The 57,397-nt window shown below is 65.5% G+C and carries 56 protein-coding genes and 1 pseudogene (2 of these 57 cut by a window edge); 33 read left to right on the top strand and 24 right to left on the bottom strand.

The genetic code is table 11. The features are described 5' to 3' along the window. On the bottom strand, positions 1–345 hold the 5' end (the start) of the coding sequence (locus tag LWC34_RS24440; RefSeq protein WP_233727474.1) for a hypothetical protein. The gene continues 399 nt to the left of window position 1, outside the view; the window shows 345 of its 744 coding nt (coding positions 1–345); the start codon lies at positions 343–345; its stop codon lies off the left edge, out of view. A 106-nt stretch (positions 346–451) separates the two neighbouring features. Here LWC34_RS24440 and LWC34_RS24435 point away from each other — a divergent pair, with 106 nt between their 5' ends. From LWC34_RS24435 to LWC34_RS24425, 3 genes are all read left to right on the top strand, one after another. Further along, positions 452–3,760, top strand: a complete 3,309-nt coding sequence (locus tag LWC34_RS24435) for an error-prone DNA polymerase (RefSeq protein WP_233728865.1) — start codon at positions 452–454, stop codon at positions 3,758–3,760. 310 nt (positions 3,761–4,070) lie between these two features. After that, complete coding sequence (locus tag LWC34_RS24430) at positions 4,071–5,210, top strand: reverse transcriptase family protein (protein WP_233727473.1); 1,140 nt, start codon at positions 4,071–4,073, stop codon at positions 5,208–5,210. A gap of 17 nt (positions 5,211–5,227) precedes the next feature. Beyond that, entirely contained in the window at positions 5,228–5,680 is a 453-nt protein-coding gene (locus tag LWC34_RS24425) for a universal stress protein (RefSeq protein WP_233727472.1), read from the top strand. Here LWC34_RS24425 and LWC34_RS24420 read toward each other — a convergent pair. Continuing rightward, positions 5,677–7,587: a TNT domain-containing protein gene (locus tag LWC34_RS24420; RefSeq protein ID WP_233727471.1), complete on the bottom strand. Its 1,911-nt coding sequence runs from the start codon at positions 7,585–7,587 to the stop codon at positions 5,677–5,679. The two genes, LWC34_RS24425 and LWC34_RS24420, sit on opposite strands and share 4 nt — an antisense overlap. A gap of 126 nt (positions 7,588–7,713) precedes the next feature. Between LWC34_RS24420 and LWC34_RS24415 the strand changes: the two genes are divergently transcribed. The 6 genes from LWC34_RS24415 (at position 7,714) to LWC34_RS24390 (ending at position 12,792) form a co-directional block, all read left to right on the top strand. Next, complete coding sequence (locus LWC34_RS24415) at positions 7,714–8,937, top strand: MFS transporter (RefSeq protein ID WP_233727470.1); 1,224 nt, start codon at positions 7,714–7,716, stop codon at positions 8,935–8,937. Further along, positions 8,934–9,866, top strand: a complete 933-nt coding sequence (locus tag LWC34_RS24410; protein ID WP_233727469.1) for a DMT family transporter — start codon at positions 8,934–8,936, stop codon at positions 9,864–9,866. Before LWC34_RS24415 ends, LWC34_RS24410 begins: the two co-directional genes overlap by 4 nt. Further along, on the top strand, positions 9,863–10,711 hold the full coding sequence (locus tag LWC34_RS24405; protein WP_233727468.1) for a bifunctional methylenetetrahydrofolate dehydrogenase/methenyltetrahydrofolate cyclohydrolase: 849 nt from the start codon (positions 9,863–9,865) through the stop codon (positions 10,709–10,711). The genes LWC34_RS24410 and LWC34_RS24405 overlap by 4 nt, the downstream gene beginning before the upstream one ends. After that, a complete protein-coding gene (locus tag LWC34_RS24400) occupies positions 10,708–10,998 on the top strand; it encodes a DUF3017 domain-containing protein (protein ID WP_233727467.1) in 291 nt (96 codons plus the stop codon). Before LWC34_RS24405 ends, LWC34_RS24400 begins: the two co-directional genes overlap by 4 nt. A gap of 146 nt (positions 10,999–11,144) precedes the next feature. Then, positions 11,145–11,708: a VanZ family protein gene (locus LWC34_RS24395; protein ID WP_233727466.1), complete on the top strand. Its 564-nt coding sequence runs from the start codon at positions 11,145–11,147 to the stop codon at positions 11,706–11,708. Positions 11,709–11,802: 94 nt separating this feature from the next. Then, positions 11,803–12,792, top strand: coding sequence for a malate dehydrogenase (locus LWC34_RS24390; RefSeq protein ID WP_233728863.1), 990 nt, complete (start codon positions 11,803–11,805; stop codon positions 12,790–12,792). A gap of 54 nt (positions 12,793–12,846) precedes the next feature. Here LWC34_RS24390 and LWC34_RS24385 read toward each other — a convergent pair whose 3' ends face one another. The 4 genes from LWC34_RS24385 to LWC34_RS24370 are packed head-to-tail and all read right to left on the bottom strand — an operon-like array spanning position 12,847 to position 17,242. Next, the gene (locus LWC34_RS24385; RefSeq protein WP_233727465.1) at positions 12,847–14,028 is read right to left on the bottom strand and encodes a cytochrome P450; all 1,182 of its coding nucleotides are present in this window, start codon (positions 14,026–14,028) and stop codon (positions 12,847–12,849) included. 8 nt (positions 14,029–14,036) lie between these two features. Continuing rightward, on the bottom strand, positions 14,037–15,218 hold the full coding sequence (locus LWC34_RS24380) for a cytochrome P450 (protein ID WP_233727464.1): 1,182 nt from the start codon (positions 15,216–15,218) through the stop codon (positions 14,037–14,039). A gap of 60 nt (positions 15,219–15,278) precedes the next feature. Then, entirely contained in the window at positions 15,279–16,556 is a 1,278-nt protein-coding gene (locus LWC34_RS24375) for a sensor histidine kinase (protein ID WP_233727463.1), read from the bottom strand. Beyond that, the gene (locus LWC34_RS24370; protein WP_233727462.1) at positions 16,556–17,242 is read right to left on the bottom strand and encodes a response regulator transcription factor; all 687 of its coding nucleotides are present in this window, start codon (positions 17,240–17,242) and stop codon (positions 16,556–16,558) included. Before LWC34_RS24370 ends, LWC34_RS24375 begins: the two co-directional genes overlap by 1 nt. Positions 17,243–17,308: 66 nt before the next feature. Here LWC34_RS24370 and LWC34_RS24365 point away from each other — a divergent pair, with 66 nt between their 5' ends. Then, on the top strand, positions 17,309–18,124 hold the full coding sequence (locus LWC34_RS24365) for an inositol monophosphatase family protein (protein WP_233727461.1): 816 nt from the start codon (positions 17,309–17,311) through the stop codon (positions 18,122–18,124). 14 nt (positions 18,125–18,138) lie between these two features. On the opposite strand, the gene LWC34_RS24360 is transcribed toward LWC34_RS24365, so the two are convergent. Beyond that, positions 18,139–18,330 (bottom strand): DUF1918 domain-containing protein, encoded by a 192-nt coding sequence (locus LWC34_RS24360; RefSeq protein ID WP_233727460.1) that lies wholly within the window; start codon positions 18,328–18,330, stop codon positions 18,139–18,141. A 47-nt stretch (positions 18,331–18,377) separates the two neighbouring features. Beyond that, positions 18,378–18,950, bottom strand: a complete 573-nt coding sequence (locus LWC34_RS24355; RefSeq protein WP_233727459.1) for an HhH-GPD-type base excision DNA repair protein — start codon at positions 18,948–18,950, stop codon at positions 18,378–18,380. Between LWC34_RS24355 and LWC34_RS24350 the strand changes: the two genes are divergently transcribed. From LWC34_RS24350 to LWC34_RS24335, 4 genes are all read left to right on the top strand, one after another. Beyond that, positions 18,933–19,196, top strand: coding sequence for a helix-turn-helix domain-containing protein (locus tag LWC34_RS24350; RefSeq protein WP_233727458.1), 264 nt, complete (start codon positions 18,933–18,935; stop codon positions 19,194–19,196). The genes LWC34_RS24355 and LWC34_RS24350 overlap by 18 nt on opposite strands. A gap of 79 nt (positions 19,197–19,275) precedes the next feature. Next, positions 19,276–19,572 (top strand): hypothetical protein, encoded by a 297-nt coding sequence (locus tag LWC34_RS24345; RefSeq protein WP_233727457.1) that lies wholly within the window; start codon positions 19,276–19,278, stop codon positions 19,570–19,572. After that, positions 19,538–20,293 (top strand): hypothetical protein, encoded by a 756-nt coding sequence (locus LWC34_RS24340; RefSeq protein ID WP_233727456.1) that lies wholly within the window; start codon positions 19,538–19,540, stop codon positions 20,291–20,293. The genes LWC34_RS24345 and LWC34_RS24340 overlap by 35 nt, the downstream gene beginning before the upstream one ends. A gap of 21 nt (positions 20,294–20,314) precedes the next feature. Then, positions 20,315–20,710, top strand: coding sequence for a hypothetical protein (locus LWC34_RS24335; protein WP_233727455.1), 396 nt, complete (start codon positions 20,315–20,317; stop codon positions 20,708–20,710). 19 nt (positions 20,711–20,729) lie between these two features. Here LWC34_RS24335 and LWC34_RS24330 read toward each other — a convergent pair whose 3' ends face one another. The 4 genes from LWC34_RS24330 to LWC34_RS24315 form a co-directional block, all read right to left on the bottom strand. Next, positions 20,730–20,942 carry a hypothetical protein gene (locus LWC34_RS24330; protein ID WP_233727454.1) on the bottom strand — a complete coding sequence of 71 codons (213 nt, stop codon included), beginning with the start codon at positions 20,940–20,942 and terminating at the stop codon, positions 20,730–20,732. Further along, complete coding sequence (locus LWC34_RS24325) at positions 20,942–21,166, bottom strand: hypothetical protein (RefSeq protein WP_233727453.1); 225 nt, start codon at positions 21,164–21,166, stop codon at positions 20,942–20,944. Before LWC34_RS24325 ends, LWC34_RS24330 begins: the two co-directional genes overlap by 1 nt. A gap of 110 nt (positions 21,167–21,276) precedes the next feature. Then, entirely contained in the window at positions 21,277–21,870 is a 594-nt protein-coding gene (locus LWC34_RS24320) for a class I SAM-dependent methyltransferase (protein WP_233727452.1), read from the bottom strand. A gap of 10 nt (positions 21,871–21,880) precedes the next feature. Then, on the bottom strand, positions 21,881–22,687 hold the full coding sequence (locus LWC34_RS24315) for a metal-dependent hydrolase (RefSeq protein ID WP_233727451.1): 807 nt from the start codon (positions 22,685–22,687) through the stop codon (positions 21,881–21,883). Between the two features lie 198 nt (positions 22,688–22,885). Here LWC34_RS24315 and LWC34_RS24310 point away from each other — a divergent pair, with 198 nt between their 5' ends. The 5 genes from LWC34_RS24310 (at position 22,886) to LWC34_RS24290 (ending at position 27,714) form a co-directional block, all read left to right on the top strand. Next, on the top strand, positions 22,886–23,632 hold the full coding sequence (locus LWC34_RS24310; RefSeq protein ID WP_233727450.1) for a hypothetical protein: 747 nt from the start codon (positions 22,886–22,888) through the stop codon (positions 23,630–23,632). Positions 23,633–23,780: 148 nt separating this feature from the next. Continuing rightward, on the top strand, positions 23,781–24,995 hold the full coding sequence (locus tag LWC34_RS24305) for an NADP-dependent isocitrate dehydrogenase (RefSeq protein ID WP_233727449.1): 1,215 nt from the start codon (positions 23,781–23,783) through the stop codon (positions 24,993–24,995). Between the two features lie 146 nt (positions 24,996–25,141). Beyond that, positions 25,142–25,501, top strand: a complete 360-nt coding sequence (locus tag LWC34_RS24300; protein WP_233727448.1) for an SH3 domain-containing protein — start codon at positions 25,142–25,144, stop codon at positions 25,499–25,501. A gap of 157 nt (positions 25,502–25,658) precedes the next feature. Continuing rightward, complete coding sequence (locus LWC34_RS24295) at positions 25,659–26,453, top strand: exodeoxyribonuclease III (protein WP_233727447.1); 795 nt, start codon at positions 25,659–25,661, stop codon at positions 26,451–26,453. A 133-nt stretch (positions 26,454–26,586) separates the two neighbouring features. After that, complete coding sequence (locus LWC34_RS24290; RefSeq protein ID WP_233727446.1) at positions 26,587–27,714, top strand: hypothetical protein; 1,128 nt, start codon at positions 26,587–26,589, stop codon at positions 27,712–27,714. 160 nt (positions 27,715–27,874) lie between these two features. Here the strand turns inward: LWC34_RS24290 and LWC34_RS24285 are convergent, their stop codons facing one another. Then, on the bottom strand, positions 27,875–28,285 hold the full coding sequence (locus tag LWC34_RS24285) for an RDD family protein (protein ID WP_233727445.1): 411 nt from the start codon (positions 28,283–28,285) through the stop codon (positions 27,875–27,877). Beyond that, a complete protein-coding gene (locus LWC34_RS24280; RefSeq protein ID WP_233727444.1) occupies positions 28,282–29,673 on the bottom strand; it encodes a methionine--tRNA ligase in 1,392 nt (463 codons plus the stop codon). Before LWC34_RS24280 ends, LWC34_RS24285 begins: the two co-directional genes overlap by 4 nt. A gap of 189 nt (positions 29,674–29,862) precedes the next feature. Between LWC34_RS24280 and LWC34_RS24275 the strand changes: the two genes are divergently transcribed. From LWC34_RS24275 to yhjD, 4 genes are all read left to right on the top strand, one after another. Then, complete coding sequence (locus LWC34_RS24275) at positions 29,863–32,379, top strand: bifunctional FO biosynthesis protein CofGH (protein ID WP_284051721.1); 2,517 nt, start codon at positions 29,863–29,865, stop codon at positions 32,377–32,379. A gap of 245 nt (positions 32,380–32,624) precedes the next feature. After that, positions 32,625–32,879: a hypothetical protein gene (locus LWC34_RS24270; protein ID WP_233727443.1), complete on the top strand. Its 255-nt coding sequence runs from the start codon at positions 32,625–32,627 to the stop codon at positions 32,877–32,879. 95 nt (positions 32,880–32,974) lie between these two features. After that, positions 32,975–33,985 carry a tryptophan--tRNA ligase gene (trpS, locus tag LWC34_RS24265; protein WP_233727442.1) on the top strand — a complete coding sequence of 337 codons (1,011 nt, stop codon included), beginning with the start codon at positions 32,975–32,977 and terminating at the stop codon, positions 33,983–33,985. Between the two features lie 44 nt (positions 33,986–34,029). Beyond that, positions 34,030–35,010: an inner membrane protein YhjD gene (yhjD, locus tag LWC34_RS24260; protein ID WP_233727441.1), complete on the top strand. Its 981-nt coding sequence runs from the start codon at positions 34,030–34,032 to the stop codon at positions 35,008–35,010. A gap of 250 nt (positions 35,011–35,260) precedes the next feature. Here the strand turns inward: yhjD and LWC34_RS24255 are convergent. Beyond that, positions 35,261–35,959: pseudogene (locus LWC34_RS24255) on the bottom strand (D-alanyl-D-alanine carboxypeptidase family protein); the annotation flags it as partial. Positions 35,960–36,205: 246 nt separating this feature from the next. Beyond that, positions 36,206–37,564, bottom strand: coding sequence for a D-alanyl-D-alanine carboxypeptidase family protein (locus tag LWC34_RS24250; protein ID WP_233727440.1), 1,359 nt, complete (start codon positions 37,562–37,564; stop codon positions 36,206–36,208). Between the two features lie 181 nt (positions 37,565–37,745). Between LWC34_RS24250 and LWC34_RS24245 the strand changes: the two genes are divergently transcribed. From LWC34_RS24245 to LWC34_RS24230, 4 genes are all read left to right on the top strand, one after another. Beyond that, the gene (locus tag LWC34_RS24245) at positions 37,746–38,093 is read left to right on the top strand and encodes a hypothetical protein (protein ID WP_173127159.1); all 348 of its coding nucleotides are present in this window, start codon (positions 37,746–37,748) and stop codon (positions 38,091–38,093) included. 145 nt (positions 38,094–38,238) lie between these two features. Next, complete coding sequence (locus LWC34_RS24240) at positions 38,239–40,626, top strand: immune inhibitor A domain-containing protein (RefSeq protein WP_233727439.1); 2,388 nt, start codon at positions 38,239–38,241, stop codon at positions 40,624–40,626. Positions 40,627–40,869: 243 nt separating this feature from the next. Then, the gene (locus LWC34_RS24235; protein ID WP_233727438.1) at positions 40,870–43,251 is read left to right on the top strand and encodes an immune inhibitor A domain-containing protein; all 2,382 of its coding nucleotides are present in this window, start codon (positions 40,870–40,872) and stop codon (positions 43,249–43,251) included. 215 nt (positions 43,252–43,466) lie between these two features. Further along, a complete protein-coding gene (locus LWC34_RS24230) occupies positions 43,467–44,150 on the top strand; it encodes a S1 family peptidase (protein WP_235729634.1) in 684 nt (227 codons plus the stop codon). On the opposite strand, the gene LWC34_RS24225 is transcribed toward LWC34_RS24230, so the two are convergent. The 7 genes from LWC34_RS24225 to sdhC all read right to left on the bottom strand — a co-directional run bounded on the left by LWC34_RS24225 (position 44,147) and on the right by sdhC (position 48,690). Then, a complete protein-coding gene (locus LWC34_RS24225) occupies positions 44,147–44,506 on the bottom strand; it encodes a hypothetical protein (RefSeq protein WP_233727437.1) in 360 nt (119 codons plus the stop codon). The genes LWC34_RS24230 and LWC34_RS24225 overlap by 4 nt on opposite strands. A 52-nt stretch (positions 44,507–44,558) precedes the next feature. Beyond that, positions 44,559–44,981: a type II toxin-antitoxin system VapC family toxin gene (locus tag LWC34_RS24220; protein ID WP_233727436.1), complete on the bottom strand. Its 423-nt coding sequence runs from the start codon at positions 44,979–44,981 to the stop codon at positions 44,559–44,561. Next, positions 44,971–45,204: an AbrB/MazE/SpoVT family DNA-binding domain-containing protein gene (locus LWC34_RS24215; RefSeq protein WP_233727435.1), complete on the bottom strand. Its 234-nt coding sequence runs from the start codon at positions 45,202–45,204 to the stop codon at positions 44,971–44,973. Before LWC34_RS24215 ends, LWC34_RS24220 begins: the two co-directional genes overlap by 11 nt. Positions 45,205–45,307: 103 nt before the next feature. Then, the gene (locus LWC34_RS24210) at positions 45,308–46,081 is read right to left on the bottom strand and encodes a succinate dehydrogenase iron-sulfur subunit (protein WP_233727434.1); all 774 of its coding nucleotides are present in this window, start codon (positions 46,079–46,081) and stop codon (positions 45,308–45,310) included. Then, positions 46,081–47,835, bottom strand: coding sequence for a succinate dehydrogenase flavoprotein subunit (sdhA, locus tag LWC34_RS24205; RefSeq protein WP_233727433.1), 1,755 nt, complete (start codon positions 47,833–47,835; stop codon positions 46,081–46,083). Before sdhA ends, LWC34_RS24210 begins: the two co-directional genes overlap by 1 nt. A gap of 31 nt (positions 47,836–47,866) precedes the next feature. After that, positions 47,867–48,277, bottom strand: a complete 411-nt coding sequence (locus tag LWC34_RS24200) for a succinate dehydrogenase hydrophobic membrane anchor subunit (RefSeq protein ID WP_233727432.1) — start codon at positions 48,275–48,277, stop codon at positions 47,867–47,869. Then, on the bottom strand, positions 48,274–48,690 hold the full coding sequence (gene sdhC / locus LWC34_RS24195) for a succinate dehydrogenase, cytochrome b556 subunit (RefSeq protein ID WP_037251582.1): 417 nt from the start codon (positions 48,688–48,690) through the stop codon (positions 48,274–48,276). Before sdhC ends, LWC34_RS24200 begins: the two co-directional genes overlap by 4 nt. A 500-nt stretch (positions 48,691–49,190) precedes the next feature. Here sdhC and LWC34_RS24190 point away from each other — a divergent pair, with 500 nt between their 5' ends. The 6 genes from LWC34_RS24190 (at position 49,191) to LWC34_RS24165 (ending at position 55,270) form a co-directional block, all read left to right on the top strand. Then, positions 49,191–50,339, top strand: coding sequence for a BMP family lipoprotein (locus LWC34_RS24190; RefSeq protein ID WP_233727431.1), 1,149 nt, complete (start codon positions 49,191–49,193; stop codon positions 50,337–50,339). Positions 50,340–50,438: 99 nt separating this feature from the next. Next, positions 50,439–51,962: an ABC transporter ATP-binding protein gene (locus LWC34_RS24185; RefSeq protein WP_233727430.1), complete on the top strand. Its 1,524-nt coding sequence runs from the start codon at positions 50,439–50,441 to the stop codon at positions 51,960–51,962. Further along, positions 51,959–53,074 carry an ABC transporter permease gene (locus LWC34_RS24180; RefSeq protein ID WP_233727429.1) on the top strand — a complete coding sequence of 372 codons (1,116 nt, stop codon included), beginning with the start codon at positions 51,959–51,961 and terminating at the stop codon, positions 53,072–53,074. Before LWC34_RS24185 ends, LWC34_RS24180 begins: the two co-directional genes overlap by 4 nt. Further along, positions 53,074–54,351, top strand: a complete 1,278-nt coding sequence (locus tag LWC34_RS24175) for an ABC transporter permease (RefSeq protein WP_233727428.1) — start codon at positions 53,074–53,076, stop codon at positions 54,349–54,351. The genes LWC34_RS24180 and LWC34_RS24175 overlap by 1 nt, the downstream gene beginning before the upstream one ends. Positions 54,352–54,365: 14 nt before the next feature. Then, positions 54,366–54,737, top strand: coding sequence for a cytidine deaminase (locus LWC34_RS24170; protein ID WP_233728859.1), 372 nt, complete (start codon positions 54,366–54,368; stop codon positions 54,735–54,737). Between the two features lie 185 nt (positions 54,738–54,922). Beyond that, complete coding sequence (locus LWC34_RS24165) at positions 54,923–55,270, top strand: hypothetical protein (protein ID WP_233727427.1); 348 nt, start codon at positions 54,923–54,925, stop codon at positions 55,268–55,270. On the opposite strand, the gene LWC34_RS24160 is transcribed toward LWC34_RS24165, so the two are convergent. Beyond that, positions 55,267–57,397: the 3' portion of an NACHT domain-containing protein gene (locus LWC34_RS24160; protein ID WP_233727426.1), read on the bottom strand. Its footprint extends 830 nt past the window's final position; the window shows 2,131 of its 2,961 coding nt (coding positions 831–2,961); its start codon lies beyond the right edge, outside the window — the gene reads right to left on this strand; it ends in the stop codon at positions 55,267–55,269. The two genes, LWC34_RS24165 and LWC34_RS24160, sit on opposite strands and share 4 nt — an antisense overlap.

Raw genomic sequence — 57,397 nt, 5'->3', positions numbered from 1 at the left:
CGCGCTGAAAACCGCGCCACCGCCGGCGAGCAGGAACGCCCAGATGACGCTCTTGGGCGTCGGCAGCGTCGGCCGGGTGCTCCCGGCGCCCCAGTTCGCACCGATACCGGTGAACTTCTGGGCGAACGCGGGGATTTCCGGTGTCTTCCTGCCCGCGCCTGGCTGCTGGTAGTTGCCGTAAGGCTGCTGCGGCTGGCCGTAAGGAGGCTGAGGCTGGCCATACGGCGGCGGTTGCTGGCCGTAGGGCTGATGCGGGCCGCCGTGAGGCTGCCCTTGACCTTGCTGGCCATACGGGTTGCCGCCGGGTTGGCCCGGCTGGTACGGGCCCTGCGGGTGCTGAGTCACGGCTGGACCGTAAACGCGTGGAACGTTGCGAAAAAGGGGTCTTGTTCCCAAGTGGACCAAAGTCTGCCCGGTTGGGCAGTTGCCTTATTACCCGAAAGGCGGCGAGATGGGCTGGAACAATCCACCCGTCCGATGGTCGGATCTTGAGCGGGCCTTGTCCGGCAAGCCTTTCCAGACCGGCGACGGCGGCGACAGTCCAGCGTGGACACATCACCGTGAGCGGTACACGCTCCCGCCGGGCTTCCAGTTGCCTGGCGCGACCGACCATCCCGGTGGTGCGGAACGGGTGCCATATGCCGAACTGCACTGCCACTCCAACTTCAGCTTCCTCGACGGCGCCAGTCATCCGGAGGAGCTCGTCGAAGCGGCCGCGATCCAGGGCCTCGAAGCGATCGCGATCACCGACCACGACGGCATGTACGGCGTGGTCCGGTTCGCTGAAGCCGCGAAAGAACTCGGTGTCCGCACGGTTTTCGGCACCGAACTGAGCCTCGGTCTGCCCGCGCCGCAGACCGGTGTGCCGGATCCGGTCGGTGAGCACCTCTTGTTGTTGGCGCGCAGGTTGGACGGATACACAGCGCTGTGCCGTGCGATCAGCGCCGGGCAGCTCAACGGTGGGGAGAAGGGACGTCCGGTGTACGACATCGAGCAGGTCATCGATGAGACCAAGGACCAGTGTGTCGTGCTCACCGGTTGCCGCAAAGGAGCCGTGCGCCGCGCGCTGGACACCGAAGGCCCGGTCGCGGCGGCCGGGAAGCTCAAGCACCTCGTCGACATGTTCGGAAAAGAGAACGTTTTCGTCGAACTGACCGACCACGGCATGCCACAGGACAGTTTCCGCAACGACATCCTCGCTGGGATGGCAGCGGAATTCGGCCTGCCGACAATCGCGACGAACGCCGTGCACTACGCGCACCCCAACCGCGCCCGGCTGGCCGCGGCCATGGCTGCCGTGCGGTCGCGGAAAAGCCTGGACGAGATGGAGGGTTGGCTTCCGCCCGCGACCGCGTACATGCGATCTGGTGCGGAGATGAAAGCGCGGTTCGACCGGCGTTATCCCGGCGCGGTCCAACGGGCTGCTGTGCTCGGCGTGGACCTGTCGTTCGACTTAGCTTTGGTGGCGCCGAAACTGCCGCCGTTCGATGTGCCGCCAGGGCATACCGAGGATTCGTACCTGCGGTATCTGACCTACACGGGTGCTGCCCGCCGCTACGGCCGCTCAGACGAGAACCCCAAGGCGTACGCGCAGATCGACCACGAGCTCAAGGTGATCGAGGAACTCGGGTTTCCCGGGTACTTCCTGGTGGTCTGGGACATCGCCCGGTTCTGCCGGGAAAGCAACATCCTCTGCCAGGGCCGTGGATCGGCGGCGAACTCCGCGGTCTGCTACGCGTTGGAGATCACCGGCGTCGACGCGGTCGCCCACAACCTGTTGTTCGAACGGTTCCTCGCACCTGCCCGAGACGGCCCGCCGGACATCGACCTCGACATCGAGTCCGATCGCCGCGAGGAGGCGATCCAGTACGTCTACAAGAAGCACAATCGTTGGCGTGCGGCACAAGTCGCGAACGTGATCACGTACCGGGCCAAGTCGTCGGTCCGGGACATGGCGCGGGCGCTCGGCTATTCAGCGGGGCAGCAGGACGCGTGGAGCAAGCAGATCGACCGCTGGGGCCCCGTGAAGTCTACAGTGGACGAGAACGACCACGACATCCCCGATGTCGTACTCGAACTGGCCAACGAGATCGAAGGTTTCCCACGGCACCTCGGCATCCACTCCGGCGGGATGGTGATCTGCGACCGGCCGGTTGGTGAGGTCTGCCCGATCGAGTGGGCCAGGATGGCCGATCGGTCCGTCCTGCAGTGGGACAAGGACGACTGCGCGGCCATCGGGCTGGTCAAGTTCGACCTGCTCGGCCTCGGCATGTTGTCCGCGCTGCACTACGCGATCGACCTGGTCCGCGAATACGAGGACAAAGAGGTGGACATCGCCAACCTCGACCTCGGCGACCAGAACATCTACGGGATGCTCCAAAAAGCCGATTCGGTCGGCGTGTTCCAGGTGGAAAGCCGCGCGCAGATGGCCACGCTGCCACGGCTCAAGCCGCGGGTGTTCTACGACCTCGTGGTGGAAGTCGCGCTGATCAGGCCAGGCCCGATCCAGGGCGGCTCGGTCCATCCGTACATCCGCAGGCGCAACAACCTCGAACCGGAAGTCTACGAGCACGAGCTGCTGAAACCGGCGTTGAAGAAAACCCTTGGCGTGCCGTTGTTCCAGGAACAGATGATGCAGCTCGCGGTGGACGTCGGCGGGTTCGACGCGGCCGAGGCCGACGAGCTGCGCCGCGCGATGGGCGCCAAGCGGTCCACGTACCGGATGGAGCGCCTGCGCGACCGGTTCTACGAAGGCGCGGCGAAAAACGGGATCACCGGCGAGCTGGCCGAACGGATCTACACGAAGATGCTGGCGTTCGCGAACTTCGGCTTCCCGGAAAGCCACGCGCTGAGCTTTGCGTACCTGGTCTTCGCCAGCTCCTACTTCAAGTACTACCACCCGGCGGCGTTCTGCGCGGCCTTGTTGCGTGCCCAGCCAATGGGTTTCTACTCGCCGCAGTCCCTGGTCACCGATGCCCGCAGGCACGGCGTGGAAGTACGCGGCCCGGACATCAACGCCAGCCTCCCGCACGCGACCCTGGAACGTACCGACGAAAAGCCCGCTGTCCGGCTGGGCATCGGCACAGTGCGGACCATCGGCCAGAAACTCGCCGAGATGATTGTCAAGGAACGACAGGCAAACGGGCCGTTCACGAGCATGACCGATCTGGCCAGGCGCGTCCAGCTGACCACGGCTCAGGTCGAAGCGTTGTCGACGGCAGGCGCCTTCGGCTGCTTCAAGATCAGCCGGCGGGCGGCCCTGTGGTCCGCCGGTGCTGTCGCAGGCGACCGGCCAGACCGGCTGCCAGGAACAACCGCGACCGCCGACGCGCCAACGCTGCCAGGGATGGACGCGGTCGAGCTCGCGGTGGCCGACGTATGGGCCAACGGCCTGTCGCCGGACAGTTTTCCGACCCAGTTCGTCCGCGAACACCTCATCGAACTCGGCGCGTTACCAGCGGCCGCATTGTCCAATGTGGCAAACGGAACCCGCGTGCTGATCGGCGGCGCCGTGACACACCGGCAGCGCCCGGCGACCGCGGGCGGCGTGACATTCCTGAACATCGAAGATGAAACCGGCATGGTGAACGTGGTGTGCTCGCCGGGCTTGTGGGCCCGCTACCGCCGGGTGGCGCGGGGCAGCTCGGCCATGCTGGTGCGCGGGATCGTCGAGAAGGCCGAGGGAGTCATCAGCCTGCAGGCCGATCGGCTGCAGAATCTGGATCTCCGCATCCCTTCCAAGTCACGGGACTTCAGGTAAACCCTCGTGAGTGGTTAGCCGTGTTCTAACACGTGTTCTAACACGGCTAACCACTCACGAGGGAAGTAGTCCCATGCGGGCACGTCGCCGTAGCCACAGTGGACGATCGCGTCTCGGTAGTCGGTCTGGCGCGCGGCTTCTATTGCGGCTGCGGAGATTCGTTCGTACGGCATTACCTGCGGATGGCGCCCCACGCGCGTCGGCACACTCCGTGTACGCACGGGCACGCGGATATCGCGAGAAAGAGTCACTCCGTGTCGCCACATCCGCTCTCGGCGGTCCGTGGACCCAGCCTGACATCGCGACACGGTTGAGCACGCTGTACACCGACCCGGCCGCCGCCGAGCTGATGGCAGACCTGTTGCTACAGCACAATCCTCGCCGGCCGTTCGGCGATGGCGGTGAGCTCGCACGGCAGATCGCCGCGTTCCCGCCACTGCCCGAACCACCGGCGCCTGAGCCGCCGAAACCCAAGCGATCGCTTGATCTGCCAGCACTGCTGGACGTCACACTGTCCGAATTGGACTGGCTGGCCGACGCGAAAGGCTGGAACAAGCGTGCCGCGCAACCGTTGTGGCACTATCGATCCCGGTGGGTCGGCACGTCCACCGGCGGCCTGCGGTTGATCGAAGCACCCAAACCCCGGCTGGCCGAAGCGCAGCGGCGGCTCGTCCGGCACCTCGACCTGCCCGTGCACGACGCCACACACGGTTTCCGGAAAGGACGGTCCGCGGTCACGTATGCCGCGCCACACGCCGGGAAACCGTTGGTGATCAGGACGGACCTTGAAGGGTTCTTCGCCTCGGTCACCGGCGCGCGTGTCCGTGCACTGCTGTACGAGTACGAGCAAGCGGTGGCTCTGGCCGGTCTGCTGACCACCAGGACTCCGCTCCAAGTCATCCGTACCGCGCCGGAAACGGAGGGTGATCCCGGCGTCCGGCGGAGATTGTTGGCGCACCTGGCACATCCACACCTGCCGCAAGGCGCGCCTTCGTCGCCCGCGGTCGCGAACGCCGTGGCGTACCGGCTCGACTGCAGACTCCACGGCTTAGCGAAAGCACTGGGCGCCTGCTACACGCGCTACGCCGATGACCTGGCATTCTCTGGCCCGCAAACGCTTCCGTTACACCGCTTGCTTCCTGGCGTCGCGAAGATCACGCGGGACGAAGGCTTCCGGATCCGCCCGGACAAGACCTCGGTCACCGGCCAGCACCAGCGGCAGAAACTTGCCGGGCTGGTCGTCAACAACGCACCCGCCGCGCCACGCGCGGAGTACGACGCGCTGAAAGCGTTGCTGCACAACTGCGTCAGGACCGGACCGCAGGCACAGAACCGAGCTGGGCACCACGATTTCCAGGCTTACGTCCGCGGCCGGATCGAGTGGGTAACGGCAGGTCACCCGGTCAGGGGCGCCAGGTTGCGCGAGCTGTACAGCCAGGTCACCTGGTAGTCCCTTACGATCCCGGTGTGGCCGAGGGCGAAGCCGATTTCGAGATCGGTAAGGACGGCTTGACCGTGATCGTGGTGGGCGTCGACGGCAGCCCGCCGTCCTTGCACGCCGCCGCGTGGGCCGGTGGCCTCGCCCGGCGTGAGCGGGCCAAACTCGTCCTTGTCTACGTCGAGCCGATCGCCAGTCCGGCGTACTGGACCGCGATGGGTATGGCGGGCGCGACCGAGGCCGCGACCGCGTTCGTCGACGAGATCCGCCGTGAGGCCGCGGCCTACCTCGACCACGCCGGAATCGCGTGGGAACTCGTGCACTATCGCGGCGACCCGGCGCACGGCCTCGAAGCCATCGCCGAGGAGCGACGCGCCGACTGCATCGTCGTCGGCCGCTCCCGGCACGGCGGTGGCCTGGTCGGTTCGGTGCCCAAGATGCTGGTCAAGGACGCCAAACGACCGGTCGTTGTCGTTCCCTAGGTCAGCGGAGGCCGTTCGCGGCCGGGGACCTCGACCAGGTAGCCGTCCTCGATCAAGTCCTCGACGGCGTGCGGCAGCAGGAACGCGGTCCCGCCACCCGGCTGCTCGAACCACGGGATCGCGACGCCGGTCAGCACCTCGACCGGCTGCTGCACGCGGTAGACGCGGTACTCCCGATTCACCCAATCAGGCACCAGTGACCGCAGCGGGAACGGCGTGCCGACGGCGTACACCAGGTTGCCGTCGCCTTCACCGAACCGGTCGATCTCGGTGCCTGGATGCAGTTCGATCATCCGCTTGCCACGGAACAACGTCAGCGGTGGCTCGCCGTACAGCGGCTGGATCGGCCAGTCCTGCGGGCGAGTCTCCGTCATCGCGTTGCCGCCGCCACCGCGGTTGGGCGCGGGCAGCATCGCTGTGGAGTTGCCCACCTCGGGCGGAGGCGCGGCTGGCACGGATACGGGCTCACGCTCGTTCGTGTCCTCCAACGCGGACAACGACGGCAACGCGAGGACCGTCCGTGCGGCCAGGTCGTCCTCGTCCGGGACCACAGGTGGCGGTGGGGGCGGCGGTGCCACAGGAGGAGGCGGTGGTGGTGGAGGCGGCGCGGCTGCTGCCGGAGCGGGCTCCGGCAGCGCGGGCCGAGCCCCTTCCAGCAGGACCTTGCCAAGCAGGAACGCCGTAGCGTCGCCCACATCCTCGAAGTGCGACGGCGTGACGTACTGATCTTGTTCGTACCAGCCGACGCGCCAGCCTTCGTCCACCCGCTCGAGGTTCCAGGTTCGCTCGACCGGCGGACCGATCCGGTACGCCGACTCCGGCACACCAAGATCAGCGAACTTCGCCCGGACCGCGTTCAACGCGGGACCTGGGGAAGCGGGGGCGGGCACGGCCGGAACCCCGGGCACGGTCGGCGGCTGCGGGACAGCCTCGACGAGAGGGGGCGCGACCGGAAGTGGCGCGGGAGGCGCAGGCGGGGGTGGTGGCGGAGGCGGTGGCGTGGCCGGACGGCCAGGCGGAGGCGGCGGAGCGCCCCGGTTGACGACCGCGGACGCCTCAGCCAACGTCGCCTCGTCGACCTCGGGCAGCTCAAAGCCCTGCCTGCGGATGTGCGTGACCAGGTCAGGCTCGGGGCTCACGCCGTACGTGCGCAGGTAGTAGTTCACCGACGCTGGCCAGATCCACGTGCCGTCGGTGTGGAACGCGATCGGCACCGAGTTGCGGCCCTCGGGGTCCAGCCGGTCGACGTCGTAGCCGCGGCTGGACATCGCCAGCGGCCCGTCGTCCAGGTAGGCCAGCATCGCCTCGGTGTCCAGCTCGTCGATCTGCGGCCGGTTCACGATCGGCCGGCCCTGCGGGCCCATGCCGTCGAACGTCCTCGCGACGCGGAAGCGCTGCCGCTCGAAACCAGCAGGCTCGAAACCACCCGGAGGGGTGGGGTTCGGCGGGATCACCGGGGGCGGCGGCGGTGGTGGTGGCGTGGCAAGCCGCCGTGCGAGCCATTCGGGGATGTTCTCTTCGTCACGCGGGAACATCTGCAGCTCGTCCGGATACGCCGGGTGCGGCGGCGGGGCGTCCCACTGCGGCTCGTCGCGGTCGTACTCCAGGTTGTAGCTCGACGGCCGGTCCAGCTGGTAGCGCGCGTTGAACCAGGTCCCTCTGCCGTCGCGGTACATACCCGCACGAAGGCGCGCGAACAACGCGGCCATGTCCGGGGACACCGTCCACGGCCTCGAGTCCTCGTTCTCGCTGGTCAGTTCGGCCGACATCTCGTGATAGCGGCCAACAGCCCGGTAGTGCACCTGTACCTGCTGCCACTCCGGCGGTGCGGCCCGCAGCAGCGCCAAGCCGATCTGCTTGACCAAGGTGTCCTGCTCGGTCGGATCCAGCTGGGTCGGTTGCGTCACGTCCCCATCCTCCCTTTATCGACCCCGTTCGGCACATGCGTCGCTCGCCATATGCCCAACCAGGCCCGTGACGTCCTTGAGAGTAATCGTTCGTAGATTGTCGGTGCCGCTTGAGACAGTGGGCGGGTGCTGCAGCCGTACCGCGAACTCGCCGCCGTCCCCCGCGTGCCAGGCCTGTTGACCTGGGCGACGTTGGGGCGTCTGCATATGACCGGTACCCCGTTGGCGATGTCCTTTCTCGTCGCGGGCTGGACTGGTTCGTACGCGCTCGCCGGTGTGATCGGCGCCGCTCTGCTGACTGGGCTCGGCGTCGCCGGACCGGTCCGTGGCCGCACGGCCGACCGCCGCGGCGCTGCTGGCCTGATCGTGTTCACGGGTGTCTGTTACGGCGTCGGGCTGGCGGTACTTGCGTTCATCCCTGTCTGGCTCCCTAGTTCGTGGTGGCCGTTGATGGCGGTGGCGGCGTTCACCGTAGGCCTGTTCAACCCGCCGGTCATCCCCGTCGGCCGGGCGATCTGGCCTCGGCTGCTCTCGGGATCGGCACTGAACTCCGTGTACTCGGTCGACGCGACGTTGACCGAGCTCATGTACGCCGTCGGCCCGATTCTTGCCGCCACCTTGGTCGCCGCGGTGAACCCGGAAGTGTCTCTTGTGATTTCAGGCGCACTGGCCACGATGGCCACGCTCGGGTTCGCGCGGATGCTGAAATTGGCCGGGCTTGGCGGCCCGGTGCCGACGACTCAGCACACCAAGTCGCAGCGCGCGGGGCTGTTCAACGTGCGCGGCGTTATCGCGTCGTTGGCGCTGTCGTTTTTCCTGGTCTCGGCCCTGTTGATGGTCGACATGACGATCGTGGCGTGGGCCCGCAACGTCGGTTTGCCGATCTTGGCCGGTGTGCTCGGCGCGGTCTGGGCGGTCGGATCCGCTGTCGGCGGCCTGGTCGCTGGCGGGATGACCGGGAAGCCGAACCTGACTCGTCGCGTGGTGCTAAACCTGGTCGGCGTGGCGGCCCTGGTACCTGTCTTACCCCCGGTGCACGACCCTGCTTCGCCATGGCTGATCGGCTTGGTGCTGCTGTTGGGCGGCGCCGCGATCGCGCCTGCCGTCGCAACAGCGAACGCACGGCTTGGCGAACTCGCGCCAGAAACCCGCAGAACCGAGGCCTATGGCTGGTTATCGACCGCGTCCACTGCGGGCTTCGCGTTCGCGATGCCGACGTCAGGTTTCTTACTTGACCACGGCGGTCCGTCCTTCGCGGCAGGTGGTGCGGTCGTCATGGCCGTGTTCGGCGTGCTGCTGGCGATGCGCATACCGGCGGCCAAACCCGCGCCGGTACCGGTTCTCTCGTGAGGCGATGGCCGTACGGCCTGGCCGCGGTCCTGATCGGTGTTCTGCTCTCGTCACAAGGACGGGTGAACGGCCAGTTGGGCGCGCGGCTGCAAGACGGTGTGCTCGCGGCGTTCATCTCCACGGGCTTCGGTTTGGTGGTGCTAGTCACTTCGGTAGTTCTCACGCCTGCAGGGCGACGCGGCACCGGCCGGGTCGTCGAAGCGTTGCGCAGGAGGGAACTCCGGTGGTGGCAGTGCCTCGGCGGGTTCGTCGGCGCGTACATGATCTTCACGCAGGGCGTCACGATCACCGCGCTCGGTGTGGCCGTGTTCACGGTCGCCACGGTCAGCGGACAGTTGATCAGCAGCCTGCTGGTCGACCGGGCCGGGCTTGGTCCCGCCGGGCCGCAGCCGATCACCGTGTGGCGGTTGCTTGGCGCGGCCATCGCCGCTGGCGCTGTCGTGCTCGCCCTGCGGGGGCAGTTCGACAAGCCGGAGAACGTGTGGCTGTTCGTCCTGCCCGCGATCGCCGGATTCGGGCTGGCCTGGCAAACCGCGATGAACGGCCAGGTTCGTGAGGCTTCCGGCAACGCCGTCGTGGCCGCGATGGTCAACTTCGGCGTCTCGACGGTGTTGCTGGTCGTCGCGACCGTGGTTGACGTGCTGCTTCGTGGCTGGCCAGCCGAGTTCCCGCAAGAGTGGTGGCTGTACACGGGCGGGGCGTTCGGCATCTTCGTGATCGGCATGTCGGCCGTCGCCGTACGTGCCGTTGGCGTGCTGCTGCTCAGCCTGTGCGTGGTCGCCGGGCAGCTGATCGGCGCGGTCCTGCTGGACATCGTCGTGCCCGCGCGGGACGCCCATCTCACGTTCACCGAGGTGCTCGGTGCGGTGATCACGCTGGTCGCGGTCGGCGTGGCGGCCGTGCGCACCTCTGAGAAGATGGCGGCGTGAGCGCGACGATCCTGGATGGCAAGGCGACCCGTGACGCGATCTACGAGGACCTAAAGGTGCGCGTGGCCGCACTGCGGGCCAAGGGGATCGCGCCTGGCCTGGGCACGGTGCTGATCGGTGACGACCCAGGGTCGGCGATGTACGTCCGCGGCAAGCACGCGGACTGCGCGAAGGTCGGGATCACCTCGATCCGCAAGGACCTGCCCGCGGACATCTCACCGGAAGACGCCGAGGCCGTCCTGGACGAGCTGAACGCCGACCCGGCGTGCACCGGCTACATCGTCCAGCTGCCCGTGCCGAAACACCTGGACACCGGCAGGCTGCTCGAGCGCGTCGACCCGTCGAAGGACGCCGACGGCCTGCACCCGGTCAACCTCGGCAGGCTCGTGCTGATGGAGCCCGCGCCGCTGCCGTGCACCCCGCGCGGGATCGTCGAGCTGCTCAACCGCTACCAGGTGCCGATCGCGGGCCAGAACATCACCGTCGTCGGCCGTGGCGTGACCGTCGGACGCCCGCTAGGTCTATTGCTCACCCGCCGCTCGGAGAACGCGACGGTTACGTTGTGCCACACGGGAACCAAGGATTTGGCGGCCGAGGTCATCCGTGCCGACATCGTGGTTGCCGGTGCTGGCGTGCCGCACCTGATCACGCCGGACATGGTCAAGCCCGGTGCCGCGGTGCTGGACGTTGGCGTGAGCCGGACGGAGTCCGGGATGGCCGGTGACGTGCACCCGGACGTGCGGTCCGTGGCTGGATTCCTGTCGCCGAACCCCGGTGGCATTGGCCCGATGACCAGGGCGATGCTGCTGACGAACGTGGTCGAGGCTGCTGAGGCGCAGGCGTGACCGTCGTGCCTTCCAAGTCGAAGCTTCGCGATCAATGGCCATTCGGCGTGGTGTTGTTGATCGTGGTTGTCGGGCTGGCGTTGATTGCCATGTACTACTGGCGGCGCGGGACGTCTCTGATTGGCGGGGCGCTGCTGGTGGCCGCGGCTTTGCGGCTGCTGTTGCCGGACAGCAAGGCCGGGCTGCTCGCTGTGCGGAAGCGGCGCGTGGACATCCTGTTGTACGGCGGGTTCGGGCTGCTGGTCCTCTACATCTCGGCCTCGATCATCGGCGGTCCACTGAACTGACGGAATGCCGTGAAGACCCTCACGGCATTCAAAATCAGGCCCTCACACCTGGCCGATCGGCCGAGCGGCGGCCTCGGCCAGTCGGTTGATCAACCCGGGCTCTTCGACCGAAGCCGTGGATACGGCGTTTCCATAACGTCGTATCCATGACCGCGACGCAACTGACCGCCATCCACTTCGGACTGATCGGCTTCGCTGTGATCTGGCCGATTGTGCTGCTCGTCCTGCGCGGCCGGGTGCGCCCGCTGGTGAGCGGAGCGGTCACGCTCTACGCCGCACTGGCGCTCGCGGTCGTGTTCCTGCCGCTGCCAACACCGTCAACGCCACGGCTTCGGCAGACCATTCAGCTGATCCCGTTCCAGTGGGTGCTGGACACGGTCGGTGGCGACCTCAACGCGGTGAAGCAGGTCTTCCTGAACGTCCTGTTGTTCGTGCCGCTGGGCATCTTCGCTCGCGTGCTCTGGAAGCGGACCGCGCGCCAGGCTGTCGTGCTCGGGTTCGTGGCGTCGCTCACGATTGAGGTCACGCAGCTGAGCGGCAACTTCGGCACGGCGCCGTTCGTCTACCGGATCTTCGACGTCGACGACCTGATCACGAACACCTTCGGTGCCATGCTGGGTTACCTGCTGGTGAGTGCGGTGTTGAACATCCGTGTCCCAGATCGCATGAGGGTTACATCACCGGTCCGAGACCACGCACTGCATGGTTGATAACCTGCCGGGGCTGGTCCCGGCGCTGAGACTGTGCTGGCGGTAGCTGGTCACGCCCGAGACCCCAATACTCGCTTGAGTGGATCGGAAGGCAATGACCCGCACCCCCGTCAACGTCACCGTAACCGGCGCGGCCGGCCAGATCGGCTACGCCCTGTTGTTCCGCATCGCGTCCGGACAGCTGCTCGGCCAGGACACCCCCGTGCGCCTGAAGCTGCTGGAGATCGCCCCGGCGCTCAAGGCCGCCGAGGGCACCGCGATGGAGCTGGACGACTGCGCGTTCCCGCTGCTGTCGGGCATCGACATCACCGACGACCCCAACGTGGCGTTCGACGGCGTGAACGTCGCCCTGCTGGTCGGCGCGCGGCCGCGGACCAAGGGCATGGAGCGCGGTGACCTCCTCGAGGCCAACGGCGGCATCTTCAAGCCGCAGGGTGAGGCCATCAACGCGCACGCCGCGGACGACGTGCGCGTGCTCGTGGTCGGAAACCCGGCCAACACCAACGCTTTGATCGCCCAGTCGCACGCGCCGGACGTGCCCGCTGACCGGTTCACCGCCATGACCCGGCTCGACCAGAACCGCGCGTACACGCAGCTGGCCCGCAAGCTGGGCGTGACCGTGAACGACATCCGCAAGCTCGTGATCTGGGGCAACCACTCCGCGACCCAGTACCCGGACCTGTTCCACGCCGAGGTCAACGGCAAGAACGCCGCCGAGGCCGTGAACGACCAGGCCTGGATCGAGAACGACTTCATCCCGACGGTCGCCAAGCGTGGTGCCGCGATCATCGAGGCGCGGGGCGCGTCCTCGGCCGCGTCGGCCGCCAACGCCGCGATCGACCACATCTACGACTGGGTGAACGGCACCCCGGAGGGCCAGTGGGTCTCCGCCGGTGTCGTGTCCGACGGCTCGTACGGCACCCCGGAAGGCCTGATCACGTCCTTCCCGGTGACCTCGACCGGCGGCAAGTACGAGATCGTCCAGGGCCTGGAGATCGACGCCTTCTCCCGCGCCAAGATCGACGCGAGCAACGCGGAACTCGCCGAAGAGCGTGACGCCGTGAAGGCACTGGGTTTGATCTAAAAACCCTCGTGAGTGGTTAGCCGCGTTCTAACACGGCTAACCACTCACGAGTCTTTACCAGGCCACCGGCAGTGAGTGCACGCCGTAGATGGACATGTCGTCGCGCATTGGCACCTCGTCGGCCGGGATCGCCAGCCGCAGTGTCGGGAATTCCCGCAGCAGGGTGGCGAGGCCGATCCGCATTTCGATGCGGGCCAGCTGCTGGCCGAGGCACTGGTGGATGCCGTGCCCGAAGGTCACGTGCCCGGCCGCGTTTCCCTTGAGCGACAAGCGGTCCGGGTCGATGAACCGCATCGGGTCACGGTTGGCCGCCGGCAGTGAGATCGACACCGGCTCACCCGCTTTGATCACGACCCCGTCGAGTTCCACGTCTTCGAGCGCGGTCCGTGCCGTTCCAAAGTGGACGATCGTGAGGTAGCGCAGCAGCTCCTCGACCGCGTTGTCCGTCAAACTCGGGTCGTCCCGCAGCAGCGCGAGCTGGTCGGGGTTGGTCAGCAGCGTGAAAGTCCCGAGCGCCAACATGTTCGCTGTGGTCTCGTGCCCGGCGATGAGCAACAGCAGGCCCATGTTGCTTATTTCCTCGTCGGTCAGCTCGTTGAGCTGCACGAGGCCGGTGATCAGGTCGTCGCCAGGCTGTTCCCGCTTCGTGCGCACCAGTTCGAGCATGTAGTCCTCGACCGACGCGACCGCCGCCCGCACCTCATCGATGGACGTGGTGAGCGACAGCATCTTGCTGGAATCGTGCTGGAACCGGGCGCGGTCGGCGTACGGAACGCCGAGCAGTTCGCAGATCACCAGCGACGGGATCGGCAATGCGAACTCCTGCACCAGATCCACCGGCGGGCCGTGCCTGCGCATGCCATCGATGTGCTCGTTGGTGATCTCCTGAACCCTGGGGATCAGCTCGTTCATCCGGCGCACGGTGAACTGGCCGGTCAGCAGCCGCCGGTAGCGCGTGTGCTCCGGCGCGTCCTGCGTGATGAACATCCCCGGCTTGGCTGGCTCGGTGGTCAGGTTCAGCCTGACCGGGTTCTTGCGTTTCTCGCCTTCGGCACTGAACCGCGGGTCGGCCAGGATCGCGCGGACCAGCTTGTGTGTGGTGGCAAGCCAGCCGACCGTGCCGTCGGCGAACGTCAGCCTGCTCAACGGTCCGCGGTCGTGCAGTTCCGCGGGCGGGTCGAGCGGGTTCGGCCGGGTGGTCGGAAGCATGGGGGCGTCGGGCAGTGTTTCAGTCATCGGGTACCTCACCAGGTCACAGGGAGTTCGTGGACGCCGAAGATCGCCATCTGGTCGCGCAACCGGACGTCCTGCGGCGGCGTCGCCAGCCGCAGCGTGGGGAATTCGCGCAGCAGGGTGGCGAAGCCGATGCGCATCTCGATACGGGCGAGCTGCTGGCCGAGGCATTGGTGGATGCCGTGCCCGAAGGCGACGTGACCAGTCGGGCTTCCCTTGAGCGACAGGCGATCCGGGTCGACGAACCGCATCGGGTCACGGTTGGCCGCGGACAGTGAGATCGCCACCGTCTCGCCTGCCTTGATCAGCTGGCCGTCGAGTTCGACGTCTTCCAGCGCGGCCCTTGTCGTTCCAAAGTGGATGATCGTCAGATACCTGAGCAGCTCCTCGACCGCGTTGTCGACAAGGCTGGGGTCCTCGCGCAGCAGCGCCAGCTGCTCAGGGTTGGTCAGCAACGTGAAAGTGCCGAGCCCCAACATGTTCGCCGTCGTCTCGTGCCCGGCGAGCAGCAGCAGGAAACCCATTGTGGCGATTTCCTCGTCGCTGAGCCCGTCCTCGGCGATCAGGCCGCCGAGCATGTCGTCGCTCGGCTTGACCCGCTTGGCCTTGACCAGCTGCAGCAGGTAGTCCTCGATGCTCTCGACCGCGGCCTTGACCTCTTCCTGCGTCCTGGTCAGGTCGAGCATGGTGTGGCTGTCGCGATGGAAACCCGAGCGGTCCTCGTACGGCACCCCGAGGATCTCGCAGATCACGAACGAGGGAATCGGTAACGCGTACGCCTGCACCAGATCGACCGGCGGACCGAGCTCACGCATGGCCGCGGCGTGCTCGTCGGCGACCTGCTGGATGCGTGGGATCAGCTGGTTCATCCGGCGCACGGTGAACTGGCCGGTCAGCAGCCGCCGGTAGCGGGTGTGGTCGGGTGGGTCCTGGGCGAGGAACAGCCCCGGTTTCGCTGGATCTTTGTCGTACTGGTTGCTGATCACCGACGCGTTGAGCTCGTTGCGGGTGCTGAACCGCTGGTCCGCGAGCACCGCCCTGGCCAGCTCGTGGGTGGTGACCAGCCAGCCGATCTCGCCGCGTGTGAAGGTCAGTCTGCTCAACGGGCCGCGCTCGTAGAGCTCCCTCGGCGGATCAAGGGGATTGACCCGATCCACCGGCAGCTGGGGGATCCCGGACAGGGTGTCGGTCATTCGTTCACTCCTCGGCAGTCGTCACTCTCGACGTTTCCGGGTGAACCTGACCTGTCCCTGTCACTTACCTGACGAACTGCTGACCGTCGGCAGCTCAACGGTGAATGTGCTGCCTTCACCGAGCTTCGTGGTCACGCTGATGTCGCCGCCGTGTGCCTGCACGATGCCACGCGCGATCGCCAGACCAAGCCCGGAGCCGCCAGAGCGGCTTTCCGCGCGGTAGAAGCGTTCGAAGACGCGGGCCGCCGTCTCCGGCGCCATTCCTGGCCCTTTGTCGGCGACCGACAGCCGGTTTCCGTGCACGCTGACCGTGATCGGCGTGCCGTCTGGCGTGTGCCGCAAGGCGTTGCTCATCAAGTTCCCGAGCACGTGCCGCAGCAGGGTTTCGTCGCCTTGGATGATCGTTTCGGCCGGTGCGTCCAGGGTGATCTCCCTGTCCGGCATCAACGCTGATGTGTCCGCGACGAGTTCGGCGGCGATGCGGCGGATGTCGACCGGCTCGCGGGCGAACTTCCGGTTCAGATCGAGGCGGCTCAGTTCGAGCAGCTGATCGACAAGCGAGTTCATCCGGGTGGCTTCCTTCTCGATCCGGCTCAGCGCCTTCTCGGCCAGCTCCGGTTCGCCGGACACGCGCTGCAGCTCGGCCCAGCCGCGGATCGTGGTCAGCGGCGAGCGCAGTTCGTGCGAGGCCGCGGCGAGGAACTCGAGCAGCCGCGTTTCCATGTTCCGCTGTTCGCGCAGGGATCTGTTGAGTACGTGGATGCCGAACACGGTCACCGCCACGACCGCGGCTCCGGTCGCGATCAGCTCGAACACCAGCAGCTGATGGACGGCGTCCTCGCCTGGCCCGAGACTGCCGCCGACGATCACGTACCTGAACCGCACCGGCACGCTCGTGCCTGGCAGGTTGATCGCCGCGTTCGTGCCGAGATCGAAGGTCTGCACCCGGAACTGGGTGTCCGAAGAGGACACAGTGACCGGCCGGTCGGCCCAACCGGCCGGCAGCGGGTCGGGAATCTGCGGCGCGGTGATCGTTTCCCCGGACAGCAGGTTGGCCTTCGCCGTGGTCAGCACGCGCCTGTCCTCGGTGACGACGGACGCGAAGAAGCCTTCCGGCAGTTGCTGTTCGAGCGTGACGCCTTCCACGTTGATCGGCCGGTTGCCGATGATCGGCAAGGATCGCTGCACCTCGGTGAGGGTGCGTTCGACGCGGTTGAGCGCGTACAGGTCGACGACGAACAGCGCGGCGACGTCGATGATCGCCATGGCCAGCAGGGTCAGCGAGATCAAGCCGAACAGCAACCGGCCGCGGACAGCCCGGATTCCTTTGCGCGGCATCAGGCTTCAGCGATCCGGTAGCCGAAGCCGCGGACCGTGTGGATCAACGGGCGACGGCCAGCGTCGACCTTGTGGCGCAACCGGGAGACGAGTTTCTCGACCACGCCTTCGCCGAACTCGTGCTGCCAGACGTGTTGCAGGATCTGTTCCTTCGTCATCACCTGACCGGCATTGACCATCAGGTAGCGCAACAGTTTGTACTCGGTTGGCGTCAGATCGAGCGCTTCATCGTCGCGGACAGCCTGGAATTTGGTCTCGTCGAGAACCAGGTCGGCGCAGCGCAGCACCGGCTCACCGACCCCGTTGCCGGACCTGCGCAGCAGCGCCTGCACCCTGGCCAGCAGTTCAACGACGTGAAACGGCTTGGTGACGTAGTCGTCGCCCCCGATCCGCAGCCCGGTCACGGTGTCCTCGACCGACCCGCGCGCCGTCAGGAACAGTACGGGCGGCGCGTGCCCGCGCTCGTTGAGCCTGCGGCATACGGTGAAACCGTCCATATCGGGCAGCATCACGTCCAGAATGACCATGTCAGGCCGCTCAGCCTCGACCGCGTTCAGCGCCGCGTGGCCGGAGCCAACCGTCGAGACGCGGTAACCGGCGAGGTTGAGCGTGGTGGACAACAGTTCGGTGATTCCGGGCTCGTCGTCTACCACCAGCAGGTGCTGACCATCCCCCGTATGTTGCACAACGCCTCCTTCTGGTTACGCAACGTTTAGGAGGCTAGTCCCGTTCCCGGGCGTACCGTTCAAGTCATGTCGATGATCACGTGGCCGGTGCCCGAGCCAAGCCTGCCGGACGGCGTCTACTCCCCGCTCGCCGACGCCGCACGGGCAGCCGCAGCCGCGTACGGCGCAGCAAGGGCCCGTTTCCCACGCCGAGAACTGGCCGAAGAGGTCGCAACCGGCGCGGACGGCACCCCAACCATGCGAGTCGACGCGTTGGTCGAAGCAGCGATCATCGACGTGATCGACGCGGCCCAGGTCAACCTGTTGAGTGAGGAAGCCGGCTTCGTAGACCACGGTTCGGCCGTGACCCTGGTGATCGACCCGATGGACGGATCGGCGAACGCGGCGATGGGCGTGCCGTTGTCGTGTTTCGCGGGTGCCGTGTTCCGGGATGGTGTGGCGACTGAGGCTTTGACGGTGTGGCTCGACACCGGGCGGGCGTGGTGGGCTTTGGCGGGGCAACCGACGCCGTACCAGACCTCGAGGCGGACCACTGTGGACGGTGCCTCCATCGCCATGTTGCGGCCCAAGGACAACAGTATGGATGCTTGGCTGCGGGTGGCTTCGCGGGTCGACCGGGTCCGGGTGCTGTCGACAACGTGCTTGGAGACCGCGTTGGTGGCCGAAGGCTCGATGGACGCATTCGTCGACCCAGGGTCGGACACCCATCGGATCATGGACTTGGCCGCGGCCATGGTGACCTTGCCGTCGGCTGGCGGGGTGATGTTGGACGTGCGGGGACGGCCGCTCGAGTTCGACCTTGACCTGTCTCGCCGATGGTCAGGTGTGGCGGCCGCGACCCGGCAGCTCGCCGACGACCTGGCGGAAACGGTTGTCGGCTAGCTGCTTGGGCCGGGTCAGGATCCGGTTACCCGTTCCACAACGCAGTCAGGGCCGGGGAACACCAGACCTTCGTGACCATCCGCGAATCGGACGAGATAAGGCGGCGCGCCGTTGTCGCCGCGCACTTCGATGATCTCGCCATGCTTGTCGGCAAGGCCCACATTCTTGCCGTGGACGAGAAGCCGGTCACCCACCGTCGCTTGCATGGTTCTCACCTCCGGTCATCCAGAGTAAAACCGGACACAAGAGGTAGTCACGACTTGGCGGCGGCCTTTGCTGCCTTCTTGAACGAGCGGACTTCCTGCAGTGAGGTGTCGTCGGTGACGTCGGCGATCGACCGGCGCGACCCCTCCTCGCCATACGCGCCAGCGGCCTCGCGCCACCCCTCAGCCTTCAACCCGAACTGCTTGCCAAGCAGCGCAAGGAAGATCTTGGCCTTCTGCTCGCCATAACCCGGCAACGCCTTGAGCCGCTTGAGGATCTCCGGGCCGTCCGGCTTACCCTGCTTCCAGATCCGGTCGGCCTTGCCGTCATACGTCTCGACAATGAACTGGCACAAGGCTTGCACCCGTTTCGCCATCGATCCGCCGTACCGGTGGATGGCTGGTGGCGTGGTCGCCAGGGTCGCGAACGCTTCCGGGTCGTACTCGGCGATCTCGTGCACGTCGAGTTTGCCGAGCCGGTCGACGAGTTTCTGCGGCCCCTTGAACGCCACCTCCATGGCGATCTGCTGGTCGAGCAGCATGCCGATCAGCAACGCGAGCGGCTCCTTGGCCAGCAGCGCGTCGGCTTCCGGGTCCCCAGCGAGGTGCAGCGTGCGCGTCATGGCCGCAATCGTGACACATCCGGGTGTTTTCCTCTTCGCGGCATCGCGTTCGAGCTAGGCGCCGAAGTACGGGCCCAGCGTGAACAACGTGGCTGGTCGCAGACGGAACTGGCAAACCGTGTAGGCATGACACAGTCCGCGCTGGCGCGATTCGAGGCGGGCGGCACGGTGCCGACATTGCCGGTGCTTGAGCGAATCGCTGTTGCCTTGGACATGCGGCTATCCGTTGAGTTCAAGTCCGTTTGACTACTGCTGGTGGATCGACTGGTCGCCAGTTGAGCTCGCCCTGGTACCCAAGTAGCATTGGGTACCGGAGGTGGTGCACGTGGCGAGTCCGTCGTCCCCGGTCAAGGTCGATCAAGAGACCCACGCCTTGATCGCGCACGGAGCCACCGCATTGCGGATGTCGCAGAAGGACCTGCTCGCGGCCGCAGTCCGGGAGTATTTAGGTGCGCGACGACACGAGATCAATGCCGCGTTGCGTCGCACCATGCAGGCGCTCGACGGCACGGATGTGAGTCGCGTGGCATTGCTGACCGGCATATCCAGGGAGCGGCTCGACGAACTTGGTGGTGTTCCCGAAGCCGATGACCGTCCGCCCGACACTCCGATGTCTTCGTGACGATCTGCTGCTGCGCGTTCCGTCAATCGACGTACCGTTGGACGAGGTCGATCATCCGCTTGTCAGTAAAGCGAACGAACAGTTCGCGGGACCGATCGGCAGTCGCGAAAGGATTCGTTCGATCGACGACGTCGTCCTGTTCAAGGTCAAAGTGCAACGGTGGCGTGGTGCGGTCCATGACGTCGGCGAGCCCAGTTGGCTTGTCGCGGCGGGGATAAGGCAGGAAGGCAGTCGAAACGACTTCTACGAGGCGTTCGCGACTGCTGCGAGAGCCTCCAGAGCCCGCCGGAACGCGGAATCTGGTGTCGTTTCTGCGACTCAGACTTCTTGTCAGGACTGGCTGGCGAACGACGACGATTTCGATCGGTATCGGGCCGAGGCCGCGATCCGGATGGTCCGTGATCTCCGGGTCGTTGTGCGTCGGCTGGTCTGTGCGTCATTGCTTGACGGCAAGGAACACGTCGCTGAGATCCCGGGCGCGGTACTCGGCATCGTCGTGCAGGCTAGCGATGATCACGCCACATACGTGGCACTGAGGATCGTTGGTTCGATTCCACACGGCTTGCTCGTGCTGACTCTCGAGCTTGTGCCTGGGTGTGACAAGTTCGGCTGGTATCCCGAATTCGCGATGCCGGATCGACCGCTCGCACCTGGCGAGCAGGTGTATTCGAACTGCATGGATCCGCTTGCGGCGGCGCGTCTGCTTGAGGACGCGGACTGATCACTTTGTGGGCAGGGGAATATGACCGGCGGCGTGGTCGGGAACCGGTGGGAGGACGAGGCACGGGCCTTGTCCGGATGTGTCGGGTACTTCATTGAACGGGTTACGGTCGTCGCGTTCGGGGATGAGGACTCGATGGAAGTCGCCCTGATGTCCACTCGTGGCACGGGCAAACCTGACGTGATCATCTCGATGTCCGGCATCTATTCCCTGGCCATGACGAAGCCACGTGAGCTGGGCCCCGGCTTCGTCGACGAGATCTCGCTGACCCACCTGCCGCCGTCACCCGAGTCTTGGGCGATCGCCAAGTGCCAGGGCGTTGATCATGAACTGGTCTGGGTACGCATTGTCGGCCCGACTGAAGTGGACGTTGTCGCGTCGATCGTCCAGGTGTACGAAGCGAGCCCGCCGCGGTGAAGACGCGGCGGGCCAGGTCTCAGACCGGGTCGGCCATCTCGTAGAGCCCCCACCTGCCGTCGCCCAGTCGCTTGCACTCGCCGACCGGGGTCTGGTGCGCTTGGCACTCGGCCAGCGTGGGGTACACGCCGACGAGGAACTTCGGTGGTTTGCAGCAGGCCGCAGCCGTTCCTGACGGCACCAAAGCGAGTGCGCCTGCGGCTACCACGGCCGCCATCACCGTACGGATCATCAGTTGCTCACCCACAATTCCCACAGGCCCGTGTTTGAGTTCCACTTGCACGATGACGTGATGTCGAACGGCCGGGCCGCTTCACACTGTGCGCGGGTCGGGAATTCGCCTTCGAGGGACTTTCCCGGCGGGCAACAAGCTGGGGCGGCGGTCGCGATGCCGACGGGCAGCACGGCGAGCGCGCCTGCCGCGGCGGCTGTCGCGGCCAGAATTCTGAGCTTCATCGGGTCCTTCCTTTCTCAGCAGGAGGAACTCCGATCGTCGGAGAACTGGCACGCCAGGCACAGGGCGCCTGTTCTCATATCGGCCGGGATGATTTCCCGGCAATCTGGGGTCAACTCGCGGCGTACACCAGGAACACCACACGCGACGAAACCTCAAGCCGATGCGCGACCACGTCGGAAAACCCCGCGTGCACCGCGATGGCCGCGGCTTCGTCCACCGACGCTGGCAACGGAATGTCTGTTGCCAGCAAAGAAGCGAACGCGGGCGACGGCGTGAAAGTCGATGCCAGCGGCATGCTGAAGGCCAACAGGCCAGAGGGTTTCAAAACGCGCTGCCAGTCTTTCAATGCCGATGCGCCAAGGAAGTGCAAAGAGGACGCGCACACGACCAGATCCGTGCTCGCGGCTGGAACGGGCGCGGGTACGGCAGGTCCGACATGCCAGGTGATCGCGCGCAACGGGTCTTGAACGGCGGCTTTCACCTTCGCGCGGTCGATCATCTTCGGCGACAGGTCCAGGGCGACTACTGAGCGTGCACCCAGGTGTTGCACGGCCGCGAAAGCCGCGGCACCTGTTCCGGTTGCGACGTCGAGGACCAAACCGGGTTGTGGGGCATCGGCCACTCCGCCCACCAACTTCTCTGCCACCACTTGGTGGAAAAGGTCGTCGTCGTACCCGGCCGCGAGCTCGTCGAACACGTTCACTCGGCGGATTCTAACTAGGCAGGAAGGTGAATCCCCACAACGACGGAATGGCTCCTGCCTGCTGTAACGCCGCCAGCGACAGCCACACCGAGACGACCGTGACCAGCGGCCCGATCACCGCCATCTCCACCTTTCCGCCGGTTCGCATTCGCAGGATCTTCGGCGGCGCCACCGGGTACCACGTCTTTCCGCCGAGCGGGATCGGCCACAGCATTGGGCAACCCTGCTCGGTGATCGCGTCGCCGATGTAGTGCGCGATGCAGCCGATTCCCACTGCCACACCACAAGCAGCCGCGTTGGCCGAGGTTTGCTCTGTCCACAACAGACATAACGCCGTCACGCCGGCGGAGGTCAGCGTGATCACCAAAGCGTCTTTACGGGGATGCCACTTGTGCAGGATTCCGCGGACCGCGAGGCCCGCGAACATGAACATCAGGACCGGCAACGCCCATTTCTCGCTGGTTTGCACGACTGCCGTAGTGCCGATCGCGGCCAGCACCGCGAAGACGAGCGTGTGTGTCAGGCCTCGGTGTCCGCCGTCGCGGTTGGAGTCACGTTTGGTTCTGGTCAGCCGGTACACGCCGTGGCTCAGCGCGTTGATTCCGTTGGACAGGCCTTGGCTGATCGAGCCGAACGTCCTGGACACCGTTGACCCCGGGTGATCCAGGTCGGGTAACAGCGCCGCGCCCGTCGCCAGCACCGCTCCGACGACCCATGCACGTGGGCTGAGCTGGCCGATCGAATGATCCGTCGCCAGCGCTGTCGTCGCTGACCACGCCAATAAGCCACTCATCGCATGCGTCGGCCCAGTCGCCATCGTCGGAACTCCCCCTCAAGATCACCTTTCCGCAGGATAGCCGTTTTTCGCCGCTGACCTGGGGATCCTTTGTGGACGGTGTCGCCGGTCGGATAACGGCTGGTTAACGGACAGGTCACTAGTCCGCATGGAGCAGTTGCTTACTCCGCTCCCTGACGATGATCCCTGTGCCTGGGACTGTCCGAAGGAGACATTCACATGGAGCGCAACGTCCGTCGCGCGCTGATCGCACTCGCCGTTTCATTCGGCGTCTCGCTCAGCAGCGCCTCCATCGCGATCGCGGCCCAGCCTCCCGGCGCGCCGCAGTCTGGTGACCCGCGGGCGACTGCCGTCGCCGGTAACGTCACGACCTGCGCCCAAGCGGGTCTTGCTGGTGTAACGATCCAGGTGACCTCGAATGTCACCGGGAACACCTATATCGACATCACCGCCATTCCGGCCGGGTACGAGGTGACCGGCGTGATCGTCAAGGGCGGCCCGGCGTACAACAAGTACCTGCCAGGCGCCTTGGGCTCGCTGCCGTGGAACGACTTGCACTCGCCCCTCGTGCCGAGCGGGAAGCCCGCGGAGATCAGTCACTGGTTCGTGTGCGGCAAGAAGAAGACGACCACGACCACGACCACGACTACGACAAAGACAACGACGAAGACCACGACAACCAAGACCACGACGAAGACGACCACACCGCCGACCTCGACGAGTACCAGCACGAGCACGAGTACTACGAGTACGAGTACTGGTTCCAGCTCGAGTTCGAGCAGCTCCACGCCGGTCACGACTTCGTCGAGCGTGCCCGCGGTCGTCGAAGCGTCTGACAACACGTCCGGTAAATCCGGGTTGGCGTACACCGGCTTCAGCGGTGGCGCGTACGTGCTGCTCGGCGCACTGTTGCTGATCGGAGGTGTCGCGGCGCTGATGTTGGCGAGGGCCCGTCGACGCAGCTGAACCGACGCAGCCTGCGTTCCTCTCCCGTGCAGTCATACGATCCTGGCCAAGTGATGGCCGCGACACGGCCAGGACAAGCTACCAGTACGCTTGTACCGTTAACTGCAGACTCAAAGACGAGAACATCCCGGGAGAGGAACCCAGGCAGATGGCCAAGATCAAGGTCCAGGGGACGGTCGTCGAGCTCGACGGCGACGAGATGACCCGCATCATCTGGCAGTTCATCAAGGACAAGCTGATCCACCCGTACCTGGACATCAACCTGGACTACTACGACCTGGGCATCGAGCACCGGGACGCCACCGACGACCAGGTCACGGTCGACGCGGCGAACGCCATCGCGCGTCACGGCGTCGGCGTCAAGTGCGCCACCATCACGCCGGACGAGGCGCGGGTCGAGGAGTTCGGCCTGAAGAAGATGTGGCGCAGCCCGAACGGGACCATCCGCAACATCCTCGGCGGCGTGATCTTCCGTGAACCGATCGTCATCTCCAACATCCCCCGGCTCGTGCCCGGCTGGACGAAGCCGATCATCATCGGCCGTCACGCGCACGGCGACCAGTACAAGGCCACCGACTTCAAGGTGCCCGGCCCCGGCACGCTGACCGTCACCTACACCCCGGCCGACGGCGGCGAGGCGATGGAGTTCGAGGTCGCGAACTTCCCCGAGGGCGGCGGCGTCGCGCTGTCGATGTACAACTACCGCAAGTCGATCGAGGACTTCGCGCGCGCCTCACTGCGCTACGGCCTCGAGCGCCAGTTCCCGGTCTACATGTCCACCAAGAACACGATCCTCAAGGCCTACGACGGCATGTTCAAGGACGTGTTCCAGGAGATCTACGAGGCCGAGTTCAAGGCCGACTTCGACGCCAAGGGCCTGACCTACGAGCACCGGCTGATCGACGACATGGTCGCGGCCGCGCTGAAGTGGGAAGGCGGCTACGTCTGGGCCTGCAAGAACTACGACGGTGACGTGCAGTCCGACACGGTCGCGCAGGGCTTCGGCTCGCTCGGCCTGATGACCTCGGTGCTGATGACGCCGGACGGCAAGGTCGAGGCCGAGGCCGCGCACGGCACGGTCACCCGGCACTACCGCCAGCACCAGGCTGGCAAGCCGACCTCGACCAACCCGATCGCGTCGATCTACGCGTGGACCCGTGGCCTTGACGCGCGGGCCAAGCAGGACAGCACGCCGGAGGTCGCCGGCTTCGCGCACGCGCTGGAGCAGGTCGTCATCGAGACCGTCGAGAGCGGCAAGATGACCAAGGACCTCGCCCTGCTCGTCGGCCCTGACCAGGCATGGCAGACCACCGAGGAGTTCCTGGCCACCCTGGACGAGAACCTGCAGCGCAAGATGGCTTAAGGTTCGCACTTGGAACGACCCCCATGGGCCTGCCCATGGGGGGCGCACCAGGGCATAATCACCGTGGGTGGTTGATCGCTGACTCGGGTGGTCTTCACGCTCAGTGGTTCTGTCAAGACTGTGAGTTGCGTTATACGTATCTCATGGTGACGAAATTGTGGGCCAGGGCGAGAGAGGTGATCGTGTTGGCACCGAAGCGGACACTGATCGTGGTCGCGGTGCTGGTCGGGGTCGTCATCTTGTACGTGCTTGGCAGCGAGAAACAGCAAAACGGCGGTGCGAACAACGCGAACGCGCCGGCGACGACGGCGTGCCGGGTCGCGGTGACCGCGGATGTGCTGAACGTGCGCGCGCTTCCGGACGGGAAGTCCCCGATTGTCGGCAAGTTCCGGCTCAAGGCCGAGGCCGACGCGGAGAAGACCGTGCAGAACGGCTTCCGCAAGCTTTCCGAAGGCCGCTGGGTGTCCAACGAGTACGTCCAACCACTGCCGGGCCGCGACTGTTGACTTGGTCGCGCCGGGCATTTACGCCACGCAACACGCCCGATACCGCCCCTGTCACAGCGTGCGCCGAGCACTGCGCGGTGTCGGCTGCGCGGGGCGGGGCGGAAATGGCTGGCTTTGGCGACCAAGTCCGCCGAGCGGAGCGAGGCAATCAGACACTGTGATTATTTCCTCGATAAACGTAAACGGGCTGAGGGCCGCTGCTCGCAAGGGTTTCACCGAGTGGCTGGATTCGACCGAGGCTGATGTGGTGTGCCTGCAAGAAGTTCGGGCCACCATGGACCAGCTGCCGCCCGAAGTCCGTGCGCCCAAAGGCTGGTTCGCCACGCACGCGCCAGCGGCCATGAAAGGCCGCGCGGGCGTGGCGGTGTACAGCCGTTTGGAACCTGACGCGGTCCGGATCGGTTTCGGCGCAGCGGAATTCGAAGACAGCGGCCGGTATGTCGAAGTCGCGCTGCCCGGAATCGTTGTCGGCAGTGTGTATGTGCCCAGCGGTGACGTGGGAACTGAGCGCCAGCTTGAGAAGGAACGCTTTATGGAAGCGTTCCTGCCGTATCTCGCCGAGTTGCGTGACAAAGCCGCAGCGGCCGGTGACGAGGTTCTTGTCGCCGGTGACTGGAATATCGCGCACCAGCAGGCGGATTTGAAGAACTGGAAGGGCAATCAGAAGTCCTCTGGTTTCCTGCCCGAAGAACGCGCCTGGTTGAGCCAGATCTTCGACGAGGTCGGCTATGTCGATGTCGTGCGTGCGCTGCATCCGGAAGGCCCTGGGCCGTATACGTGGTGGAGCTACCGCGGCAAGGCTTTCGACAACGACTCAGGCTGGCGGATCGACCTGCACATCACGACTCCCGGCCTTGCGTCGCGCGCGACAAATGCTGTCGTCGAACGCGCTGCGACGTATGACGAGCGCTGGTCCGACCACGCGCCGGTGACGGTCACGTTCGCGGACTGATCGCTGTAGTACGCTGCCCGGGGCTGTGGGCAGGAACATCAACCGGCCCACCACCGGAAGTTCCCACAAGGCTGATCAGTGTGGCGCGCAAGCGATCTGACGATGTTGGCGAACATGAAGTGGAGGACCGCTCGTGAGTGTCCAGCCGGACATCACCTCGGTAGCGACCCGGCCTGCGCCGAAACACAAGGCGAAGCTGGAATCCTTACGCTCCCAAGCCGACAAGATCCGCTATGCGTGCGAACAGGTTCCGCAGCCGACGACCGCCGCGGTGCGCGCTTGGTTGGCGCTGTACAAGGTTCGGCCTGATCGGTCGCATTTGTCCAGCGTGGTCAGCGCTTGGCGCAAGCAGAATGGCATCGGGTCAACGGGAGAGCTGATCAAGTTGACGCCGGAGATGATCGCCGAACTGGACGCCATCACAACCGACACGCCCGCGCCGCAACTGGCACCCGCGGTCGGCAAGCCCGAAGAGACACAGGTACTGGCCCCGGTTCGCAAACCGCAAGAGACCCCGCAGACGGTCCCAGTTGAGCAGCCAGTCGCGATTCAGAAACCGTCCGCGGCACCAGACAAGCCGCAGAAACGCTTCAGTACCTGGGTTTTCCTCCTCGGCGCGCTCGTCGGCCTCGTCGTCTCCGTCGACACCAGCTGGCGCTTCTTCGGTGACAAACTCGGCGTCACCAACGTCCCTGAGCGCATCGCGATGTTCGCGGGCATGGAAATCGTGCTGGTCGCGTGCGGTATCGCGATGTTCGAAGGTGTACGGCGCCGTGGCGGCACGCCAGGCCCCGCACGCTGGCTGGCCTGGGCACTCTGTGGCGCATCGGCCTACGCGGCCCTCGTCCTCTCTGGCCCCTTCCTCGGTGCTGCTCGGGTGATCTTCGGGCCGGTGCTGTCCGTGGTCGCGTTGCACTTCGCGCTGGGTGTGGAGTTGCGGGCCCGTGGCTATCAGCGCACGGGTACCCTCGCCCGGATCGGCCGTGAACTGCGGGAACGGTTCCTCTCACGCTTTGGCCTCGCCGATGACGACCGTGACGCCCTGACTCGCACACGTGACCGTGCCGCACGGCGGGTCGCGAGGTTGGCGTTGGCGCCGAAATGGACGCTGTTGCGCAAGTCCCGGCTGGACCGGAACATGCGCAAATCCAACGTCGCCCACGATGCTGACGCGCGTGACCGGATGCTTGCCGAATTGGCCGCGATCCGGCACGCCAGGGACCTCAGGACCCTCGACCAGCAATCACCCTGGCAGGGCTAGGGCGTGTTTCAAATGCCCGATCGCGATAGCCAGGCCGGATGCGGCCCCTGACGCCACCGCGGCAACGCCCAAAGACAACCAGTATTCGCGGCGTCACCGCGGCGTCGCCAGGAACCACCCCGATCCTGCCTCTCATCGACCGGGACATTCGAAACACGCCCTAGGGCACCAGCGCGGCGGCGACGCGGAGTGCGCCGAACAACCAGTCTCCGATGAGCGCGCGCAGCTGCGGCGGTTCCCCGCTGTAGCGCTCGACTACGCGCAGTGCGGTGATGGCCTTGCCGATCGTGGCCTGCGTGGCGCGCTGGACGAAGATCCGGTCGAGGATCGACAGCGCGAAGAAGCCGCCGATCCAGACCACCAGGAACATCGGGCTGCTCAGGTCCAGTGCGTAGGCGATTCCAAACGGCACACCGGCGTGCACGACGAGGTCGATCGCGAAGGACACCACCTGCCGGATTCCCGTCGGTGACGGGAATCGTGGATCCGCGTGGGCGCCGGTCGGCGTGATGGCTACGGTTTCACGCAGGTCACGGCGCCGCACGGAGATCACTTCGGCAGTCCAGCTCATGTCGCAGATGATGCCTGAGCCGTTTCCTTCCTGTCCGCCAATCGTGGGAACGCTCTCGATTCGTTAAGCACACGGTCCGCGCCGGAGGGCAGAAATGGCGCCAGTTCGTGCGCGATCGTCCGGCACGCGCCACCGAGTCGTGCCAGAACTTCGTCACGCTCTGGGCCGGAAAGTTCCCATGGTCGGGTTGTTTCTATCAACCGGTTGGCCTCGTCGACCGCGGCCACGATAGCCGCTGTTGCTGCTCTGAAATCGAAATCGTGCAGTGCGGCGTCTACTTTGGACGCGAGGTCGATCGACGGTCCGGTTGGGATCGAACCGCCCGCCAGGCCACGGACCCGGTTGAACAGGTTGCCGACTCCGTTGGCCAGATCACCGTCCGACCGGTCGACCAGCCTTTCCTCGGTGAAGTCCGTGTCGCCGAGTTTTGCCGGTTCGCGCAACAGCCACCAGCGGACCGCGTCGACGCCGTACTTGTCGATCAAGTCCACAGGGGACACTCGGACGCCCGAGCTTTTCGAGATCTTGGCGCCGTGCGAGGTCAGGTACTCGTGTACGAAGATCGTCTTCGGGAGTGGCAATCCCGCCGACAGCAGCAAAGCGGGCCAGTAGACCGCGTGGAACCGGATGATCCCCTTGCCGATCACGTGCACCTGCTCGCCGTCTCGCCACCACTGGTCGAACGAATCGCCAAGCGTGGTGATGTAGTTGGCCAAGGCGTCCCACCAGACGTAGATCACCTGCGACGGGTCGCCGGGCACCGGGATGCCCCAGCCGTTCGACCTGGCCGCTGGCCGGGACACGCTGATGTCCGACAAACCCGACCGGACAAAGGACAGCACTTCGTTACGGCGTGCTTCCGGCTCGATCCGGATGTCGTGCTCAAGCGCGTGCAGAATCTGGTCCTGGTACTTCGACAGCCGGAAGAACCAGTTCTCCTCGGTGACGATCTCCGCCTTGGTTCCGTGCTCGGGACAGTAGGGCTCGGTCACGAAAGCCTCGCAGCCCGAGCAGTAATAGCCCGTATAGGACTTACGGTAGAAGTCGCCGCGCTCGGCGGAAGCTCGCCATAGTTTCTCGACGCCCGCGAAGTGCCGCGGGTCCGAGCTCGTGCTGACGAAGTCGTCGTACGACAGGTCCAGCGGCTCGCGCAGTGCCGCGAACCGGGCGGCGTTTCCTTTCACGAAGTCGTGCACGTCGACCCTGGCCGCACGGGCCGCGGTGACGTTCTTGAACGCGTTGTCGTCGGTGCCGGTCTGGAATCTGACCTGCTCACCACGTAGTCGGCGATGCCTGGCGAGCACGTCTGCCTGGACCAACTCCAGCGCGTACCCGATGTGTGGTTCGGCGTTGACGTACGCGATCGATGTGGCGACGTAGAAGTTCATCGCGGTCCTCCCTGCTGGATGATCATCAGCGGGGACCTGCGTGGATACCCGGCTGACGACCGGGTACCTGGTGCGAGATTCAGCGCACGCTGACGGGGCCCGGAAGGGGCCGCATCATGTTCGCCACAATCTTTCGCATGACCTCATTGTACGCGATTCGCCTAGGCTAGTTCGGTGGCTACCGAATTGATGATGACCCCGCCGGAGCCGCGTCCGAGCGACGCGGCGATGCGGCGGGCGTTGCGCAGGGCGAGCGACGGCTCAACGTTGGACCTCACCGAGGCCACGGTGTTGCTGCACGCCAGGGGCGAGCAGCTGGACGAGCTGATGGCCGCCGCGTCCCGGGTCCGGGACGCGCACCTGCGGGCCGAAGGCCGCGAGGGGATCGTCACCTACAGCGGCAGCGTCTTCATTCCACTGACCCGACTTTGTCGTGATCGTTGTCACTACTGCACGTTCGCGACCGTTCCGCACCGGCTGCCAGCCGCCTATCTCGAGCGTGACGAAGTTCTCGAAATCGCTCGTCAAGGCGCGGCTGCCGGGTGCAAGGAAGCCCTCTTCACGCTCGGCGACCGGCCGGAGGAACGATGGCCGGCCGCACGGAAATGGCTGGAAGAGCGTGGTTTCGAGTCCACATTGGACTATGTGCGCGCCTCGGCGATCGCGGTGCTCGAGGAAACCGGTCTGCTGCCGCACCTGAACCCGGGAGTGCTGTCCTGGGAAGAGCTATCCCGGTTGCGACCGGTCGCCGCCAGTATGGGCATGATGTTGGAGACCACGGCCCACAGGCTGTGGAGTGAACCCGGGGGCCCGCACTATGGCAGCCCGGACAAAGAGCCGGCGGTCCGGCTACGCGTGCTCACAGACGCGGGTCGGGTCGCTGTGCCATTCACCACCGGAATCCTGGTCGGTATCGGCGAGACGCTCACCGAGCGCGCCGACTCGTTGCTCGCGATCCGCGGCATCGCCCGTCAGTACGGGCACATCCAGGAGATCATCGTTCAGAACTTCCGCGCCAAGCCGGACACGGCGATGCGCGGCATGCCGGACGCCGACCTGCACGAGCTGGCCGCGACCGTGGCCGTCGGCCGGTTGCTGATGCCGCCTGGCGTGAGCGTCCAGGCCCCGCCGAACCTGGTCGGCGAGGAATTCCAGCTGCTGCTTCGTGCGGGAATCGATGACTGGGGCGGCGTTTCGCCGGTCACCCCGGACCACGTGAACCCGGAACGTCCTTGGCCCGCCTTGGATTCGCTACGCGCGCAGACCTCCCAAGCTGGCTTCGAGCTGCACGAGCGGCTGCCGGTATACCCGCGTTTTCTCAAGGGTGCGCCTGGTCAGTGGACAGATATCCGTATCGCGGAACACATTTCGGCGGTCTCGACGCCGGAAGGCCTTGCTGCGGACGTGAAACCGGCCGGTCTGCCATGGCAAGAGCCGGACGGCGGCCTGGAAACGGTCGGCCGTGCGGACCTGCACTCGACAATCGACACCACGGGACGTACCGGTGACCGGCGTGGCGACTTCGACTCCGTGTACGGCGACTGGGAAGAACTGCGCAAGCAACTTCCCAAGGCGCCCGAACGGCTCGCTGCGGACGTGAAAGCGGGTCTTTCGCTGGCGGAGTCCAACCCTGGCGCTTTGTTGGACGAGGAGAACGCCGACGTTGCCCTCGCGTTGATGACATCCGACGGCGAGGCGCTGGAGACGTTGGTGCGGCTCGCGGACGACGCGCGGCGGGAGGCCGTCGGCGACGACATCACCTACGTCGTCAACCGGAACATCAACTTCTCGAACGTCTGTTACGTCGGCTGCCGGTTCTGCGCCTTCGCGCAGCGCGAGCGTGACGCCGACGCGTTCCGCCTGTCGGTGGAGGAAGCCGCGGACCGCGCGGAGGAGGCGTGGAACGACGGCGCCACCGAGGTGTGCATGCAGGGCGGCATAGACCCGAAGCTGCCCGTGACTTACTACGCGGACCTCGTACGCGCGATCAAAACACGCGTTCCGGGCATGCATGTGCACGCGTTCAGCCCTATGGAGATCGTCAGCGCGGCGTCCAAGGCTGGCGTGAGCGTGCGGGAATGGCTGACCGACCTGCGTGACGCCGGACTGGACACGATCCCGGGCACGGCCGCGGAGATCCTGGACGACGACGTGCGCTGGGTGCTGACCAAGGGCAAGCTGCCCGCGTCGACGTGGATCGAGGTTGTGTCGACCGCGCATTCGCTCGGCATCCGGTCCTCGTCGACGATGATGTACGGCCATGTCGACCACCCCGGGCATTGGCTCGCGCACCTGCGCACGCTCGCGCGCCTCCAGGACTCGACAGGTGGGCTGACGGAGTTCGTCGCGCTCCCGTTCGTGCACCGCAACGCGCCGATCTACTTGGCCGGTGTCGCGCGGCCCGGACCGTCTCGGCGTGACAACCGCGCGGTGCACGCGATGGCACGGCTCGGTTTGCACGGTCGCATCCCGAACATCCAGTGCTCGTGGGTCAAGCTCGGCGAGGAAGGCACCGCCGAGATCCTGCGCGGCGGCGCCAACGATGTCGGTGGCACGCTCATGGAGGAGACCATCAGCCGAATGGCCGGTTCAGAGCATGGCTCGGCGCGTACGGTCCGTCAGCTCGAGGAGTTGGCCGCTCTCGCCGGTCGCCCCGCACGTCAGCGCACGACGACGTACGGCTCGGTGACCGCGGTCGCGCGTTAGCGCAGGTCCCCGCCGCGTTCCCGGACGCGGCGGGGCTTGATCGACACCCCGAGACCGACCTGTGACCGAACGAGCGATAGCCTCGGAGACCGCAAGCTTGAGCGCGGTGTCGCTTGACACGCTCGGTAGTTTTTCTTGGCAACCGTGTCCCTCGATCGGGGGATGCCAGGTCGGTTTGTGTCGCAGGAGGCGAACCAGTGCGTGACCGGGTGGCTAGAACCCGTTCCCTGGTGACTGTGTCTTTCGTGACCCTTTTCATGGTCGCGCCCGCCGGGATGGCATTCGCTCAGGACAGCACCAACGCCATGCCGGTCACTGTCGCCGGGCCAGTTGGCATTGCTGTGGCGGCTGTCGGTTTGACGGGCATGGTGCTCGGGTTGTGGCGGTTCATGCGCAAGTCGGCCAAGGACAAGGCCGCGGCGGCCGAGGTTATGCAAGCGCCGACGGCTCCGGTGGCGGTTGTCGAGCCCGAGCCCGCTCCGCAGCCCGCTACCCCCTGACGTTTTCCCAGCGTGCGCCTCGTGAGTGGTTACGCGGGTTCTAACCCGCGTAACCACTCACGAGGCGCACGCTGGGAGTTGAATAGGATTTCGGTGTGTCCACCGAGCTGCAGAACCGCCCCAGGGTGCTGTCCGGCATTCAGCCGACCGCTGACTCTTTCCACCTCGGCAACTACCTCGGTGCCATTCGCCAGTGGGTCGCGATGCAGGACACGCACGACACCTTCTACTGCGTGGTCGACCTGCACGCCATCACGGTCGAGCACGACCCCAAGCTGCTCAGGCAGCGCACCAGGGTCTCGGCCGCCCAACTGCTTGCCTTGGGGATCGATCCCGATCGGGCCACGTTGTTCGTGCAGAGTCAGGTCCCCGAACACCCGCAGCTTTCCTGGGTGATGGAGTGCATGGCTGGCTTCGGTGAGGCCAGTCGGATGACTCAGTTCAAGGACAAGTCCACTCGCCAGGCCCTCGACCGGGTCAGCGTCGGCCTGTTCACCTACCCCATCCTCCAGGCCGCCGACATCCTGCTCTACCAGGCCAACTTCGTGCCTGTCGGCGAGGATCAGCGGCAGCACCTGGAACTGACACGCGACCTTGCTCAGCGGTTCAACACGCGGTTCGGCAAGACGTTCACGCTTCCTGAGGCGTACATCGTCAAGGACACGGGCAAGGTCTTCGACCTGCAGGATCCGACCGCCAAGATGAGCAAGACCGTCCCGGCTGGGGTTGTCGAGCTGCTTGAGGACCCGAAGAAGGTTGCCAAGAAGATTCGGTCCGCTGTCACCGACACTGGCCGCGAGATCGTTTACGACGTCGAGAACAAGCCTGGCGTCAGCAACCTGCTCTCCATCTACTCCGCGCTTTCCGGCCGGAGCATCGAGGATCTTGAGAAGGCCTATGACGGCAAGGGTTACGGCGACTTGAAGAAGGATCTCGGTGAGGTCGTCGTCGAGTTCGTCACGCCTGTCCAGGCCGCGGTGAAGGGGTATCTGGACGATCCGGCCGAGTTGGACAAGCTTCTCGCCAAGGGTGCTGAGCGGGCTCGTGCGGTCGCCAGCCGGACGTTGGCACAAACCTACGAACGGGTGGGTTTCCTCGCCGGATGACGTTTCATCATGCAAACCCGGCGCAGCCGTCTTAGCGTCGATATGTGGGAAAGCTGGATGACTACCGTCGCAAGTGGCGTTGGCTCGATCATCTGATCCGGGCCAACGACGCTTTCTCTGAGCGGTACGGCAATCAGTTCGCCGCGGCGATCACGTACTTCTCCGTGCTTTCGCTGTTTCCGTTGCTGATGATCGCTTTCGCGGTCGCCGGGTTCATCCTTGCCGCTCAGCCGGAGTTGCTCATGCAGCTCAAGGACGGCATCACGAAGGCCGTTCCCGGCACTCTCGGCGAGACCGTCAACCAGGTTGTCACGACCGCGCTGGATTCCAAAGGCATGGTCGGAATCCTGGGTTTGATCGCCGCGCTTTACTCCGGTATCGGGTGGATGACCAACCTGCGCGACGCGCTGACCGCGCAATGGGGGCACGAGCGCAAGCAGCTGCCGCTGATTTCCAGCACGCTCAAGGACTTGGTCGCGCTGATCAGCCTCGGTCTCGCGCTCGTCGTTTCCTTCGGGCTCACCGCGGCGGGCACTGGGCTGGGGAATTTGTTGCTGCGCCTTGTCGGTCTCGAGGGCGCTGGGTGGGCGCGATTCCTGTTGTTCCTCGCGACTTTGGTGTTGTCGGTCATCGCGAACTGGGTGGTGTTCCTGTGGGTCCTGACCCGGCTGCCACGGGAAAAGGTCAATGTTCGCAGCGCTGTCAAAGGCGCTTTGGCTGCCGCTATCGGGTTTGAGATCCTCAAGCAGCTCGGCGCCATCTACCTGAACGTGGTCACGAGTTCGCCGACCGGCGCGATTTTCGGGCCAGTCATCGGTCTTCTCGTGTTCGCCAACCTTGTCGCGCGATTCCTTTTGTTCATCACCGCGTGGACGGCGACGACTAGTCGTCCCGGAACAGACGGTCAATCCGGTCAAGCTGAACCGTCTGGTCAAGGTCAGGAGCAGCCGGATGAACAGCGGCCGGAACCGGCCGACGTGCGTAGCGAAGCCGAATCCGCCAGATCAAGAACCCCAGGATCGTGATGGCCGCGATCGACATCGCCGCCGTCGGCAGGAAACCCCGGTTGTTGTCGATCGGGCCCGAGCCCTGACCAACGCCGGTAATGCCGCTGGCCTGCGCGTCGGGTGACGTCGTGGTCGCGGCGTCCGCCGGCGGCGCGTCCAGGGTGCCGACGCCGTCGATTTTCTTGGCTGCCACGTCAAAGCCCCACGTCAGCAGCTTCGAGGCCTGGTCGGTGATGCGGACCGGCTGCTGCTCGCCGCGCAGCAGCACGACCACGAGTTTGCGGCCTTTCTGCTCGGCGCCGCCGATGTACGTATGCCTGGCGTCGTCGGTGAAACCTGTTTTGCCGCCGAGGAATCCGGCGTACCGGCCGAGCAGGCGGTTGTCGTTGCTGACTTTGAAGCCCGGTTTGGTGCCGTAGCCCGGCCAGTCGATCTGCTTGGTGGCGACCGCCTTGGCGAAATCCGGTTTCTTCATGGCTTCGCGGTAGAACACCGCCATGTCGTAGGCCGACGTCATCATTCCCGGCCCGTCGAGGCCGGACGGGGTGGCGACGTGCGTGTCCTGCGCGCCAAGTTTCTTGGCCAGGGCGTTCATCTTCGCCACGGTCTTCTCAACGCCACCCAGCTGCACGGCCAACGCGTGCGCGGCGTCGTTGCCCGAATGCATCAGCAACGCCAGGAGCAGCTGGTTCACCGTGTACTGGCCGCCTGGGCCCATGCCGACCTTGGTGCCCTGCTGGTTGGCGTCTTCCTGGGTGCCTTCGACGACCTTGGTCATGTCCAGTTCGTCGATGGCCACGATCGCGAGCAGGACCTTGATCACGGATGCCGGACGCTGCCTGCCGTGCGGGTCCTTCGCGCCGAGCACCTCACCGCTGTCCAGGTCCGCCACCAGCCACGAGCCGGTGTTGACGTCCGCTGGCACCGCGGGCGCTGTGGACGGCCGCACCACGCCGCATTCGGCCATCCGAGGGCCGCCCGCGGCCTGCTGCGGCACGGGCGGCGGCGTTGGTGCCTGCTGGCCGGGCTTCGGGTTCTCCGAGGTGTCCACGGCCGCTGGCGGGATCGTCTTGTTCGGGCATGAGTCGCCAGGCTGTGCCGACGCCGTGAAGCTCGCGGGCGCGAGCAGGCACAGCGAGGCCAGCAGGACAGCGAAGAGTCGCCGTGACGTCAGGACCACGAACCCAGATTAGGGCGTAATACTGAAGTCAAGTCACCGACCCTGTTGGAGCCGCAACCTCTTTGCCCTGGCCATCTTCTTGCGTGCGGTGAGCACGAGACCGATCAGCACGACCGCGCCAGCCAGGATGGTGATCGGCAGGCCAGCGGTCCCGAACGCGGACCTGGCCACCGCGTTCGAGCTGGCCAGGGTGGTCGTTTCGGTCTCGGCGCTGCTCGGGGTGTCCGCGCTGCTCGGCGACGGCTGGCTGGTCGCGCCGGTCAGCACGCCGACCGGCTGCACGCGCGCCGCGGCGAGCGTGAAACCGTATTCCAGCAAGGATTCCGCCTGCGGGAACGGCTCGCTCTCCGAGCGCATCACCGCGACGATCAGGTTGCGGCCGTCCCGCTCGGCACTGCCGACCAGCACGTTCTTGGCCGCGTTCGTGAAGCCCGCCTTGCCGCCGGTCGCCCCGGCGAAGGTGTTCAGCAGCTGGTTGTCGTTGTTACGGGTGATCGTGGTCTTGCGGTTGCCCTGCGGCTTGATCTGCACCCGCTTCGAGCCGGTCGCGGCCTCGAACTCGGGCATCCGCAGCGCTTCGCGGTAGATCAGCGCGGTGTCGAACGCCGAGGTGCTCTGACCAGGCACGTCGGTGCCGTTCGGATTGACAACCCTGGTGTCGAGCGCCTTGAGCTCACGGGCCAGGTTGTTCATCTTCAGCGCGGCTTCGTCCGGTCCGCCCAGCTCACGGGCCAGCGCGTTCGCCGCGTCGGCGGCCGGCATCACGATCAGCGCGCGCATCAGGTCGCCCGCGATGTACTTGCCGTCGGCGATGATGCCGACCTTCGTGCCGGGCTGCCGGGTGTCCTCACGGGTGCCGACGATCAGCTTGTCCGCCGGGATCTCGCGCAGCGCGACCATGGCGAGCAGAATTTTGATCGTTCCGGCTGGGCGCTGCCGGGCATGCGGTGCATAACTGGCCAGCACGTCGCCGCTCGCTTCGTCGGCGATCAGCCACGAATCGGCCGCGATACCGTCGGGGAGCTTGGTGGCGTTCGGCGGCAGAACGACGCCGCACTCGCCCATCCGCGGCCCGCCGATCGGATCCTTCGGCAGGTCGAGCGGCGGCAGCTGGTCGCCGTTGCCGTCGTTGGCCGGTGGTGGCACGGCCTTGGAAGTGCAGCTGGTCGCCGCGGCGCCGTCGGACGGCTTGTTGCCGGTGGTGCTGGAGCCCGTCGACTTGTTGGGCGACGAGCTCTTCGGGGTCGAGGACGCCGAGTTACGCGGCGAGCTGCTGTTCGATGACGTCTGTTGTGCGTTCGCCGTGGCAGGCGCCGCGGCGAACGTGACGGCAGCGGCGATGCCGAGGCTCAGATTCAGTACGCGGGCCAGTTGCCGAGCTCGTTCAGGCACACCTGCAGGCTAGTCACTCGATCGTGATGTCGGTTGGCGGGGGAGGCAAGTTTGTTCCCGTTCACCGAATGTGGAAGGCCCTGGATCATGTGAGACTAGGGTCATTCGGTGTCGCGTTCGGTCATGGGCGAATAATGCCGTTCCGGCTGTTTGCACCCTTCCCACCACACAGGGAGAACCCGTGGAGTTCGTCCGGCATCTGCTCGTGTTCCTGCACCTTCTCGGTATGGCGATGCTGGTCGGCACGCTGATGCTGCAGCTCAAGGCCGGTAAGGAGGCGCCGGTGAACAAAGGCTGGCTGCATGGCGCGGGCGTTCAGCTGGTCACCGGGCTCGCGCTGATGCTGCTCGCGCCGCTGACCAACCAGGACTACAACCACATGAAGCTGGGCATCAAGCTGCTCGTGCTCGTGGTGATCGGCGTGCTCGCGGTGCTCTACGTCACCAAGGACAAGGCGCCGAAGTGGTTCAGCCCGACCCTGGGCGGCCTCGTCGTGCTGAATGTGGGGCTCGCCGTTTTTTGGGCCTGATCGAGTGAGACCGGCCAAGCTGGTCTCACAGTGTTAACCCTACGTATGGCGTATTTCACTCTACAGAGTTAATTCGTACTGTCGGCCCGTTCATCTGGTGGCTGGAGAGCGTTCACTCTCCGCCGTTCAGTGCACGGGAGGGCAAGTGCATCGAAGAAGTTCGACCGGCCTGGCGCTGTTAGCCCTGGTCGGTATGGGCGTCGGCGTCTTATCCGCACCCGCGGCCGCAGCACCCAGCGTGACCAATCCGGGGATCGAGTACGGCGCGCCCGACGACCATGACCTGCCGAACAAATACGAGGAGAAGCGCCGCGCTCTGCGCAAGGAAGCGCTCGCCGAAGTGCTCTCCGGCCAGGCCAAAGTGGAGAAGCGCGGCGCGAGTACGGTCGCCAGGATCGGCGACAAGCCCGCCGACGCGGCGCGTGGCGGCCAGCCGAACCAGCGCGTCGATCAGTACGTGGAACTCGGCAGGGAGAAGACGGACAACGTCTTCGTGGTCCTCGCCGAGTTCGGCAACAAGCGAGACCCGCGATACCCGGACGTCGACATCGCTCCGGCGATTCCCGGCCCGACCAAGTTCGACGGTCCGCTGCACAACGAGATCCCCGCGCCGAACCGCGCGGTCGACAACAGCACGGTCTGGCAGCCGGATTACTCGCGTGAGCATTTCCAGCAGATGTACTTCGGGCAGGGGCCTGGAGTCGAGTCGCTGAAGACCTTCTACGAGAAGCAGTCTTCCGGCCGGTACTCCGTCGACGGCATGGTCACCGACTGGGTCAAGGTCGACTACAACGAAGCCCGCTACGGTCGTTCCAACGGTTTTCCCTGCGCGGGCAACATCTGCAACAACACCTGGGATCTGATTCGTGACTCGGTGAACCGCTGGGTCGAAAACCGCGTCGCGGCAGGTGCGACCGTCGAGCAGATCCGCGAGGAACTCAAGCCGTACGACACGTGGGACCGCTACGACCACGACAGCGACGGCGACTTCAACGAGGCGGACGGCTACCTCGACCACTTCCAGATCGTGCATTCCGGCGGCGATCAAGCCGACGGCGACCCGATCCAGGGCGAAGACGCGATCTGGAGTCACCGCTGGTACACCTACCCGAGTTCGCCAGACGGCCCGCCGAACAACAAGCGCGGCGGCACCCAGATCGGCGCGACCGGCCTGTGGGTCGGCGACTACACGATCCAGCCCGAGAACGGTGGCCTTGGGGTGTTCGCGCACGAGTACGGCCACGACCTTGGTTTGCCTGACCACTACGACACAGCTGGGCCCGGTGGCGCGCAGGAGAACGGCGTCAACTGGTGGTCACTGATGGGGCAGAGCCGGGTTTCGGCCGCAGGCGAGCCCGCGATCGGTACGCGTGCCAACGACCTGTCCGCGTGGGACAAGTTGCAGCTTGGCTGGCTGGACTACGAAGTCGTTGTGGCAGGCCAAGATCGCCGGATCGACCTCGGCCCGCACGAGTACAACTCGGACAAAGCCCAGGGTGTCGTCGTTGTGCTGCCGGACAAACAGGTCAGCGACGACTATGGAAAGCCGTTCGCCGGAACGAGAATGTATTGGAGTGGCAAGGGAGATGACGTTGACAACAGCATGGTCAGGGACCTTGACCTGACCGGGAAGACGTCAGCGTCGCTGACGTTGAAGTCGCGTTACGACATCGAAGAGGACTTCGACTACCTCTATGTCCAAGCCTCGGTTGACGGTGGCGCGACGTGGACTTCCCTGGACGGCACGGTGAACGGCGCCGCGTTCCCGAAGGACGGCGGCAACGCGCCAGCACTGACCGGTGCGCAGCCGGACTGGGTTGATGTGAACGTGCCGTTGGACTCGTTGGCGGGCAAGCAAGCCAAGCTTCGCTTCCGTTACGTGACCGACGGTGGTGTGGCGCCGAACGGCTTCTTCGCCGACGACATCAAGATCACCGCTGATGGCACGGTCGTAGTGAACGACGGCGCGGAAGGCACACCGGCAGGCTGGACCCTCAACGGGTTCAAGCAGACCACGGGCACCGAAACGGCGGCGTTCGACCACTTCTACATCGCTACGAACCGGACGTACTCGTCGTTCGACCAGTACATGAAGACGGGTCCGTACAACTTCGGCTTCCCGGACCGGCCGGACTTCGTCGAGCATTTCCCGTACCAGGACGGCCTGCTGGTGTCCTATTGGGACACTTCGTGGCTGGACAACAACACGTCCGCCCACCCGGGTGCTGGCCTGATCCTGCCGGTCGACGCGAATCCCGAGCCGATCTACAACCTGCAGGGTCAGCCGTGGCGGCCGAGGATCGCCGGATACGACGCGCCGTTCTCGCTGCAGAAGTCGGACTCGATCACGCTGCACGCGGCAGGCCGCGCCAGCTACATCCGTGGCAAGGCGGCACAGCCGCTGTTCGACGACACCAGGTCGTACTGGTCAGCCGATCAGCCCACCGCGGGCGTGAAGCTGCCCGCGTCCGGGGTGAAGATCAGAGTGCTGTCCCAGCAAGGCACTTCGATGACGGTGCGCGTGTTCAAGTAGATCGCTTCTCCATTGAATGGGGTGACCGGCCATTGTCTGGTCACCCCATTCGGTGGTCTAGTGGCGATCCACCGAGGGATAACGAGTTCGCGGGCCCGGCCAGGGAAAACATCGGCCCATGATTACACAGCGATAATCATACTCACGGACCGTGTCCTTCTTTCGCGTTAATTTGTACCGTCCTTCCGGACTATTTGTGCCGGAGAGTGACCAGTCTCCGGCTGTCAGTGCGCTGGAGGACGAGTGCATCGGAAAGCAATGGCGGGCTTGGCGCTGTGTGCGCTGGTCAGCCTGGGCGCCAGCGGGTTGGCCACGCCCGCGGTGGCGATGCCAAGCGCGTCGCCGCCAGCCGCGCAGCTGGCCGCAGGCGACCACGATCTGCCGAACAAGGACGAGGAGAAGCGCCGCGCGCTGCGTCAGGAAGCACTCGCGGAGGTGCTCTCCGGCCAGGCCAAAGTGGAGAAGCGCGGCGCGAGTACGGTTGCCAGGATCGGCGACAAGCCCGCCGACGCGGCGCGTGGCGGCCAGCCGAACCAGCGCGTCGATCAGTACGTGGAGCTCGGCAGGGAGAAGACTGACAAGGTCTTCGTGGTCCTCGCCGAGTTCGGGAACAAGCGTGACCCGCGGTATCCCGATGTCGACACCGATCCGGCTTGGCCCGGCCCGACGAAGTTCGATGGCCCGCTGCACAACGAGATTCCGGCGCCGAACCGTGCGGTGGACAACACCACGATCTGGCAGCCGGACTACTCGCGTGAGCACTTCCAGCAGATGTACTTCGGCGAGGGCGCCGGAGTGGAATCGCTGAAGACTTTCTACGAGAAGCAGTCTTCCGGCCGGTACTCCGTCGACGGAATGGTGACTGACTGGGTGAAGGTCGACTACAACGAGGCCCGGTATGGTCGTTCCAACGGCTTCCCGTGTGCGGGCACGCTGTGCGTGAACGTCTTCGACCTGATTCGTGACTCACTGGCCAAGTGGGTTGAGAGCCGAGTCGCGGCTGGTGCGACGGTTGAGCAGATCCGTGAGGAGCTCAAGCCGTACGACACGTGGGACCGCAACGACTACGACCACGACGGCGACTTCAACGAGCCCGACGGCTACCTGGACCACTTCCAGATCGTGCACGCTGGTGGTGACCAGGCCGACATCGACCCGGTCCAGGGTGAGGACGCGATCTGGAGCCACCGCGCGTTCGCCTACATGAACACGCCGGTCGGCCCTGAGGGAAACAAGCGCGGCGGTGTGCAGATCGGTGCGACCGGTCTGTGGGTCGGTGACTACACCATGCAGCCCGAGAACGGTGGCCTTGGGGTGTTCGCGCACGAGTACGGCCACGACCTTGGTTTGCCTGACCACTACGACACAGCTGGACCCGGTGGCGCGCAGGACAATGGCGTCAACTGGTGGTCGTTGATGGCGCAGAACCGAGTGTCGGCCCCCGGGGAGGCGATCGGTACGCGCGCGAACGACTTGTCCGCGTGGGACAAGTTGCAGCTGGGTTGGCTGGATTACGAAGTTGTTGTGGCAGGCCAGGATCGGCAGATCGATCTCGGTCCGCACGAGTACAACACGGACAAGGCGCAAGGTGTTGTCGTTGTGCTGCCCGATAAACAGGTCACCGACGAATACGGCAAGCCGTTCGCCGGAACGAAGATGTATTGGAGTGGCAAGGGTGATGCCATCGACAACAGCATGGTCAGGGACCTTGACCTGACCGGGAAGACGTCAGCGTCGCTGACGTTGAAGACGCGTTACGACATCGAGGCGGACTTCGACTACCTGTATGTGCAGGCCTCGACCGACGGTGGCGCGACGTGGACGTCGTTGGACGGCACGGTGAATGGCGCCGCGTTCCCGAAGGACGGCGCCAACGCGCCAGCACTGACCGGCGCGCAGGCGAACTGGGTTGATGTGAACGTGCCGTTGGACTCGTTGGCGGGCAAGCAAGCCAAGCTTCGCTTCCGTTACGTGACCGATGGCGGTGTGGCGCCGAACGGCTTCTTCGCCGACGACATCAAGATCACCGCTGATGGCACGGTCGTAGTGAACGACGGCGCGGAAGGCGCACCGGCAGGCTGGACTCTCACCGGATTCAAGCAGACGACCGGTACCGAAACGGCGACGTTCGACCACTTCTACATCGCCAGCAACCGCGCGTACGTGTCGTTTGACCAGTACATGCGGACCGGTCCGTTCAACTTCGGGTTCCCGGACCGGCCGGACTTCGTCGAGCATTTCCCGTACCAGGACGGCCTGCTGGTGTCCTATTGGGACACTTCGCAGAAGGACAACAACACCAGCGTCCATCCGGGCGTTGGCCTGATCCTGCCGGTCGACGCGAATCCTGACCCGATCTACAACCTGCAGGGCAGGCCGTGGCAGCCTAGTGTCGCCGGGTACGACGCGCCGTTCTCGCTGCAGAAGTCGGACTCGTTCTCGCTGACCATGGGCGGTCGGGCCAGCTACATCCGTGGCAAGGCCGCGCAGCCGTTGTTCGACGACACCAAGCCGTACTGGTTCGCCGAGCAGCCGAGCGCGGGCGTGAAGCTGCCCGCGGCCGGGGTGAAGATCCAGGTGCAGTCCCAGCAAGGCACCTCGATGACCGTGCGTGTCTTCAGGTAGGCATGCTTGCTGTCCGGGGTGGCCAGGTTCGCCTGGTCACCCCGTTCTTTTTTGGCCGAGTCGCAACGCGTACCCGCTGGGCTGTTCGGTCTAAACATACGAACGACGGGTTTACCGCTGATCGTCGATCACCATAGCGTGAAAGGGCGTTCGGGGACGCAATTGAGGTACCCGAGCCATTCCTTTTCGACCCCTGCTGAAAGGAATGCGCTTTCATGCGTAAATTCATTCCGGCTGCCGCGCTCGCGGTCGCCGTTTCCGCGATCGGCGTGCCCGCGGCAGCTGATCCGGCTCAGCCCATGATCATCGGTGGCGGGACGGTCAGCTCCGCGCCGTGGGGCGCACAGATCTACGTGGGTGGCCAGTTCAACTGCTCCGGCACGATCATCGCCGCGCAGTGGGTGCTCACGGCGAAGCACTGCGACGGTTCCAGCCTGTCGGTCAAGGTCGGCAACGTGAACCTCGGCCAGGGCGAGGACCGCACCGTCGACCGCAAGCAGGCCGCGCCGACCGGCGACATCCTGCTGCTGCACCTGAGCTCAGCTGTGGAAACCGAGTACATGAAGCTCGGCGACGCCAACCCGGCGACCGGCTCGACCAACCAGATCTTCGGCTGGGGCCAGACCGAGGGCAGCTCGCCTCCTTCGCCCGTCCTCAAGACCGCCAACGTTCGCGTCACCGGTACGAGCGCGGACGCCTTCAACGGTCCGGCGATCCGCAGCGAGGGCGTGAACGGCGCGGCGTGGAAGGGTGACTCCGGCGGTCCGCAGCTCGCGGACGGCGTCCAGGTCGGTGTGTGCTCGACGGGTGAGAACAGTGGCAGCAACCCGAATGGGACGCAGAACTATTCGAGCATCGCCAACAGTCGTTCCTTCATACGCAACACCGCTGGGGTCTAAGCCCAAATCTGCGGGTAATACTTCGGACAGACGCAGTGTTTGTCGTCGAGCGGCGGATCAATGACGAGCTCGCCGGGGATCAGTCGCTCGATTTCCCGTGCGGAATCGACAACTGAATCGGTGACGTAATACGTGTCCGAAAGCCACAATTCCAGTCGGCCGTTCCTGATGGTGGGGACGGCCGGCTGGAACATGTCCGGGTCGAGTGCCGGATCACTCAGCGCTACCAACAGGCGGTCGCCGTCGTTCTGATGGCCGCCGTACGCCCGGCAGAACCTGAAGTACCGCAAGCCTTTCGCCCAGCGCGCGATGGTCGCCGGGCTGTGTTCGCGGTACAGGTACTCCTCCCAGTCCATATCCTGGTCACCCCTCGTGAGTGGTTATCCGTGTTCTAACGCCGCTAACCACTCACGACGGTTGACCTGGGCAGATGAGGTCGACTGTGGGGAAGTAGGTGCGGTATCGGGCGGTATCGCGGGTGAGCAGGCTGAACTTCGATACCGCGGCATGGGCGCCGATGTAGAAGTCGGGCAACGGGGAAGGCTTGGTGCCACCCCGGCGCCGGTAGTCGGCGAAGCACTTGCCAGCGAGAAACGCGGCCGACCATGGCAACGGCGTGCGGACGAAGTCGTTCGGTGAGAGTGCGTCGTCCAGGTCTTCGATGCTGGTGAACCGAATGGAGACCTCGGCGTAGACAAGCGGATTGATGAGCAGCAGCCCTTCGTCGGCAGCCGCGGTGAGGGCGGCCGACGACCAGTCGAACCACTGCGGGTCCTCGGTCAGCAGGTCGATCAGCACATTCGAGTCGACAAGGGTTCGCTCAGTCGGCACGCGTCAGTGCCATGATCTCTTCGGTGGTCATGGGCACATCTCCACGTCCACGCAACCTGGCCACGATCCGTTGCCCGCGCTGACCGTGCGACGCGGCCCGCACGATCTTGGCCGCTCCATCTTCGACGATGAAGTCGACCTCATCGCCCGGTTGCAGGCCGAGCTCCTCCCGGACCGCGATCGGGATGGTCACCTGACCCTTGGACGTCAGCTTCCCGCTCATGAAAGGTAAGGGTATTACTTTCGCAACTCTTACTCAACCTTGCACCCGAGGGTCGTCGTGAGTGGTTAGCCGCGTTCTAACGCTACTAACCACTCACGAGCATTCACCTGCGGAAGAGTAGGGCGCGCTTGACTTCCTGGATCGCCTTGGTCACCTGGATGCCACGCGGGCACGCGTCCGTACAGTTGAACGTGGTCCGGCAGCGCCACACGCCCTCGGTGTCGTTGAGGATGTCCAGCCGGTCGCCCGCACCTTCATCCCGGCTGTCGAAGATGAAGCGGTGCGCGTTCACGATCGCGGCTGGCCCGAAGTACGACCCGTCCGACCAGTAGACCGGGCACGAAGTCGTGCAGCAAGCGCACAGGATGCACTTGGTTGTGTCGTCGAAGCGCTCACGGTCGGCCTGCGACTGGATCCGCTCACGCGTCGGCTCGTTGCCATACGTGATCAGGTATGGCTTCACCGCACGGAACGCCTCGAAGAACGGCTCCATGTCGACGAGCAGGTCCTTGCGCGCCTCAAGGCCTTTGATCGGCGCGATCGTGATCGTCGTCGGCTTTCCCTTACGCGCCATCAGGTCCTTCACCAGGACCTTGCACGCCAGCCGGTTCATTCCGTTGATCTGCATCGCGTCCGAGCCGCAGATCCCGTGCGCGCAGGAGCGGCGGAAGGTTAGCGTGCCATCGATGTACCACTTCACGTAGTGCAGCAGGTTCAGCACACGATCCGTTGGCAGCGCTGGGATGTCGTACGTCTCCCAGTGCGGCTCGTCGTCGACTTCCGGGTTGTAGCGCTGGATCTTCAGCGCGACCATGACGGCGCCGTCCGGTACCGGCGGAGCGTCGCCGCGGATTCCTGACTCAACTGTGGCAGTCATCAGTACTTGCGCTCCATCGGCTTGTACCGGGTAAAGGTCACGGGCTTGTAGTCCAGCCGGATGTCCGACGTCAGCGACTCGCCCTGCTTGTACGCCATGGTGTGACGCATGTAGTTCGTGTCGTCCCGGTTCGGGTAGTCCTCACGGGCGTGCCCGCCGCGGGATTCCTTGCGGTTGAGCGCACCGACGACCAGGATCTCGGCCAGCTCCAACAGGAAGCCGAGCTCGATCGCTTCGAGCAGGTCCGTGTTGTAGCGCTTTCCCTTGTCCTGCACGGTGATGTGCGCGTACCGGGACTTCAGCGCCTGTACGTCGTGCAACGCCTGCTTCAACGTGTCCTCGGTGCGGTACACCGAGGCGTTGGCGTCCATTGTGGCCTGAAGTTCGGTACGGATGTCCGCCACGCGTTCCTTGCCGTGCTCGGACAGGATCAGCGCCAGCTGGTCCTGGACGAACTGCGCCGGGTTCGAAGGCAGGTCAACGTGTTCGTGGCTGACTGCGTACTCGGCGGCGGCGATTCCGGCGCGACGGCCGAACACGTTGATGTCCAGCAACGAGTTCGTGCCGAGGCGGTTGGCGCCGTGCACCGACACGCACGCGCACTCGCCAGCCGCGTACAGGCCGGGGATCACGTGGTCGTTGTCCCGCAACACTTCCGCGTGGATGTTGGTCGGGATGCCGCCCATCGCGTAGTGCGCGGTCGGGTACACCGGCACCGGCTCGGTCACCGGGTCGACCGCCAGGTAGGTCCTGGCGAACTCGGTGATGTCCGGCAGCTTGGTCTCAAGGACCTCCGCCCCAAGATGCGTGCAGTCCAGCAGCACGTAGTCCTTGTTCGGGCCCGCGCCGCGGCCTTCAAGCACCTCAAGGGCCATCGAGCGGGCCACGATGTCACGCGGCGCCAGGTCCTTGATGGTCGGGGCGTAGCGCTCCATGAACCGCTCACCCGAGGCGTTACGCAGGATCGCGCCCTCACCACGGGCGCCTTCGGTGAGCAGGATGCCCAGTCCGGCAAGACCTGTCGGGTGGAACTGGTAGAACTCCATGTCCTCAAGGGGAAGGCCCTTGCGGAAGATGATGCCCATACCGTCGCCGGTCAGCGTGTGCGCGTTCGACGTGGTCTTGAAGACCTTGCCGAAGCCACCCGTCGCGAACACGACGGACTTGGCCTGGAACACGTGGATCTCGCCGGTCGCCAGCTCGTAGGCGATCGCGCCGGTGCACACCGGGTCGCCGTTCGCGTCCGGTGTCAGGCAGATGTCCAGGACGTAGAACTCGTTGAAGAACTCGATCCCGTGCTTGACGCAGTTCTGGTACAGCGTCTGCAGGATCATGTGGCCGGTGCGGTCCGCGGCGTAGCAGGCGCGGCGCACGGCGGCTTCACCGTGGTTACGGGTGTGCCCGCCGAATCGCCGCTGGTCGATCTTGCCTTCCGGCGTGCGGTTGAACGGCAGGCCCATCTTCTCGAGGTCGAGCACCGCGTCGATGGCCTCCTTGGCCATGATCTCCGCGGCGTCCTGGTCGACGAGGTAGTCGCCACCCTTGATGGTGTCGAAGGTGTGCCACTCCCAGTTGTCCTCTTCGACGTTCGCCAGCGCGGCGCACATACCGCCCTGCGCGGCGCCCGTGTGCGAACGCGTGGGGTAGAGCTTGGTCAGCACAGCGGTTCGGGCCCGCTGGCCCGACTCGATCGCGGCGCGCATGCCGGCGCCCCCAGCGCCGACGATCACCACGTCGTACTTGTGGAACTGCATTGGTTTGTCCAGGCTTTCGTGGTGGGTGAGATCAGGCGTCCATGTTCGGGTCGAACGTGAAGATCACGAACGTGCCGAGCGCGAGGATCAGCACCATCGAGACGTACAGCAGGACCTTCAGCCAGAACCTGGTGCTGTCCTTGCGGGCGTAGTCGTTGATGATCGTGCGCAGCCCGTTGCCGCCGTGGATCTCGGCGAGCCACAGCATCGACAGGTCCCAGAACTGCCAGAACGGCGAGGACCAGCGGCCGGCCACGAAGCCCCAGTTGATCCGGTGCACGCCGCCGTCGAGGATGTTCATGATCAGCAGGTGGCCGAGGACCAGCACGACCAGCGCGATGCCGGACACGCGCATGAAAACCCAGCTGGCCAGTTCCCAGTTCGCACGCCGGGCCGCGGGACGGCGGGGTGTGCGCGGCTTGTCCAGTGCGAGCGTCATCACGAGCCTCCGAACATCTCGGTGACCGTGCGGACCATCATGAAGTACGCACCGGGGATCATCACCAGCAGCCAGACCGCCAAAATGCCCCAGAGCATCTGCCGCTGGTAGCGCGGGCCCTTGGCCCAGAAGTCCACCAGCATCACGCGGATGCCGTTGAGCGCGTGGTAGAGCACGGCGCCGACAAGGCCGACCTCGAGCAGGTTCACCAGCGGCGTCTTGTAGGTCTCGATGACCTCGTTGTAGACCTGCGGCGACACGCGGACCAACGCGGTGTCCAGCACGTGCGCGAAAAGGAAGAAGAACGTGAGCACACCGGTGATGCGGTGCGCCACCCACGACCACATACCTGGGTCACCGCGGTACAACGTCCCGCGTCGGCTGGGCCGCGACACCTCAGCGGCTTCGGCGGACATCGGTTTTCTTCGCCTCCTGCTTCGCCGGACTCTCGGCTTGGATGGGCTGGAGTCCAACCGGGACGAATACCCACCGGGCCTTGACGTCACGGATGCTAGCCCCGTCGCCCGTACCTGGCCCAACCAGCGGATGCCGTCTGTGACACACCAAACACGGCGGTGTCCGCGGCGACTGAGCGCCGCCGCAGCCCACTCGCCCCTCTGACGTGCGCAAGCTCGTCGAGAATTCTCTGCCGACATCGTGTTGGTAGTCCGTGGCTATCGGCAGACGGTTATTCGAAAGCCAAGGCGCGTGCGAGAAGCAGCGGAGCCGGTGAACGACGGGTAACCGCGGGCCGGTTGATCACCCTGCGTGTCCAGGTGCGGTCGCCAGCGACATCACCGGCAAACGATTAGGTTACGCCCTGCCGGTGGTGTACGGACCTGGTCAGCAGGGCAGGTACGGTCCACCAATTCGCAAGTTCCCGGCGAAGAGGCCGGGGTTCGGAGGGAGACACGTCGTGCGTCGATCGCGCGTTACCACGTTGGCGGCCGTCGCCCTGACCGGTGCTCTCGCACTGGCCGGCTGCGCCAAGGACACCGGAGGCGGGTCAACCTCACCCGCCGGTGGCGGCAACCAAGCGGAGAGCTGCAAGAAGAACCCGGTGCCTGCCGCTTCCGGCACGGGCGGCGCCACCAGTGGTACCACCGGCCCCAAGGTGGACGCCAGTGCGTTGAAGGTCGGCCTTGCCTACGACATCGGCGGGCGTGGCGACGCGTCGTTCAACGACTCCGCCGCCGCCGGTCTCGACAAGGCCAAGACGGACATGGGTCTCAAGGAGACCAAGGAGCTGACCGCCGCGCCGAACGAGCCGGAGGACGCCAAGCAGAGCCGTCTTCGCCAGCTCGCCCAGGAGGGCTTCAACCCGATCATCGCGGTCGGTTTCGCGTACGCCAAGTCGGTGCAGGCGGTGGCCGCGCAGTTCCCGAACACGAAGTTCGCCGTCGTCGACGACGACACCGTGACGCTGCCGAACGTGACCGGCCTTGTCTTCGCCGAGGAGCAGGGTTCGTTCCTGGTCGGCGTCGCCGCGGTCTACAAGAGCAAGAGCTGCCGCGTCGGCTTCGTCGGCGGCGTGAACGTGCCACTGATCCAGAAGTTCCAGGCGGGCTTCGAGCAGGGCGTGAAGGCCGCGTCGAACGACGCCAACGTCGCCGCGGAGTACATCACCCCGGCCGGTGACTTCACCGGTTTCCAGGACCCGGCCAAGGGCAACGTGGTCGCCAACGGCGAGATCAGCCGTGGCGCCGACGTGATCTACCAGGCCGCGGGCGCCTCGGGTAAGGGTGTCTTCGAGGCAGCGAAGTCCAAGAACGTGCTGGCCATCGGCGTCGACTCGGACCAGTACAACCAGAAGACGGTCGAGAACTCCCGTGACGTGATCATCACCTCGATGCTCAAGCGGGTCGACGTCGCGGTGTACGACTACGTCCGCGCGGTCGCCGGCAACACGCTGAGCACGCTGCCCAAGCGGTTCGACCTGAAGGCCGACGGCGTCGGCTACGCCACATCCGGCGGCAAGATCGACGACATCAAGGCCATCTTGGACGCGTACAAGCAGCAGATCATCGACGGCAAGATCACGGTTTCGGACAAGCCATCCAGCTAACACGATGGACTAAAGGCTGAATATCCCTCGTGAGTGGTTATCCGGGTTAGAACCCTGATAACCACTCACGAGGGTTTTCTGGGTTTCCGGGAGGCGAAGATGGCTGACGACCTGGCCGTTGAGCTGGTGGGGATCACCAAACGATTCCCCGGGGTGGTCGCCAACAGCGATATCCACCTGCGAGTACGCACCAGTGAGGTGCACGCGGTCTGCGGCGAGAACGGCGCGGGCAAGTCGACCCTGATGAAGATCCTCTACGGCATGCTGCAGCCGGACGAGGGCACCATCAAGGTGAACGGCGAGCCGGTGCGGTTCAAAAACCCGTCGGACGCCATCAAAGTCGGCGTCGGCATGGTGCACCAGCACTTTATGCTCGCTGACAACCTGAGCGTGCTCGAGAACATCGTGCTCGGCGCGGAAGGCCTGTACGGCATCGGCGCGAAGGCCCGTAAGAAGGTCGCCGAACTGGCCAAGCGAACGGGCCTGAACGCCGATTTGGACGTGGCGCTGGAGTACCTCGGTGTGGCCGACCGCCAGCGGGTCGAGATCGTCAAGGTCCTTTACCGGGGCGCGAAGATCGTGATCCTGGACGAGCCGACCGCGGTCCTCGTGCCGCAGGAGGTCGACGACCTTTTCGAGACCGTGCGGCAGATGCGCGACGACGGGTTCACGTTCATCTTCATCTCGCACAAGCTCGACGAGGTGCGCGCGATCGCCGACTCGATCACGGTGATCCGCCGCGGCACCACGGTCGGCACCGCGGACCCGAAAACGACCAGTTCACGGCAGCTGGCCGAGATGATGGTCGGCAGCGAACTGCCCAGCCCGGAAACGCGCGAATCGACCGTGACGGATACGGCTGTGCTGTCGGTTTCCGGTTTGCGCCTGTCCGAACCCGGCTCGGCGCGTGCCGTGCTCGACGACATCGACCTGGTCGTGCATTCCGGTGAGGTGCTCGGCATCGCCGGTGTCGAAGGCAACGGCCAGACCGAACTGGTCGAGACGATCATGGGGATGCGCAAGGGCACCGGCGGCACGATCAGCCTTGGTGGCAAGGACATCACCAAGCTGGGCACGCTGGCCCGTCGCGAAGCTGGGATCGGCTACATCGCCGAAGACCGGACAAGGCACGGTTTGCTGCTGACACAACCGTTGTGGGCCAACCGGATGCTCGGCTACCAGACCCGTGAGCCTGTCTCAAAGGGACAGTGGCTGGACATCGCCGGGGCCAAAAAGGACACTCAGCGCATCGTCGACGAGTACGACGTGCGCACGCCGGGGATCGACGTCGCCGCGGCCGCGCTTTCCGGTGGTAACCAACAGAAACTGGTCGTCGGCCGGGAGCTGTCCGGTGATCCGAAGCTGCTCATCGCGTCACACCCGACGCGTGGTGTCGACGTCGGTGCGCAGGCGCTGATCTGGGAACACATCCGCCAGGCCCGCTCGGCCGGTCTCGCGGTGCTGCTGATCTCGGCCGACCTCGACGAGCTGATCGGCCTGTCGGACCGGATCGTGGTCATGCTGCGCGGCCGTCTGGTGTCCGAAGAGGACCCGTCGACGGTCACCGCTGAGGATCTTGGCTGTGCGATGACCGGCTCCGCGCCGAGGGAGGCCACCAAGTGAAGACCACCCTTCGTGCCAAGCTCCTGCCGCCGGCACTGGCGATCGTGTTCTCGGTGCTGCTGTGCACGATCGCTTTGCTGATCTCGGGCGACAACCCGCTTGAGGCGTTCGGCGCGATGATCGGCCAGCTGTTCCGTGGCACGACCGCGGTCGACACGCTCAACAGCGGCGCGGTGTACTACCTGGCAGGCTTGGCGGTCGCGATCGGCTTCCAGATGAACCTGTTCAACATCGGTGTCGAGGGCCAGTACCGGTTCGCCGCGGTGGTGGCGGCGATCGTCGGTGGCGGGATCGCGTTGCCGCCCGGCATCCACACCCTGGTGATCATCATCGTCGCGATCGTGGCCGGTGCGCTCTACGCGCTGGTCCCGGCGTTGCTGAAGGTCTACCGCGGGGTGTCCGAGGTGATCTCGACGATCATGTTGAACGCCATCGCGATCGGCCTGATCGCCTACCTGGTGAGCACGGACGCCTTCGGTGTCCAGGTAGGAAACAACATCGGCACCGAGCCGATCCCGGAGTCCGGCTGGATGCCAGGAATCCCGTTCGGCGACAACGGAACCCTGTTCGGCTTCGTGTTCGTCGCGGCACTCGTCGGCTACGGCTACTGGGTCCTGCTCAACCGAACCCGCTTCGGCTTCGAGCTCAAAGCAAGCGGTGAGTCGCCGACCGCGGCGACGGCGGGTGGCGTCGACGCCCGCAAGATGATCCTGACGGCAATGCTGTTGTCCGGCGGTGTCGCCGGGTTGACGGCGCTGCCGGAACTGCTCGGCCGGGACCACGAGTACCTGCAGACTTCGCCTGCGGGCTACGGGTTCGCGGGTATCGCGGTCGCACTCCTGGGCCGTAACCACCCAGGCGGTATCGCATTGGGTGCGGTGCTGTGGGCGTTCCTCGACAAGTCCGCGGTGTCGCTGGACAACGTGGGCGTGCCGCAGGAGATCACGACGATCATGCAGGGAGCCATCGTGCTGTCCGTGGTCATCGCGTACGAGATCGTGCGCCGGGTCGAGCTCGCGGCTGAGCAACGCCGTGTCGGCCGTCAACTCGGCCGGGATACCAGCGACGCCTCGGATAGCACTGCAGCCGGCTCTTCGACGGGAGGTGCCTGATGGCCGCCGGTATCGCGGACAGCCCGGTCGCCGGGCCTGTGCACGTCGCCGAACCACCGAAGCGACGCAAGCTGCCCGGCTGGTTGATGGGCGTGCTGTGGGCGGTCGGTGCGATCGCTGTGCTGTCAACGGCTTCGTACCTGACCGGCAACGTGGACCTGACCTCATCAACCACAACCCAGACCGCTCTGCGGCTGGCGTTGCCGATCCTGTTGGCCGCCCTCGGCGGTCTGTGGGCGGAGCGCGCGGGTGTCGTGAACATCGGTCTCGAGGGCATGATGATTCTCGGAACCTGGGGCGCCGCATGGGGTTCGTACTACGGTGGCGTCTGGGTCGGCCTGCTGGTGGCGATCCTGTTCGGCGCGGTCGGTGGATTGCTGCACGCGATCGCGACCGTGACGTTCGGCGTGAACCACATTGTTTCGGGTGTGGCGATCAACCTCCTGGGCCTCGGTGTGACGAAGTACTTGGCGCACCTGGTCTTCCAGCCGCTGTCGGGCAACCCGCGGCAGTCGCCGGTGGTGCCGAAGTTCGACACCTACTCGGCAACCGGGATCACGAACTGGTTGGCAGGGTTGGAAAGCGAACAGCGGGCGGTGATCTCGGACGTCGCTGGCATCCTGCGTGGCCTGATGACCCAGGTGGCGCCGCTGACGATGATCGCGATCCTGCTGGTGCCGATCAGCTACATCCTGTTGTGGCGCACGAGGTTCGGCCTGCGCCTGCGGTCCTGTGGCGAGAACCCGGTGGCCGCGGAATCGTTGGGCGTCAACGTCTACGCCTTCAAATACACGGCAGTGCTGATCTCCGGCGGCCTCGCGGGAATGGGCGGCGCGTCGCTGGTGCTGCTGAAGGACGGCGCGGACTATCTGGAAAACCAGACCAACGGCCGCGGTTACATCGGCCTGGCGGCAATGATCTTCGGCAACTGGCGCCCAGGTGGACTGCTGGGCGGCTCGGCCCTGTTCGGCTACACGGACGGTCTGCAACTGTCCGGCCGTGGACCCGCCGTGCTTGCGTTGCTGTACGCGGCGGTGCTCCTGCTCGTAGTCGTGGTCGTCGTACAACTGTGGCGCCGCAAGTGGTTCGCCGCGGGCTCGGCTGTTCTGGCCGCAGGTCTGTTGTACGCGATCTACTACTCGGTGGACGAGTTGCCACGTGACCTGACTCCGTACGCGCCGCACTTCGTGACGCTGATTGTGCTCGCGGTCGCGTCGCAACGGCTGCGGATGCCGCAGGCTGACGGGTTCATCTATCGCCGAGGACAGGGTTCGTGACGCCTGATTGGGACATGCTCAGGGCGGCGGCTGTCACGGCCGCCGCCCAGGCCTATTGCCCGTATTCCGGCTTGCAGGTCGGCGCGTCCGCTCTGGTTTCGGACGGCCGCGTGGTGACAGGCTGCAATGTCGAGAACGCTTCGTACGGCTTGGGTTTGTGTGCCGAGTGCACGATGGCCGGGCAGCTGCGTCTGACCGGCGGCGGCCGGTTCGTGGCTGTGGCCTGCCGTAGCGGCACAGGGGAATTGCTGATGCCATGCGGACGTTGCCGCCAGATCATCTACGAATTCGGCGGCCCAGACTGCCTTTTGGACACGCCACGCGGGATTTTGCCGATGAGCGAAGTACTCCCGGACGCCTTCGGCCCGGAACACCTGCCCGCCTAAGTGGTCGGCGGTACGGCCTGCGGTGGGCAGGTGGTTTCGCCGCACACCTCGGTGTCTGCGGTCCGAAGTCCACGCCACTCCAATAGACCGGATACCAGCTGAAGACCCGACCGTCGCGGTCCTTGTTGACGCCGAAGCTGGCCGTGTAAGCGCTGCCGCTTTCCAGCTGGCCGGTGAGATGCAGGATGACCGGCGGGAATCCTGGCTTGCCGTACTCGATGCCGACGATCTTCGGTGGCGCTGGCCCTGGCTGCCAGCCGATGCTTTCGTACCACTGCACCGTGCGCCGGCAATTGTCCGGGAATTCCGCGATCTCCCGGCAGAACTCGTCGAACCTCTTGTTCTCAGCCAAATGGACCGCTCGGTTGAACAGGACCTCGGCTTCTGCCAGGTCGACCACAGGTTCGGGTTCTGGCCGCATCGCGTCGAGCTCGATCACGGTCACCACCACCGCGGAGGCGACGATCCCGGTGATTGCAGCCCATAAGACCCGGTTAGCCACTCCGACCACCCCCGGCCGAGAGTACCGCTAGCCAGCGAGAATGGAAGTCCGTCCGCTCGCCGGCATGGTCTCGGCCTCCCAGCAACGCCGGAAAACGTTGTTGCTCCTGCGGTCCCATCGATTCGCGGTCCACGCGGCCAGCCCACAGACCGCGAGCAAGGCGACCAGGCCGATGAGAATCGGCAGGGACAGCCAATGGATGAGGGTCGACACGGCGAACACCACCGTCACCACAGTGCAGACGAACCCGGTGATGATCGCGGTACCGAACCAGAACTCGCTCACCGGGCTGAGGAAATTGGCGCCCGCGATCGCCAGAACCAAACCTATTCCGGCGAACAAGCCGATGCTGAGCCAGCCGGGTCCGAAGGCGAGACTCCCGTCGAGGGTCAGCACGGCACGCAGCAGCCCCAGAACTGCCAGACCGGCGCCGAACGTCCCCCATGCGAGGCGCAAGGACAACCAGAGCCGTCCAGTGTCCCGTCGCCGGGTGCGGATCGTCAGCCAGTCGGCTTGCCGAGTGATCGGCCGGACAGCGTTGTCGTGGAACCTCTCACTCACTACGGTCGTGATGACCATTGCTCTGACCGGCCACCTGAGCATGCCGAGCAACCGTTCGAGGACAGGATTGAGCTCAGCGGCCGTGAAGACCAGCGACTGCAGCCGGAGCGCCGCGTCGGACGGATGGGCCGCCGCGTTGGCGAAGGCCGACGCGATGTCGCTGCCCAGCTCGCCGGTACTCCAGCGTTTGGGCCACACCTGGTTGAGCGCCTTCGAGATCGACTTGCGGGCAGCCGGATCCGGCTCGGCCTCTTTGAAGTCGTGATCACACCAGAGGATGGCCAGCGGGATGCCGATCCGCGAGTCGATCACGGTCATCTCCGGCGGGATGTCCTTCTGGCCTGTCGTGTTCACCAGGTGGGCGATCCGGCCGGCGATCAGGACGAGCGGGTCGTCCTTGTCCGTGGCGAACGGTTTCCACACCCATTCCAGCGTGGGCTGCGAACCGGTTGACCGCGTGTCCCGCAGGACCTGCTCGACGTCCGGATTGCGGATCAGATCGGCGAGACACCACGCGGCTCGTTTCGCGACCGGTGCGTCGCCTGACCACAGTAGACCGGCGAGCGCCTTCGCCGCGGCTGGTGTGCCGATGACTCGCAGATCGTCGACCGCCCAGCGGCGGCCTTCCGCCGCGCGTGCCGTGAGCACGGGGAGCGCGAGCTCACCCATGTCGCGCAACGAGGTTCGGGCGACGCGATCACGTTTCGCTAGCTTGGCCAACGCCTCCGCGGCTTCGATCCGGCCGGATGCCGACAATGCCTGCATCGCCAGGGCCTTGGCCGGTGACTCGGCCTTGAGCGCGGTGTCTTTGAGAAGTTCCAGTACTTGGTAGCCGCGTGGTCTCCGGTCGGCCGCGACCGCGCCGAACGCGGTGACGATGGCCTCGCGGTCCGGCCCTGGCAGCGCGAGTTCGGCGTGGAACGTAGCGATGATCTCGTCGGCGAACTCGCTGTCGATCCTTCTGGCCTCGGAAAGACATTCCAGGGCAAGGATCTTGTGATGCGCCCCGGCCGCGGCGAAGATCGTCCTGACCAGTTCCGTGCAGTCACGCGAGGTTGAACCGCACCACAGCTTCACGGTTTCGCGCCATGCCAACGGGTCGGCGGCGTAGCGGTCAAGCAACCGCTGCGGATCGTCGGCCAGTTCGACGGCTGTCAGATATTCCTGCAACGTGGTGTGCCGGAACTGGTACTGGGAACGGCGCCGGTCGAGCGGGAACAGCAACTGGCTGCGGTCGACGATCTCGGTGAGCAGCGGTTTGATCTGTTCGGGGGCGAGGTTGAGCTCGGCGAGCATCTCCTGGGTGAGGGCGCGCAGCCGCCCGTCGGTGATCGTCCGCCTTGCGGCGTCGTCTCCGCCGGTGGATTCCTGCATGCTCAGCGCGGCGCGTTGGAGCACGGCCAGTTTCTCGGCGACGTCGAAGGCCTCGATCTGGCCGGACCTGTTCAGATCGGCGTCGCGTCTGAGCAAATGGGTGATGGCCTGCTCGTAGAACGCGGACCGCGACGTCGGCAATGTGCGCCGTGCCCTGCTGAAAACCTTGGCGTGCAGGTAGACGATCATGGAGAGCAGCAACGGGCTGCGCGCGAGCCCCATC

The organism is Kibdelosporangium philippinense (assembly GCF_021390435.2).
Taxonomy (GTDB): Bacteria; Actinomycetota; Actinomycetes; order Mycobacteriales; family Pseudonocardiaceae; genus Kibdelosporangium; species Kibdelosporangium philippinense.
The sequence above is the reverse complement of the archived record's forward strand: the minus strand, read 5'-3'. Positions and strand labels throughout refer to the sequence as shown.

Bases quoted from the DNA above. Each gene is read 5' to 3' on its own strand.
- LWC34_RS24435 (WP_233728865.1), top strand. From the start codon at position 452: ATGGGCTGGAACAATCCACCCGTCCGATGGTCGGATCTTGAGCGGGCC.
- LWC34_RS24395 (WP_233727466.1), top strand. From the start codon at position 11,145: ATGACCGCGACGCAACTGACCGCCATCCACTTCGGACTGATCGGCTTC.
- LWC34_RS24390 (WP_233728863.1), top strand. From the start codon at position 11,803: ATGACCCGCACCCCCGTCAACGTCACCGTAACCGGCGCGGCCGGCCAG.
- LWC34_RS24385 (WP_233727465.1), bottom strand. From the start codon at position 14,028: ATGACTGAAACACTGCCCGACGCCCCCATGCTTCCGACCACCCGGCCG.
- LWC34_RS24380 (WP_233727464.1), bottom strand. From the start codon at position 15,218: ATGACCGACACCCTGTCCGGGATCCCCCAGCTGCCGGTGGATCGGGTC.
- LWC34_RS24375 (WP_233727463.1), bottom strand. From the start codon at position 16,556: ATGCCGCGCAAAGGAATCCGGGCTGTCCGCGGCCGGTTGCTGTTCGGC.
- LWC34_RS24365 (WP_233727461.1), top strand. From the start codon at position 17,309: ATGTCGATGATCACGTGGCCGGTGCCCGAGCCAAGCCTGCCGGACGGC.
- LWC34_RS24360 (WP_233727460.1), bottom strand. From the start codon at position 18,330: ATGCAAGCGACGGTGGGTGACCGGCTTCTCGTCCACGGCAAGAATGTG.
- LWC34_RS24355 (WP_233727459.1), bottom strand. From the start codon at position 18,950: ATGACGCGCACGCTGCACCTCGCTGGGGACCCGGAAGCCGACGCGCTG.
- LWC34_RS24340 (WP_233727456.1), top strand. From the start codon at position 19,538: ATGACCGTCCGCCCGACACTCCGATGTCTTCGTGACGATCTGCTGCTG.
- LWC34_RS24335 (WP_233727455.1), top strand. From the start codon at position 20,315: ATGACCGGCGGCGTGGTCGGGAACCGGTGGGAGGACGAGGCACGGGCC.
- LWC34_RS24330 (WP_233727454.1), bottom strand. From the start codon at position 20,942: ATGATCCGTACGGTGATGGCGGCCGTGGTAGCCGCAGGCGCACTCGCT.
- LWC34_RS24325 (WP_233727453.1), bottom strand. From the start codon at position 21,166: ATGAAGCTCAGAATTCTGGCCGCGACAGCCGCCGCGGCAGGCGCGCTC.
- LWC34_RS24315 (WP_233727451.1), bottom strand. From the start codon at position 22,687: ATGGCGACTGGGCCGACGCATGCGATGAGTGGCTTATTGGCGTGGTCA.
- LWC34_RS24310 (WP_233727450.1), top strand. From the start codon at position 22,886: ATGGAGCGCAACGTCCGTCGCGCGCTGATCGCACTCGCCGTTTCATTC.
- LWC34_RS24305 (WP_233727449.1), top strand. From the start codon at position 23,781: ATGGCCAAGATCAAGGTCCAGGGGACGGTCGTCGAGCTCGACGGCGAC.
- LWC34_RS24285 (WP_233727445.1), bottom strand. From the start codon at position 28,285: ATGAGCTGGACTGCCGAAGTGATCTCCGTGCGGCGCCGTGACCTGCGT.
- LWC34_RS24280 (WP_233727444.1), bottom strand. From the start codon at position 29,673: ATGAACTTCTACGTCGCCACATCGATCGCGTACGTCAACGCCGAACCA.
- LWC34_RS24275 (WP_284051721.1), top strand. From the start codon at position 29,863: ATGATGACCCCGCCGGAGCCGCGTCCGAGCGACGCGGCGATGCGGCGG.
- LWC34_RS24230 (WP_235729634.1), top strand. From the start codon at position 43,467: ATGCGTAAATTCATTCCGGCTGCCGCGCTCGCGGTCGCCGTTTCCGCG.
- LWC34_RS24225 (WP_233727437.1), bottom strand. From the start codon at position 44,506: ATGGACTGGGAGGAGTACCTGTACCGCGAACACAGCCCGGCGACCATC.
- LWC34_RS24215 (WP_233727435.1), bottom strand. From the start codon at position 45,204: ATGAGCGGGAAGCTGACGTCCAAGGGTCAGGTGACCATCCCGATCGCG.
- LWC34_RS24210 (WP_233727434.1), bottom strand. From the start codon at position 46,081: ATGACTGCCACAGTTGAGTCAGGAATCCGCGGCGACGCTCCGCCGGTA.
- sdhA (WP_233727433.1), bottom strand. From the start codon at position 47,835: ATGCAGTTCCACAAGTACGACGTGGTGATCGTCGGCGCTGGGGGCGCC.
- sdhC (WP_037251582.1), bottom strand. From the start codon at position 48,690: ATGTCCGCCGAAGCCGCTGAGGTGTCGCGGCCCAGCCGACGCGGGACG.
- LWC34_RS24185 (WP_233727430.1), top strand. From the start codon at position 50,439: ATGGCTGACGACCTGGCCGTTGAGCTGGTGGGGATCACCAAACGATTC.
- LWC34_RS24175 (WP_233727428.1), top strand. From the start codon at position 53,074: ATGGCCGCCGGTATCGCGGACAGCCCGGTCGCCGGGCCTGTGCACGTC.
- LWC34_RS24170 (WP_233728859.1), top strand. From the start codon at position 54,366: ATGCTCAGGGCGGCGGCTGTCACGGCCGCCGCCCAGGCCTATTGCCCG.
- LWC34_RS24165 (WP_233727427.1), top strand. From the start codon at position 54,923: ATGACCGGCGGGAATCCTGGCTTGCCGTACTCGATGCCGACGATCTTC.